The following is a 57,390-nucleotide window of genomic DNA, read 5'->3' on the forward strand; positions in this document are numbered from 1 at the left end:
TGTTGCGAGCCCCGGTGGCTATCCCACGGTCTGCCGCATAATCGGCGAGCAGTTCCCTCAAGTTCTTGCGTCCACGGTGCAACCGGGACATCACTGTGCCGATGGGCACACCCAAAATGTCGCTGGCTTCCTTGTAGCTGAAGCCCTCGACATCCACGAAGTACACCGCCATCCGGAAGTCCTCGCCGATGGCCTGCAATGCGGCCTTCACATCCGAGTCCGGCAGGTGGTCCAACGCTTCGACTTCTGCCGAGCGCAAGCCGGCGGGCGAATGCTCCATCGCCGAAGCCATCTGCCAGTCCTCGATGGTATCGGTGCTGGTGCGCAATGGCTCGCGCTGGCGCTTGCGGTACAGGTTAATGTACGTGTTGGTCAGGATACGATACAGCCAGGCCTTGAGATTGGTCCCGGGCTTGTACTGGTGGAAGGCCGAATACGCCTTGGTGTAGGCCTCCTGCACCAGATCCTCGGCGTCGGCAGGGTTGCGAGCCATGCGCAGGGCAGCCGAATAGAGCTGGTCCACATATTGCATGGCGTCGCGTTCAAAGCGTTCGCGACGCTGTGCCTCGGACTCAGTGGCCTCATCGGGCAAATTCTCGTCCACACTCTTGTTGTTCATCACGCCTGAGTCTACGCGGTTGCTAGCGCTATTGCGCGAATTCAACCGCGATCGACTAGCGGTACGAGTGCCCCGGGGCTCGTCGGCAACCACACAGGTGGTGCCGCTGGCTGTTGAAGTATCCTGTCTGATCGTCACACCGGGTATAACCATGGAATCCAAAACCTTATTCCCGCGCCAATCTCGGCTAGGATTTAACTAAAACCGCACGAGCCTAAGGATCAGCAATCAACTCCGCAAGCGCCTCTGGAAACCCGCAGTCCGATCCCCCGCACGCTGGGACGCACTGGTGGCCGGCACCTCATGTCAGCACCGGCGTAGATGCCATCGTTTCGGTGCCCGCTTCCAAGTCGCTGACCAACCGCTATCTGATCCTTGCGGCCCTGGCCTCCTCCCCCTCCACCATCCACAACACCCTGATCAGCCGCGATACAGAGCTGATGCTTGCCGCCCTGGCCAGCTTCGGCACAGGGATCAAGCGGATCGAGCAGGCCGACGGGTCCACCACCGTCCAGGTCCATCCCGCAGCTGAACTGGCCACCGGGCCGTTGAGCATCGACTGCGGATTGGCCGGCACGGTGATGCGCTTTGTGCCTCCCTTGGCAGCGGTTGCCCGCGCCACCGTCGCTTTTGACGGCGATCCGCACGCGCGCCTGCGCCCGATGGCCCCGGTGCTCGATGCGCTGCAGGCCCTGGGCGCCACCATGGATTTCGCCGGGGAGCCGGGCAAATTGCCCTTCACCATGGATGCCAGCGGCCTGGAGTCCGTCGATCAGGTCGTGATCGATGCCTCCAGCAGCTCGCAATTCATTTCCGCACTGCTGCTCGCCGGCCATGCTCTGCCTGGCGGCCTGGCATTGCGCGCCGCTGATGGCCCGATCGCCTCGCCGGATCACATCATGATGACCGTGCAGACACTACTCGAACTGGGCGTGGACATCACCGTGGACGAGGACGGGCGCGGCTGGCGCATAGCCCCGGGCGAACTTGCCGGCTTCACGGTCACCGTGGAACCCGACCTGTCGAACGCCGGGCCATTCCTGGCCGCGGCCCTGGCCAGCAATGGCAGCGTCGGCATCCGCTTCTGGCCCGCAACCACCACCCAGGTCGGCGGAAAATGGGTGCAGATCCTGTCCCAGATGGGCGCCGAGGTGCACCACGGCGACGATGGGGTGCTCAGGGTGCGCGGAACCGGAGTGATCCGCGGGATCGACTACGCCGATGCCTCCGAGCTCGCCCCCACCCTGGCGGCACTGTGCGCCTTGGCCAGCTCCCCAAGCAACCTGACCGGGATCGGGCACCTTCGCGGACATGAAACCGACCGCTTGGCGGCCCTGGAAAACGAACTGGCCAAAGTCGGAGCAAACGTCGTGGCTACAGGCGACAGCCTGGCAATCACCCCGGGCCCGCTGCAGGCAGCCGACCTGCACAGCTACGAGGACCACCGCATGGCCACCGCCGGGGCGCTGCTGGGCCTGGCCATCGAAGGGGTCCGCGTGGAAAATATTGCCACCACCGCCAAAACCATGCCGCAATTCCCGCAATTGTGGGCGGATATGGTTTCCACCGCGAAGGCAGCTGGCTAATGCGCTACCTGGATTACGACGAGTCCTCGGTCCGCGTCCGCCCGAACAAGCGCGGGTCGCGTCCGCGCACCAAGGACCGCCCGGCCTATGAAAAGGCGGAAATCGGCCGGATCATCACCGTGGACCGCGGGCGATACACCGCGATCCTGGACGAGGACACCAGCAACGAGCGCATCGTGATCGCCGCGCGCGCCCGCGAGCTGCGCCGGCAGGCGATCGTGCCAGGAGATCTGGTCGCACTGGTCGGCGATACCTCCGGCAAGCCCGATACGCTCGCCCGGCTGGTGCGAATCGAGGAACGCACCACGCTGCTGCGCCGCAGCGCCGATGACACCGACGCCACCGAGCGCGTGGTCGTGGCCAATGTGGACAAGCTGGTCATCGTGGTGGCCGCTGCCAACCCCGAGCCGCGCACCGGATTTGTCGATCGCGCCCTGGTCGCCGCGTACGACGCCGGCATCCAGCCGGTGCTGTGCGTGACCAAGGCCGATGTGAAGGACCCGGCGGATTTCCTCAAGCACTACGAGGGGCTGGACTTCCCGGTGGTCATTTCGCGCACCACCACCGCAGATGCCTCGGGCGTTGATGCCCGCGGCGCCGACGGATCCAGTGCGCGCCTGGATGCGAACGCGCTGGAGGAACTCGAAGAGCTGCTGGGCGGCTGTGTTTCGGTTGTGCTCGGGCACTCCGGGGTCGGCAAGTCCACGCTGGTCAACGCGCTCACCGGCGCCGACCGGGCCACTGGCCATGTCAACGCGGTCACCGGGCGCGGGCGCCACACCTCGTCCAACGCCTTGGCACTGCGGCTGGGCCAGATCCCTGGCTCATGGCTGATTGATACCCCGGGCATTCGATCCTTCGGGCTGGGCCTGGTGGATCCCGATAACATCCTGGCCGCCTTTGAAGACCTGGCCGAGATCGCCACCGGGTGCCCGCGCGGCTGCACCCATGCCGCCGGCGAAGCTGGCTGCGCCTTGGAAGCCTGGGCGCAAGCAGCGCCGAACAGCCAGCCCGCCGACCGCCTCGCCTCATACCGCCGGCTGGTCACCACCGAGGAAACCACGCACGAAAAGGAGCTCGGCGCACTCTGAGCGCCGGTACACCATGGCAGATTTCACCCTGCAGCAAGATCTCGACTTTGCCCTAGCCCTGGCCGATAAGGTCGACCAGCTGACCTTGGCCCGCTATGGCTCCAATGATCTGGTGGTCGAATCCAAGCCGGATATGACCCCTGTTTCAGATGCCGATCGTGGTGCCGAACAGCTGATCCTGGCCGAGCTTGCCAAGCACCGCCCGCAGGACTCGGTGCTCGGCGAAGAATTCGGGGTGCACGGCAGCGGTTCACGGCGCTGGGTTATCGACCCGATCGATGGCACCAAGAACTTCGTGCGGCGCGTCCCGGTCTGGGCCACCCTCATTGCCCTGCTGGTGGACGACGAGCCGGTGCTCGGCGTCATTTCCGCCCCCGCGCTCAGCCGCCGCTGGCACGCCGCAACCGGTTTGGGCGCCTACGTCAGCGAACCCGCGGCCGGCGCAGGAGAGCGGGCCACCCGCAAGATTTCGGTCTCCTCGGTGTCCGAACTCGCCGATTCCTCCTTGGCCTACGCCTCCCTGAACGGCTGGAAGGACGCCGGCAAGCTCGACGGCTTCCTGGACCTGCTCGATGCTGCCTGGCGAACCCGTGGCTACGGCGACTTCTATTCCTATGCGCTGCTGGCCGAAGGTGCGGTCGACGCGGCCTTCGAGCCGGAGCTCGAACTCTACGACATGGCCGCACTGGTCCCGGTAGTTCGCGAAGCCGGGGGGCGGTTCACCTCGGTGGCCGGAGAGGAAGGCTGCCTCGGCGGCAATGCGCTGGCCACCAACGGCAAGCTGCACGCCGCGATACTGCCCTATCTGAACCGCTGATGTTGACCACCAGCGAAGAGGACTACCTCAAGGCGCTCTACACGCTGACCGAATGGGAAGATACCGAGGTCAGCACCGGCGCATTGGCAGACCAGCTGGGCCTGTCCCCCGCGTCGGTGACCTCGATGATCCAGAAATTATCGAGCAAGGGGCTGGTCGATCATGTGCCCCGCAAGACGGTGGCCCTCAGCAGCAGCGGTCGCCGTGAAGCCTTGCGGATGGTTCGCCGGCACCGGCTATTGGAGACCTTCCTGCGCGACGAGCTGGGCTACGGCTGGGACGAAGTGCATGACGAGGCCGAGGCCCTGGAGCATACCGTCAGCGACCGCTTCATCAACGCCCTGGACGCCCGGCTGGGCCATCCCCGCCACGACCCCCACGGCGACGCAATCCCGGCCTCTGACGGAAGCCTGCCGGTCTCCGAAGCGATCCGTCTGGACCGCTTTGGCGGAGAACTGGCCATCATCGACCGGATCAGCGACGAAGACCCGGACTTCCTGCGCCGCGCCGCCGCGCAGGGTATGGTGCCCGGGGCGCCCATCAAGCTTCCTCATCAGCTGGACTATATCGAGGCCTCGCTGATTTGGGTCCGCAACATCGAATCGAAGTGATCAGGCCGATGTCCACCCAGGGATTCACCCTGCGCCCGATCCAGCTGCTGCTGGTATTCGCTGGCGGAAGCGCCGGGACGGCCAGCAGACTGGCGATCAGCCTATTGCTGCCTCAAGAAGGCCCGCTGCCGGTAGCCATCTTGCTCATCAACCTCACCGGGGCCTTGGCCCTCGGCTGGCTGTTGACGGCCTTGGCCGCCCGGGGACCGGAAACTACGCGCCGGAAAAAGCTGCGGTTGCTGCTTGGAACAGGATTCATGGGCGGTTTCACCACATACAGCGCGCTAGCCACCGACACCATGTTGCTGTTCACGCAAGGATCGACGGCCATCGGGCTGGTATACGGCCTGGGAACCGTGCTGCTCGGGGCGTTCGCCACCTGGGTCGGCATGCTGCTGGGCACCAGGCGCCGTACGCCGCAGGGGGATGGCAAATGATGGGCATGACACCGGTACTCTTTGCGCTCGTTACACTCTGCGGCGGCTTGGGCGCGGTGCTGCGCTATGGTCTCGATTCGTTCATCTGTGCCACATTCGGGGCGTTGCTTCCCTGGGGAACCATCACGATCAACGTTTCGGGCTCCTTCGCCTTGGGTTTTCTGACCGGCTTGCTGGCAAACACCCAATTGAACGAAGCCTGGCTTTTGGCCATGGGCACAGGGGTGCTCGGAGGCTACACCACCTTCTCGACCGCCAGCTTCGATACCCTGCGCCTGCTGCGAGCCGGCCGCCCCTTGTCCAGCTTGGCGAATGCCCTTGGAACGTTATTTGCGGCCGTCCTCGCCGCCTGGGGCGGTTACCTGCTCTCCTCGCTGCTCTAATACAAACTGGGCAGGATCGCAGTGTATACAAGAAAAGCCCAGCCGTGTGGCTGGGCTTTGAAGTTGTTTCTAACGGGCAGCTCGACGTCCCTTGGGAGCGCCGGTGGATTGTCGCTTTGGCGCTGGCTTGATCGGCTTGGGCGTTCGGTCATGCGGGACCACGTAACCGCCTGAAGCCAACACCAGGATTGCGCTAATCCCGGTGAGCGACAGCATCGCAATCGCCCAAATTTGGGATTGTTCGTAGAAACTGTGATCGACGCTGAGCCACAGCACATAGGCACCTACCAGGTAGATGAGGTGGATCAGCAGCACGCGAGTTCGCAATCGGAGTTTGACCACTGCTTTGGGCGAAAAGAAAATTGACCAAATGATCAACAGCGGGATGACAACCACTAAAATGGCCAGAATCATTGGCCAAGGAATGAAAGCGATAGCTGCTAAGGCGGCGGCAAATAGCAGGCCAACTTCAAGCAGGAAAGCCACCACCGCGTAGGTGCCCGAGAGGAACGGCGATACCCGCTGGGAGCTTGTTTTACCCATCGACTTTAATCTCACTCCAATTCCGCAATGACCACCGACCAGTAATCTCCGGCTTTCATTTCAAGTCTATGTGCAAATCCTCCATGCCGCGAATAGACTCGCGAGATTCCAGAAGTGTTTAGCCGCAATGACCGCTGGTGCAAGCATTGTCCGCCCTGCGAGGCCAACATGAATTCCACCAACGAAAAAAGCCCTGGAACCAGGCATTTAGCCTAGTTCCAGAGCTTCAAAACGTGGAGATGGGGAGAATTGAACTCCCGTCCGATGTGGTGTTGCCAGGTCTTCTCCGGGCGCAGTTTGCTGCGGATTTTCTCTGCCCCAACCATCACGCAAACATGTGGTTGATCCGGGCACAGTTACCAAAATATGTACCCAGCAGCGGTAACAACCGCTGGATACAGTGGCTATCTAAATGACGTTAGGAACAGAGGCGATAGCATCCCCTGGCTAACGGACTGTCTGGCTGCTTAGGCAGCGAGAGCGAAGTCAGTGCGCTTTGATTCGGCACTTATTGGTTTGCAAAGAGCGTTTACGAGATAACTTTGCGTCCTCGGCCCGCTTCATCTGTCGCGACTCACACCGTCGAAACCGATCATCCCCGTATTTTGTTGTCAGTCCCAGTTTCCCGGATACAACCACACCCGAAAGCGTGTTCATCAATCATAACTCATCCACGTGCTCTACCCCAACGCGAAATGCGCCACACCAAGTTTTATGCGTGCCCTCGGTTGCGCTCGCGCATGGCTCGCATAGCTTCGCGGTTGTCCTGTTGCTCGCGCAGGGTCTGGCGCTTGTCGTACTCACGCTTACCACGGGCGATACCGATCTCGATCTTTGCCCGACCTGACTTGAAGTACAAGCTCAGCGGAACAACAGTGAGTCCAGCCTCGCCGATCTTGCGCTCGATCTTGAGCAGTTCTTGCCGGTGCAGCAGGAGCTTGCGACGGCGACGTGCCGCGTGATTGGTCCATGATCCGTTGAGGTACTCAGGGATGTAGACGTTCTCGATATAAAGCTCACCACGGTAGAACTGGCCGAAGCCGTCAACGAGTGAGGCTTTGCCTTCTCGCAATGACTTGACTTCCGTACCAGTGAGAACCATGCCAGCTTCGAAGGTATCGAGGATTTCAAAATCGTGGCGCGCCTTGCGGTTGCTCGCGATCACCCGATCTTCTTGATTCTTCTTAGCCACGTTACTCCTTGCATGTCGCGGGCGAATTCTCGCACGCAGACTACAAGTCTAGCGCTAGAGAAGTCCCAATGGGTTCACGGCCGTGCCATTGACAATAGTTTCGAAGTGCAGGTGGCAGCCTGTGGAGTTGCCGGTGGTGCCAACGTAGCCAATAACTTGGCCCTGCTTGACGTGCTGCCCTACGCTCACGGCGACTTGTGACATGTGGTGGTACCCGGTCGCCAGCGCCTTGCCACGAACTACGCCGTGGGAAATGAGCACCTTATTTCCGGAGGTACCGCCCCAGCCAGCCATCCACACTTCACCATCGGCTGCGGCCGTAATGGGCGCACCACACTGGCCGCCGAAGCCCCAGTCGATGCCAGCGTGCACATATCCACCCCGTCCACCATAATCAATGGTTCCGGCGGGCGTTGGACGCCAGCCGAAGGAGGAAGTCAGATTGTTGCTGGTCGTTGGCTTTACCAATCCCCAGGCGCTGGAACCATTAGAGGTGCTCACCTCGGGTTCTGCCGGCGCTGGAGGAACGTAAGCCTTCTTTTTATATTCCTTCTTCTTGGCAGCGGCTTCTTCTGCAAGACGCTTTTGCTCGGCTTCGTAAGCCGCTTTGCGCTTTGCTTCAGCCTCAGCCGCCTTGCGCTTTCGTTCAGCTTCTTCGCGCAACAAGCGCTCCTGGCGCTCCTTGATGTCTGCCTGAACTTGGGCGTATTCCTTCTGCTGCGAAGCTAGCTTTTCCTGGATTTGAGGCTTCTTGGCTTCAAGCTCAGCACCAAGTTTTTCAGTGCTTGCAACCAAAGCATCGAGTTCGTTCTTTGCGTTCTGCGCTTGGGTTCGAGCCGCCTGCTCTTGAGCCAGCGCGTCCTCGGCCTGGGATTTGAGCGATGAGATTTCCTTCTCAACGGCGTCAAGTCGAACCTTATTGTTTTCGTTGTTGGCCTGCTCTTGCGCCAGGTCGTTGTAGGTAGCGCTCTGCGAAGCCATCGCTCGGTTTGCCAGGTCAAGACCGTCTGCGATCTCAGTGGCCGACTCCATGTTCAGGATCATGTCCAGCCCGCTAGAAACACCGCCGCGCTTATAAGCCTCTGACGCAATCGAAGCCATGGCTTCTTTTGCTTCAGAAATCTTCTTGGCGTTTGCCTCAATTTCGGCCGCGACTTGATCGCGCGTTCCCTGAGCAGCAATTAAACGGTTGTTCAGATCGGCAACTGCCGCTTGGGCATTGGCGACACGGCTCTGCGCGTCCGCCAATGCCTGTTCCGCTGCAGGAACCTGAGCCTGCTGGTCACGCAGCTTCTTATCGGTGGCCTGGATATCGGCGTCCAGGAACTCCATGTCTTGCTCTAGGTTATTGATGTTGCCTTCAACCTGAGCTTTTTTATCGTCCAGCTCATCAGCTGCGACAATTCCAGCCGGCAACGTCAAGGCCAGTGCCATGGCGCCACCAAGAGTGGCGCGCAAGAACTTACTACGCACTGCGTTGGACAGCATGTGACTCCTTAGAGTGAATTGTCGTGCATCAGATAGGCCGGAGATAACGATTCGGCTAAACCTTCAGGTAACGCTTCAACGTTACCACTGATGAAATTGTGGCCAAAACGATACCGATTATCAAGAGGACAGGCGCAACAAGCCAAACTTCTCCGGTAGAAATGAAGGCAACGCCGACATTTTCACTGGCAAGCTTGTCTTCGACGAGGAACTTGAGAAGAAGCCACAAGGTTCCCGAAGCTAACAATCCACCGATCAATGAGGCAATAACACCTTCAATGATGAACGGAAGCTGAATTGTCGCTTTGGATGCACCGACCAGCCGCATAATGGTTGTTTCCAACCGTCGATGCATAGCTGAGAGTTGAATCGTTGTTCCTGTAAGCAGGACCGCGCAAATGATCATCACGATTGCAACCACGGCTGCAGCAGCCGAAGCAACGCGCACGAGCTGGAAGACCTTCTCCAGCAGGTCACGCTGGTCGATTACGGAGTCCACCCCGTCGACCGTCGAAAACGCTTCGTTGATCACCGGATACTTCTCCGGGTCAACTAATGCAACACGGAAGGATTCAGGCAGCTGCTCAGGAGTGATCTGGTCGACTAGGGAAGAATTCTCATACTGATCCAAGAAGTTCTTATACGCCTGATCTTTCGATTCATAGGCATATTCCTTGATATACGGAGCCAACTGTTCGGACTTGAGAACCTTCTCAATGTTCTGCCGCTGGGCATCAGTGGCTTCATTTCCGCCACAGTTCGGCGAAGTGCTGGTGTCGTCGCAGAGATAGATCGCTACCTCCATGCGGTCGTACCAGTAGCCCTTCATCTGGTTAATCTGCAGTTGCAGAAGAATCGAGGCGCCAACGAATGTTAGCGAAACGAAAGTCACCAGGACGACAGAAACGACCATCACGACATTCTGCCGAAGGCCTTTCGCCGCTTCGCGGAGAATAAATCCTAGTCTCACTGGTCCTCGTCTTTCTGGTCCTCAGCAACCTGTGAATCTTCGTGGTGTTCAACAGCCGAATCGCCCACGAGTAGCTCGCGAGATCCGTCTTGGTTCACCACCGTGGTCATTGGCGTGTATTGACCTTCTACTTCGTCGCGGATCACCTGTCCGCGCTGCAGTTCAATCACGCGATGACGGTATTCGCTAACAAGCTCGTGTGCGTGCGTTGCCATCAAAACGGTTGTCCCGTTCTGATTAATGCGATTCAGCACGTTCATGACTTCGATGCTGTTCTTGCGGTCGAGGTTACCGGTGGGCTCATCGGCCAAAAGGATCGACGGCTTATTCACAATGGCGCGCGCTATACCGACACGCTGCTGCTCACCGCCGGAAAGCTCGGTGGGCTTGCGACGTGCCTTGTCTTCAAGTCCCACCAGCTTCAAGGCATCTGGAACGCGTTCACGAATCTGCGCACGCGAGGCACCGATTACTTCCATCGCGAAGGCCACATTGTCAAAGACTGTACGTTCGCGCAGGAGGCGGAAGTCCTGGAACACGAATCCGATATCACGACGCAGTTTTGGCACACGTCGACTTGGGATCCGGTTCAGGTTCTGCCCTGCAACGTAAACAGCCCCGTCGGTAGAACGCTTTTCGCGTAGCACCAAACTCAGGAAGGTCGACTTTCCGGAACCGGATTCGCCGACCAAGAAGGCGAATTCGCCGCGGCTAATCTCGATGTTTATGTCGTCCAAGGCGGCATTCTGCTGTCTTGGCTCATAAATCATCGAGACGTTTTCGAATTTAATCATGTCTTCAATCGCTAGTTTTCGTCGGGGCGCGACCCACGAATACCAATCTCGAGATCAAACGTCAATAGATGCGCCAGTGTTCCAAACACTATCGGTGCAAGCCGTCGAACCAGCATAATTCCTAGGTGTGTTGCCATATTCATCCGATAAGCACAGCAAGGATAAACCACTGAGATCATGCATTACTTGATGTATTTCGCCCTTGCTCAATGGGCCCGGTGACGATACTTACACTGTTTTTGACAAGTCCGTACTACTAGATGGGTATTCGCAGCATCTGCTATTTGCTTGGGCGGCGCTGTCCTGCGCGCCAGCGGATCCCTGCATCGATGAAATCATCAATCTCACCATCAAGCACAGCTTGAGTATTGCCTACTTCGTGTTCAGTGCGCAGATCCTTGACCATTTGATATGGATTGAGCACGTACGAACGCATCTGGTCGCCCCACGAGGCTTTCACATCACCGGCAAACTCTTTTTTCTGCGCGTCTTCCTGTTCCTTTTTCAGGAGCAGGAGCCTGGACTGCAAAACGCGAAGTGCAGCAGCACGGTTCTGGATCTGGGACTTTTCATTCTGCATGGAGACAACAACTCCAGTTGGAATGTGAGTCATGCGAACTGCCGAGTCGGTAGTGTTGACGCTCTGCCCACCAGGGCCCGAAGAACGGAACACATCCACGCGAATTTCCGATTCTGGAATTTCGATGCTGTCGGTCTGTTCAATAAGTGGAACTACTTCAACGGCAGCGAAGGAAGTTTGGCGACGTCCCTGGTTGTCGAATGGCGAAATTCGGACAAGGCGATGAGTTCCGGCCTCTACGGACAACGTTCCAAAAGCATAAGGTTCGTCGATTTCGAAGGTAGCCGACTTCAGTCCAGCTTCTTCAGCATAGGACGTGTCCATCACGGTAGCTTTGAATCCGCGCTTTTCCGCCCAACGCAAATACATTCGCATGAGCATCTCGGCAAAGTCCGCAGCATCGACGCCGCCAGCCCCGGAACGAATCGTTACCACGGCACCTCGGGAATCGAACTCACCGCTGAGCAAAGTAACAATTTCCAGATCATCGAGGGCCTTGCGGATGCCGATAAGTTCTTTTTCGGCCTCTTGCAAAGTTTCATCGTCATCTTCGAGTTCGGCCAACTCGACGAGTACTTCTAGATCGTCAATCCGCGTCTTGAGCTTCGTGAGGCGCTCTAGTTCCGACTGGCGGTATGAAAGCTTGCTAGTGACAATTTGCGCTGCGGCAGGATCGTCCCAGAGATCAGGGGCTCCCGCTTCCTCGGAGAGCGTTGCAATGTCAGCCTTGATCTGATCAACGTCGCTAACATCTTCAATTGCAGAGAAAGTTGAGCGCAGTGTGCGGATTTCAGCAGAGAAGTCAGTTTTTGCCATGGTCCTCTAAGACTACGTCATTTCACCTCCGATCCCTGAGTCCCCTGTCAGCGACTGAGGACCGTCTGCGCAGTGGAGTTCACTGAAATCGGGACTCCATTCGGTACAATCCAGCCGACGATTGGAGGTCGTACAGTTCCCGACAGTTCTAAAGTGGCACCCTGCCCATCGGGGCGGATCTCCACTGAAGCTATCCGCAAATCATCGACCCTTCCGGCAGCTCCAACATCGAGGAGGTACTTACCTACGGCCTGCTGAACCCGTTGTCGACTCAACTCGATTCGGGGGTTGGGCCCATCTGCCACGAATTCGAACTCATCTACGGCCGCGACCACTGCCCCGTCTGCGATAGACAATAATTGGCGTGCTTTCAGATTTACCGCACTCGCCGCCAGAACTACCGAGATAGTCAACAGAGTAATTGCGCAGAGTCCAATAGCAAGCACCAAGGACTGCCCATCCTCTGCAGATGCCCCCTTTTTGTAGTTGCCATGGCTATCCAAATTGATCAACTCTTTGGGAAGCTGCTGAATCAACTGAAAAGGCTGATACATCAAACATCTCCGAGACAAAGGGCAACGGAACGTCCAATTCGACGGTGACCGTCACCACGCTTCCAGGACTCAAGCATTCAGAATTGCAAGAAATACTCGTTTTCGCGTTGGAATAGCCAAAATTATTCATCGCACGGCGTACCGTTTCTTTGGCATCTGCTTGCGCTTGAATTGGGGTATCGGCTAGTGCAAACACCTTAGCTGCCTGGTCCGCGGCTCCAACCACTGCATAGCTACCTGCCTGGAGATGACTTGCGGCAAGAATTAAAGTAGACCATTGGAATCAAAAGTACTGTCGCCGCGAAAATAAACTCAACGATCGCGCTTCCGGATTCGTCCTGCGAAGTTTTGCGCAAAGCTGCCGAGATAGTTCTCTGTAAATTATCCATACTTCACAGCTTCACCTTGTACATGCAGGTTCCATCCGTTGGGTAGTAAACCGACTAACGGCACCTTCGTTTCAACTGACACTGTGATCACGCTGCCCTCGCCGATATTCGCGGAGCGAACGCTAATGTTTCGGGCGAATCCCGAATGAAGACTCTCAGTGATCAAGTGCCGTGTCCGGTCTTGCGCATCTGCCGTGGACCGATTCGCTAGCGCACCATAATGTGCGCCGTTTGCAGCCGCATCGATCAACGTATTACGAACGTGCAGGACAAGTGCGAGTTGAATTAGCGTCAACGCGATAAGAACTAACAGCGTCGTGATCATGACAAATTCCGCTACGGCTGATCCCTTGGATTCACCAAAGAACCGCCTAAATACTGGCGGTATTCCATTCGGCACGACGCGGCGCATGTTTGCCTTCTATCCCAACCCCGAAACCCGATCAATGGCTTGATTGAAGAGGTCCTGCAATCGCGGTCCTGCGATAGCTAAAAGTGCTGCGACCAAGACGGCCGACATGAGAGTGATCATCACCCAAGACAACAACTTGAAACACGTAAGTTGTAAACTCAATCTATGACTACCACCAAGGCACACATCTACGCGAGAATTTCCCGTGACCGCACGGACGGTCTGAACGTGGCCGAGCAGATTGTTGCATGTGAAAACTTCATCAAGAATCGTGGCTGGGAACTTGGAGAGACTTACTCCGACAACTCCATTAGTGCCATGTCCGGAGCCGTGAGACCGGGCTTCGAGAAGATGCTGAAAGATGCCGAAGATTCCAGCGATACCGTTACATTTGTTGTCTATTGGAAGCAATCACGCCTTGAACGTGATCCGGATGACCTAGACCGGTTCCTTCTAGCCGGTTGTGAAGGCTACGCCACGGACGGAACACAGGCGAACGTCAAGACGGCTTCATCTGAACTCATGACTAAAATGATGTCCCTGTATGGCCGATTCGAACAGCGAAATAAGGCCGACTTCCAGAAACAGGCCAATCTACGAATTGCCAAGGCTGGCACCTATCGCGGTTCAATCCGACCCTTCGGACAGCGCAAAGACGGTTCTTGGGTGGAGGAAGAAGCCGAGGCCGTCATTGAAGCCGCCGAGAAGATTATTGCCGGTGAGTGGTCATTCTTTAGAACGTCCGAGGTCTGGAACCTACGAGGCCTCAAGACTCCGCAGACCGGTAAGCAAGGCGGTAAACAGTGGACTTCGGGAACAGTCCGGAACTACTTCACGAGGCCACGGCTCTACGGGTACCAAGACTATAAAGGTACGCTCTACGAGTTGAAAGACTGGAAGCCGATCCTCACCAAAGAACAGTTTGATGCAATCCAAGTGAAGATTGATTCGAAGCGAACGGGCTTCCGGACATCCAACGTGACCCGCCACGATGTAAGACTACTGACCGCTTTAATACAGTGCGCAGATTGTGGCCGAGGTATGAACGCCGCCCAGCGCGGTGGCCCCGGTTCCACACGTAGCTATCGTTGCCCGTCCACCAAGCATGTCACCATCATTGCCGAGCCTTTAGAAGAGGCAATTTCGGAGTTCTCACTACACCTCCTCGCACAGCACGCAGAGGTTCGAAATCAGCAGGAGTCCACCACTCGGAGGTTGGCAACGGTACAAGGTGAGAAGTTGTCTCTCACCAAAGAACATGAGGAATGGCTTGATGAAGCAATTGAGGCTGGCCTAAAGCCTTCCATCATTGCTAACAAGGAATCCAAGTTTGAAGAAGAAATCTCCAAGCTCGATGAAGAGATCCTGACCCTACAGCAGGATAAGACGGTGAGCATCTTCGAAGGGTTCAAGCTTGAAGGCTGGAACGCGTCCCCGATAGAGCTACGTCGAGACCTTCTTCAAACTCTGTATTCGGGTATCACCATTAGCAGGGTTGGACAGGGGAAGCGCTTCTCCCCCGATGTCATTGATTACAAGTTCACTCCGCTGGGCGAAAGGCTCCGAGATGAATACTTGAAACACGAGATGGACGCGCTTCACCCATGGGAGAACTCGGACGCAATCTAAAGAACAGACCTCTTCGGGGGTCTGTTCTTGTTTAAGTGTGTGGATAACTCATACCAAACGATATGGGAGGGGGCTATATACATATACCACCTACCCAATTCTGACTAGGCTTTTTCATATATAATGGAACTTGTCGGACGGTGGGTTTGACTGGCTTAAATCTCTGTGGATATTCTTGAGCCACACGCCCGGCTTGGGCATCACCAACCGAGAGGATTTACTTGCATACCACGCCACGCACCAACCCGGAATTGATTCGAGACCTCGAACTTCTGGGTACCGAACTCGAAGCAATGCTCAACATCTACGACAACGCCGCTACGGAAACTCCGGAGATCCTGGAGTTCGTCACCAAGAGCACCGCTACTCGATTCCGCGAAATCCAACAAGCTATGGCACAGATTCAGGCCGAGCGCATGGAGAACGTCATCCGCAGGACTGAAATCCCCGATGACATCAGCTCACTAGTAGCCGGGGAATAAATCTGGAAGCCCCGTTGTTACACATGGGGTAATACCAAAAATCCAAGGTTCCGGATGTTACGCATTATTAAGAAATAGCGACTTCGAATTATTTGGATGACCTGAAGGTTTCAAAATTCCTTGAAATTACTTGGAACCAAGGCTTGTAAGTTGATCATGGAATAGGTATACTACGCACCCTCCTCTAATCCATGGTATACTTTAACCATAAGCAATTCACCGATGCGCTCGACCGAGTTCCTTCTTTGCATACGAATCTCAAACTCGGTCTCTTATTTCCCGGTGGGTATGCGCTTTTCTCCTCAGTCTTAGTGGTTTTTGACTGGTTGCTTCTCCTTATCTTGTGAGGCCGTTAGGTTTCCGTCTACTTTCCTAGCGGCCTCACCATGGAATAACAACTAACACTCATAACCCTTAGAGGATTTCACTGGCCCAAGGTGGCCTCTTTTATTTCATCTGTCGTAAACCCAATAACGTTAACGACTTTAAAACCCAAGCATTAAGGAAACTCGCAATGGAAGACAATAACCGTGGAAAGCACGAGAGAACGGAACTCACCAAGACCCGCTTGAAGAAGTCCCACCAGAAGAACAAGCTAGAACGCCTTCGTAGGCAATTAGCCGAAGTTGAGAGCTACATCAACGAACTGACCGCCGCCGAAGAGCGCCTAGCGAAAGAAGCGGCATAGATGATTATCGCCACCATCCTTGCACTATCCATCTACGGATTTGCAACGTACACAAACAGGAAGCAACTAAAGGAGCTACGCAATGTCTGATTACACACTTATTCCATGGGGCAAGATTCCCGGATTCAATAACCTCGATTACTCCGACGAATCGGACATCTTCTACATCCGCATTGATCGAGGAAAAACTCTTGACGGTTGGTGGGCTATCGACGAGCTTGTTACAGAAGCCACCGACGCTCACGGTTTCCGCAGGGTAGGACTTTCGAACGGTTGCTGGAGCTACGCCAAGCTCGATTCTCTTGCAGACGTGAAGGCAACACTCCGCAAGGCTGGAGTCATGCACCGAATCGAACTGAGCATCCCGAACGGATCTATCTAATTTTTGCCCAACTGTAGCGACCAACCCCGGAAGGGGATTTCACAGTGAACGACGTAAAGACGCAACTAACCATCGGAGCATTCAACCGGGATGCTCCACCCGATTCCATAGGAGAACTACTTGAAAACCGAAACCCAAATCCTCAACACCATCTTCAACAATGAAGAATTGACCGACCGAACCCTAGCTTGGGTCTGTGCTGAGAGTCCATTTGACGGACACACCCACCGAGACGAACTTTGCACCTACGACACCGAAACCATCTACCAGCGCTTCCCGTCGAGTGAGCTAGCCTTCGCAGACGCTCTGGCGCGATACATCGGCGCAACCAACCTTGTCTACGTTCCAGCTCTCGAAGAATGGCAAATCAAGGATGACGGCGTTTATCGAAGTCTTTCCGGTGACTACTTCGTTCACAATTGCATCCGTCGATACACCAAGCGCTTTACCCAACTATTAGACGGCGACGAAGCAAAGGGCACCCTTGGGCTGTACGAAGCGTTCAAGATTGAGGTCAGGAATTCAATTGCCCCTCGAACCCAAGCTGGAATTAAAAACGGCACACTCAACAGCCCCGAGAAGATTGCCGACTTCGAAACAGAAATAACCAACGAACTCTGGTCTGAGTACAAGCAACAGGCATCCGACTTCTTCAAGCTAAAGACCAGCCTCCACACCGAACGAGGCATCAAGGCAATCTCAAACCTTCTAAAGTCGGCGCTCTCCGAGATGCCTAATGAAGTGAAGCCGTCATCCTTCAAGAAGATTGACCACCTGCTCACACGTAAGCATCAGCCGCTCTTGGTGGATGGTCTCATCCCGTCAACCGGCCTTGGACAGATTTACGGCCCCAGCTACACCGGTAAGACCTTCGTTGCTCTGGACTTGGCTCTATCCGTATGCGCCGGGCTGGATTCATGGCTTGGTCAAAAGATCCACCTTGAACCGAAAGATGGGGTTGAGCATCCATCCGACCTGACACAGGATGTTCTTTATATCGCCGCTGAGGGTGGACAGCCGTTCTGGGATGCTGTTCAGGGCTGGAAGCTTGCACACCCAACCGCAAACCTCAATGGACTATCCGTTTTCGATGCCGCAGAGGGCAACACCGTTACCCTGTCCGAGAAGACACTTCCACCCGGTGTTTACGGTTTGGAAGACCTCCAACGAGACCTCAACGATGCCGGTATCAAGCCGAGATTGATTGTTTGTGACACTCAGTCACAGATGACCCCGAACATTGATGAAAACTCCACTGCTCTGGCACACGCTCTAAAGCCTTTGAAGGAGTGGGCCGACCAAGAGGGAATTTACATCCTCCTTGTTCACCACACAGGCAAGACTGCAGGTGTTGGCCCTCGTGGGTCATCTGCCCAGTTCGCCATGATGGATTCGGCCATTGAGCTAAAGCCAAACACGGAAGGCATCCAGCTCTTCTTCGAGAAGATCAAGGGTTCGCCAAAGCCTGAGCACGGATACTCCGCATTCCTGGAGAACGTGATGACCACAGACGGCAACCAACGCGCTTACCTCCGTCATCATGGACAGGCAATCTCCAAAGAGGCTCAGAACCAGATTGATGAATCGCTCATGGATGACGTGAAGAAGAACAAGATCATCCGCTTCATCGAAGAGGGCAACCACTCCGCCAGCAAGATTTCGGATGCCGCTGGAAAAGGAAGCGGACTGAACCGCAACAAGGTCAACAGCCTCCTGAGGGAATTAGCATCCGAAGACAGGGTCATCAACAGCGGAACTCCCCAGTCTCCGGTGTGGGTCTTGAACCCTGAAAATGTGAAGTAAAAACCTGCATTTCACCCTTTTTGAAGACCCTCAAAAAGTGACCCCGACGAAAAAATCCTTGCAAACAAAGGGATTCAAGGCCCTTTTTTGAAACGTACTTTTTGAAAAATATGTGAAAAGTGCAGGTTTGCAGGGTCTTCGAGGGGTAAATCCAGCCCTAAAACACCCGCGAATGCAGGGTCTCAACCCCTGAAAAACCCCGAGATTCCGGGCTTTTTCGACACCTGCACCCTCAATTTTAGCCTTCGCGGGGGGCACGTCTCTGACCCCTGCGGCACCTGCACCACCCCCTTTAGGGGGTGCAGTGTGCAGGCAGGCCGTTGGCGAAATCATGCACCGGGGCCGTAGTGACCGAAATGCAGGTGTGCAGAGTGCAGACAACCAGAAGAATTACAAGAGAAAGATTGAGCAAGAAATGAAACTATTTGTACAATACGGAAGACTTGACGAGTCGGGCGCACCAATAGAAACCGATGTGGTGAAATTCAGCTTCGGCACATCGGAAATTTCCGGAGACGAGTTGGCTTGGGTACAGAAGATAACCAAAGGAAAGCCCTCATATCGAACGCTTGTGCTTAGTCGAGAAACCGTAATCGGTTGGGAACTAGCGGCGGGGAATCTGACCGAGATTTGCCGAACAGCTCAGGAACATTGGGATGTGGAAGTTAAGGCTGTAAACAGTAGTTCCGAGAAATGCGATAAACGTTGCCGAGAGGCGGAAGGTATCGATTGCCAGTGCGCCTGTAATTATAAAAACCATGGCGCAGGTGTTGGGCTTGCCGCAGACGAAATCATCATCGGAGATTTCATCATTGGAACTACGCACCGGGTAGTTACTCGAAACTTCAGGAAGATTCCAAGTACGGAAATCTGCATCCAAAACGAAGATTAGAACCATGCGAAGGAGACCACCTCGAAATAGGTGGTCTCCTGTGTGCTCGAGAACGGGCAACTATGAAATGAACACCGACCAAGGATCCCGTTCTTCGATACCCTCAACCCCGTCTCGGTCGAAGATAATAGTAGAGAATGAAGTCCCATCTTCAGCTCCCCAGCCAATGGCATCTTCAACTTTGGAGCGTTTCAAGTCGTTTCCGAAAGTACTTATGAGGATCTTGGGCTTGGGGTCATGTCGTAGGAATGCTTTTAGAAGTTCGGCGTTCACAGAATCATCCCGGAAGCTGTAGCCGACGATGAGCCAATGCTTGGACTCCGAAAGACCCTGTGCCATTGCCTCATAGGCTAATTTGAATGGCTGTTCCAATACACGCCTAGGCTTCTCGCGGGAATTAGCAAGGACAACGACCGGCATCATGTGCTTTGATCCGTCGTCCATGTCAGAAAGGATATTGTGTCGTCTGAGTGACTCAATAGGGAATTTCACTATGGCACCTGTATACGTGTTCTGCCAGTAGGCAAACGAACCGTGTGGATGGATTAACCGGATTCGCCTGTCAGCCGGGAAACTGAGGTCTCCTCTTAGTTCATACCCCTTAGTCCGCTCAACAACTACGTGCTCTCCGATTTCATCATCCGTGAAGGTAATCTGAGCTGGCTTCCGGGGATCTGCCATGTCACAGAATGAAAAGTCCAGCATTCTCAAGGTCGCTAAGACCAAGTAGTCATAATTGAGATTAGAGAAAGTGATTGTCCCTGAGAATTCTTGATAGAAAGATCGGAAAAACGAGTGTAGGTGCTTCGTGGATTCCCAGTTTGTAGGTGAAGAATCGAGGATAATCTTTAGAACTATCCCAGTACCCATCCTGAGAAGTTGTCGCGTGAACTGGCGCACGTCTTCCAACGATTGTTGAAGTCTGGTGCCGCCATTGGAAGCAAGACCAGCCAAGTCTGAAAGATCTTCGAGCAAGGCCGCCTGACTCTCAAAAGCCCCTACGAGTTGTTCGAAGTCATTAACATCAAGCGCCCCATCATCTTCAATTCGGGTTGCAACTTTTGCTAGTGCTCGAAGAACGTCATTGCCGTTCGGCGCAATCTTGGTCAGCTCCTCCAAGAGGCGCTCGGTAATCTTTCCAAGAACCAATTCCGACGAGAATGCAACACTTAGACCATTCCCCGCTACAACCGCAAGATTCCTACGTTGAGACAATTCCATTTCCCCTTTCAGTCGGCCTGTATCAATCTTATTGTGTTTAGTTGACAGTTATATCCTTGCACCCATTTTCTCGACTTGGGCGCGTTTAACTCCGAACTTCGAAATCACCCACTCATTGGATGCTGACTAGTCCATTCAGGTAAATCAGGCCACAATTTTTGTGAAACAACTCCCCCTAATGCACAGGGTTATTCACAACTAGGGAAAGTGGCAAGGAGGGCCGCTCAGCATTAACTCTGACGGCCTCGAGACATTCGGTGAGACAAATACTTGCAGAGGAGATTTGGGGCCGTTAGAAACGGCTTCTAGCGCGTCAAGGTTGCAATGTCCGGAAGAAGGAGTACAATGCAACCCCCTCAAAAACCACGCTATAATAGATAGTATTAAATCAAACTTATCAAGAGGGGAAGAATGAAAGATGTAGAACTAGCTCGAAAGCTAGAGCAGATGGTTCAAGACGGTATTGAACCGCCCGAAGGCTTCGAGACCATTGAAGACTATGCCCTTTTTACTTGGGCTAGACATAACAACTAAACGCATATCTTAGAAAGGGAAGTGAAGTTGAAAAGCAACAAGTACCCTGATGAAGAACTTCTAGAGCACAATGCGGTAATTGAGATTCAGAAAGGCAACGTTTTAGTCCACCGTGAGCACTACGAGAAGTTAGTTGAATACCTTCAAGGCCTACAGTCTTCGAATGCTCAGACCGAAAGTGTTCTGGCCAGTCTTCCCCAATACAAGTACACGGGAACGAAGCCTTAGAAAGCGCCACCACAACCCACACACGAGCCGCTGAGCGGTTCAATAGGCGAAAGCCACCAAATACTAATAGACAAAATATTAGGCCGCTAGACGGCCATTTAACACTTAAAGGAGCAAATAAGAAATGAAGAACCTATCCGCAGTAATCCCAGTCAACAAGAACATCGTCAAGGATCTACTAACTAAATCAGACCTCGCGGGATACGACATCAATGCAAGCCCTGGAGAAGCCCCGACCGTTGACGGAGTACGCCTCTTCCAGCCTGAAATTACATGGGTCAATTTCGAAATCCCAGCCGACAAGATTACAGATGTTGCAAACATCGAGGGTGAAACTTCGATCATCATGGATGACCTACGACAAGCGGCGAAGAAGTACCTAGAAGCAAACGAAGAACGCCCAGCCGGTTACATCACCCCAAGTAATAACAACTAAAACCATATCTGGGAAGCCGTGGGTTAAGCGCTCACGGCCTCCTAGGTCATCAAAGACGCAAGGACTTTAATAACAAATATTAGGCGCGTAGAACGCCGCACAGCTTCTTGAAAGGAAGAACTACTAATGGAACTAATGCTATTAACCACACTCGCGGTAACGGTCATCCTCACCGATTGCTTCAAAACAATCTTTAACGCACTAAATAAAAGTAAGAACGAAAGCAAGACGTGCCGATGCAACGCCGAGGGTACGCCTTATTCGATACCCGTGGGACGCAAAGCCACCGGATACAACAAGCCGGAATAAGACGTCCTGGAGTCTAAAGACGAAGAGACGCTTCTAAAAGTCGGGAGCTTGAGTTACGCTGAGCTGATTAATCAAGAATTGAGAGAAAGAAAGAAGACATGAGTAAGTTCAAAAAGTGGTTGAAGCAAGAGCTACCGGCGCAGAGATACAACGTTTCACTTGACGGGAAGCACTTCATCCTAGGTTTCAAACTCAAGTACAAAGACGGCGATAAGTATCGGAAATTCGATACTAAAGGGATGTCGGCTCACCTTGAAACCGGGGCAACCATCAATACCTATGTGAGTAAAGGAGCCGTTGCCGGTGGAGCGGTTGCCGGGGCTGTCTTATTTGGGCCGATCGGTCTTCTCGCTGGAGGTCTACTTGGATCCGCAAAACGCAAAGGCGGTGGTTCCATCTTCGTTGTAGTCGAGCAGGACGGGCAGTTAGCGGGAACCATCGAGGTTCCGGCTAGCAAAGAAGGTGAGGCCCGGAAGTTCATTGAAGTACTCAATGCGTCGGCCAACGATCCAGAAAATGACTCCGAGAGACCATAACTGGACGATCTTCGTCTATATTGATTCAAACCCACTCTTGACCAGTGGGAATCACTCGCAAAGAGAGGCGGCATCATGTCCACCCCGGATAAGCCGAACATGTACAGCCAAGAACTCGCAGACCGTCGAGCTGGCATCAAACCAACAAGAACAGCTCCCGAAACCAAGCAAGCTAAAGGCGGTTGCCTATGGATCAGCCTCTTGGTTGCAGGAATCCTCTTCGGTGTCCTAGGAATCGCCAGCGGCTCTTTCTCCGACAACCGGGCAGACGGGCCGAACTTCACTGCAGGTACGAGCGCTTCGGTTGGGCCATGGATATTCGTTGTTCTAGGTGTACTCCTCATAATCAGCGCGGTCATCATCCGCAGTTCGCAGAGCAAGACCGTTGTCATCTCGACTCCGGCCCCGGCACCCGTTACAACAAGCACAACCAAGAAGCTTGAAGAACTGGACGGTATGCGGAAGAGCGGACTAATCACCGACGCAGAGTTCGAAGCGAAGCGTAAGGATCTTCTGGATCGCATGTAGAACTACTACACGCTCAACGAGTGAGGCCGACAACTTACCGGTTGTCGGCCTCTTAGTATTCAAGCAGTCGTTTGTTTTACTCGTAGGTTTTAACCTCGCCGCCGAGGTCCGTTGCCAGAATGCTTCGATCAAACGACGAGATACGCCAATCACCGTCGGACAGAACGTAGAGAGGATTTATTGACCCCATGGTTTCGGATGAATCCTCGTGTCGCTTTTGCCCCTCTTTGTTCTTGATGAATGTCAACATTGCACCATTCTCGCAACCATACATTTCGTAAGAATCTTCTTGCTCAAATGTTGGACTAGAGCAAGCGAAACCAGCGTTTTGATAAGCGTTCTTCAGCTCATCAATACTCTTTATATCCGATCCTCCAGAACATGCGCTAACCAATGCGGTAAGTGCGAGTATTCCAATTCCCATCGCTAAACGTCGTTTCACAACTCTCCATTTCTTTAGTCGATGATCTGAGCATATTGGAGGAATCACAGAACCGAGCATTGTTAAGCATCAATTGCTGGTTTATGAGCTGGCACTTTCTAAGAGTGAAGGCCAACAACTAAATACTCACCACATGAGACCGATGACCTAAGAGTTGTCGGTCTCATTCGCATTTAAAGAAGGAGAACGCAATTCAATATTCTGGCGGGAAATCCCGCATATCCAAAGAACTAAGTGAGGTCATGCTCACCCTCACCGATCAACGAGAGCACTACTACGAACCCTTCGCTGGAGGTGGTGCTGTAGCTGAGAAGATGGGCAACCACTTCAAGGAAGCTCATTACTCCGACCTACACCAAGACCTCATTATCATGTGGGATGCCGTGGTGAACCAAGGATGGGAACCACCGAAACAGGTGTCCGAGGAAGAGTACTACCAACTAAAGGACAGCGCCCCTAGCCCAGCCCGTACATTCGCTTCTTTCGCCTGTAGTTTCGGCGGGAAGGAATGGGGTGGTTATGCGAGAAGCAAGAAGACCGATTATGCCGCCACCGGTAGACGCTCAGTCCTACGGGGCCGAGCCATGGCCGGGGCTGTTAGTACCACCTACACCCACGCATCATACGAAGACCTATCCCCTATGCCCGGAGATGTCATCTATTGCGATCCTCCCTATCGAGACACCACCGGCTATAAGACCGGGGCATTCGATAGCCCTAGGTTCTGGGCAATAGCCCAAGCATGGGCCGAAGCCGGAGCTTCCGTGTACGTATCCGAGTACGACGCTCCCGAAGGCTGGATTGCCATTTGGGAAAAGCCGGTGACCATCTCGCTCGTTGGTGGCACCAAGCAAGGCGATAAGAAGAACGTCGAAAAGCTGTTCATATATAACAACTAAATCTATAAGGAGGTGACGTGAGCAAGGAAACCATCTTCTCGCCAACAGGACAACCCACGACCGAACGCAGTCCTACGAACACCAGCGCTTGGAAGAAGAAACGCGCAACCGTCATCAAGGAAGAGACTCACTGTCATATCTGCCTTGAGGAAGTCGATAAGACGCTAAAGAAGCCTGACCCAATGGCCGCACAGGTGGATCACATCACACCTTCGGCGCTTGGAGGCTCCGATTCAAGAGAGAACCTAAGGCTCGTGCACGCACTTTGCAATCAAAAGCGCTCAACGAAGCCAATTGACGAAGTCCGAGCCATTCCAGCTCCAAGTCAAAAATGGTTCTAGAAGTGAGCAATTTGCACAATAAACCACGAATTGATTGTGCAAAATGATCAATACCACGGGGGTTACCCCTCCCCGAAGTCGTGATCTCTGCCACGGCGATTAAGAATTTCTCCCCACACGGTTTTTTGAAACCGCTCCCCTAACTATCCCACCGCCTAAGGAGGCGACATGAACAAGAAATCCACCGTCTCCGAGGCGGTTTCAACCAACGATTACAGGGTTTCCCTAGTAGCTCTTCGAGACCGACTGGCTACAGACATCGACAACCCGGAAACCCCCGCCGCTGTCCGTGCTCAATGCGCTAAGCAACTGCAGTCCGTACTAGCCGACATCCAAGCAATACCCGACCCGGATAAGTTCTCCGCTTCCCCACTAGACCAAATCTTGAACGGGGAAGACAAATGAACGTCGTAGGAAACCGAGAACCAACACTCAAGGTCGAATCCAAACTAGCGGTTGATTTCTCCGAAGGCGAGAAGGCCATTGCACTAATGACGGCCTACAGCTCACCGCCAGACCCATGGCAAGGCGACGTTCTCAAACAATGGCTGGCCAAGCAATCCAACGGGAAGTTGGCTCACAAAATCTCCGGTGCTTCCATCTCCCGACGTTCCGGAAAATCGTGGCTCCTCGTAGCTCGAATGGTCTACGGACTTCTAGCCCGAGGTGAACAGATTATTTACACCTCCCACGTCTACACCACCACAAGGGAAATCGCTGACCACGTCTTCACCTTCTTTGAAGATGACCGATACCCGGAGCTTAAAGCTCAGGTAGTCAAGCTCTACCGAAACAGCGGAAGCATGAGCATCAGGCTAAAGAATGGTGGCCAGCTCAAATTTCTTGCTCGAACACCATCTTCCGGACGTGGTTTGAAGGCTGACCTTCTCATCATCGATGAGGCACAGCACTACGGCCAAGAGACAGCATCTTCCCTAACCCCTGTAGTTTCGTCGGCTCCTAAAGGTGACTCCCAACAAATCCTTGTCGGAACCCCGGAAGTTGACTCTGGCTCTGCCGACATCTTCAAAGGCATTCGCAACAGGGCACTCGACGGAGAGCTGGCCAAGGCCTGTTATCACGAATGGTCAATGGAGAAAGACGATGACCTAGACGATATCGAAACTTGGAAGAAGTCCAACCCTTCGCTTGGTCTCCGTCTTGACGTTGAGGATGTTCAAGCCGAACGTATCGCACTTTCAGACCGAGCCTTCGCTATCGAACGCCTTGGGTCTTGGGATGCCAACGTTGGCACGTCGCTTTTCGATCAAACCTCATGGGAAAAATTGGCCGACCCGCTGACCAAAATTGAACATTCCCACGTTCTCGCAATTGACGTAAACCCACAGCGAACCGGAGCTTCCATTTCGGTTGCCGGTATTCGCTCTGATGGAAATTACCACATCGAAGTTATCGAGAATCGCACCTCTGGAACGGGTTGGGTTGTTCCAACCATTGCCGATATCTATAAGGAGACCGGCATCAAAACCGTTGTGGTCGATGGTGGAGGCCCAGCCGGTTCATTGATTGATGACCTTAGCCGAATCCGTGGAATCAAGATTAAGAACATCGGCGCTAGAGACGTAGCCAATGCCGCAGGAAAGTTCTATGACTGTGTCATCAACGGAGACCTAAAGCACCAAGCCGACCCACGTCTAAACACTCCGGTGCTCAATGCATCCAAACGAAAAATCGGTGATGCCTTCGGTTTCAGCAGAAACAACAATGCCGTTGACCTCACCCCACTAGTCTCTTGCTCCTTCGCGCTCTGGGGCGTCGGCTCCCCCAACGTTCGTAAGAAGAAGTCAACGTCCACCGGCTCGACAACCAAACGCCGCATCCGCGTTTTCTGAGTTATAACAACTAATTTTATAAGGAACCTAATGTCACTTAGAAACCTCCAAGGGATCATCCCCGAAAACCATTACAAGGAAATCGTCTTCCTTCATGAGCGAATCATCAGCCTTCGAACCGTGAACGCAGAGAAGGAATCCTTTTACGAATCTTCTAATCGAGTCAAGGATCTAGGGATAGCTGTTCCCCCGACTCTAAAGAATGTTGATCTATCTCTAGATTGGTGCACTCGTTCCGTAGATTCCGTTGCATCTCGAATGATGTTAGAAGGATTCGTTGCCGAGACCGATCTTGACGAGCAGGGTCTGGCCGAAATCTTGAAGGAAAACAACTTCATCACCGAAGCTTCCGCAATGTTCACCTCAGCCTTACTACACGGTGTGGGATTCGTGCTCACCTATGAAGGCAACGAAGAACTAGGTGAGCCGAAGACCATCCTCCGACCTGTAGCCGGTACACATGCCACCGGACGCTGGAACCCCAACAGCCGTAGACTTTCAAGCGGTCTTGTCATCCTCGATGAAGACAAAAACGGCAATCCGATTCGCCTGTTCTTCTCCACACCTAAGGAGAACATCAACCTTCGCTACGAGGAGCAAGTGTGGATTGTTGAGGCCGCCGAAAACCCTCTCAACAAGGTTCCGCTGTTCCCGGTTCGAATCAATCCGTCATTGACCCAGCCGTTCGGTAAATCACGAATTACCAAGGCTCAAATGAACCTCACTGACCAAGCCCTTCGAACAATGCTTCGAATGGAAGTCACCTCCGAGTTCTTCTCAGCTCCTCAGCGCTACATTCTCGGTGCTTCACCGGAAATGTTCGAAGATGAAGAAGGCAACCCAACCGATACTTGGAAGCTGACCTTGGGCCGACTCCTAGCGGCTCCAGAAAATGAGGAAACCGGAGAGAACCCCGAAGTTGGACAGTTTGCCGCCGCTTCACCGGAACCACACCTAGCGGTTCTTCGACAGCTCACCCAAAACTTTGCAGGTGCCTCTAGCCTTCCACCATCGGAATTGGGTCTTAATTCGGATGCAAATCCAACCTCAGCCGAATCAGTGCGTGCGCAGATCGAAAGCCTATTGGTCATCGTTCGAGATACGCAAAAGTCCACCGAATCCGGTCTGCAGGACGCAGTTATTGCCGCTCTACAGCTTCATAACGATCTTGATGTTGTACCGGATGAATACCGTAGTTTGACCGTCCGTTGGGGTGACCCTTCTACTCCAACTCTTGCATCTCAGGCCGATGCAGTAAGCAAGTTGGTAGGCTCCGGAATCCTTGACCCACAGAGCGAACTCATTCTAGAACGACTTGGTTTCAGTGACTCCGACATCCTACGAGTGAAGAACGAGCGTGCACGAGCACAAGCTCCAGGCCGTCTAGCCGAAGTACTCCAAGGGCGTTCAACCCCAGCCACCGAGAAAGACACCACCGCACAGGATGAAGCCGCAGTTCTCAAAACTAAGGCCGATGCCCTAGGTCTCCTACGTCGTGCAGGTGTCGAGGCAGAATCAGCCGCCGAACTCGTAGGTCTAACCGGAGTGACTTTCATTCCGGGTAACCCAATCACGATTCGCACCGAGGAGGGTTAATGGCCGCGTTAGCTACCGTCTCTCCAACTGAACTCCACGACTTCCAACGAATGTTGGTATCCGAAGCAATCAGAGATCTTGGTGAATTGTGGAGCCTCGTTCCCGATCCGACCAACGGAGCCGATGTCAAAGCGGTTCTTGCCGAGTACTACCCAACACTTGTTGAAACCTACGGCGCTCCAATCGCGGTCATGGCCGCTGAAAAGTTCGAGGAGTCCCGGCGAATAGCTAATGCCAACGGAACTTTTATGGCTCTTCTCGCACCTCCACCGGATAAACAGCGAGTGCAATCTCATGTGTGGTCGATGCTCGAACCGATCTTCCGGGGAGCCGATTCCGACCCGGAAGAAGCGTTACGCAACCTTGAAGGCCTCACCTCACGTCTGGTCTTGGAGCAATCCCGCCGAACAGTAAATGACAACGTCTTCGCCAAAGGATCCGGGGCCGATGGATTCGTGAGAGTTCCATCCAGAATCGACACATGCGAGTTTTGCCTGATGCTGGCAACGAAGACGTACCGCAGTAATGAGACAGCGGGTAAAGGTCGCAACTTCCACAACCGTTGCAACTGTTCGATCATGCCGCACTTCGAGGCAATCGTTATCGAAGGCTACGACCAAGAAGGCTACCTCCGGCAGTACAACAAAAAGCGCTATGGAACAGAAGCTTCCGAATAACAATCAACTACAACCTAGTAAGGAAACCTAATAATGGCCCTAGACAGAGTTCCATATTTTGTCAGTCAGGAAGGAGTAGGACACTCAAGTGAAGTTGTCCGCTCCGCTCTCTATGCATCCCTAGGCGGTAAGGAAGGTGTATCCGGCCCGAAAGATCTTCGTGTTTCAGCCAAGAGCACGCCTACCGGTTCCGTCAACGTAGCTCCCGGTTCCGCAATCATCAATAGCAGATATACCGGAACATCGGGACAAGCTTACGCGGCTCGAAATGCTACACAGACTTCCGTAACGATTAACCCAACATCATCAGCAGGTGGACGTAATGACCTCGTGGTTTTGAGAATCCAAGACACAGCCTATGAAGGAAGCGCACCGGCAGATGTGAATAATTACGATTACACGCGCCTCGAGGTTGTGCAGGGGGTTCCATCTTCAACAAACTCCGTTAAGGATTTGAACCTCACCTACCCAGCAGTTGCCTTAGCGCTCATCAAGATTCCAGCCTCCACATCAGCAATCACGAACGCAATGATCAACGACCTCAGGAACCTAGCGAATCCTAGAATTCAGGATGTCTGGTACCCAATGCCTACCGTGACATCGGAGGAGGAGACCCTAACCGCCACATCGGAGATTGGAGAATACTTCATCAACGCCGCAACACAGACAATTCAAATTCCGGATTGGGCTATCAGGATGCAAGTCCGTTGCGAGTGGCTAGGTGTGCGCTACGCCGCTGGAAATGCGCACGGTTCTTCGTGGCTTGAATGGGGGCCATACAAGGCACCCTCCGAGCGTGAATACGCAACACAGAAGTTCCAGTGGGACACTCCCGCCGCTACCAATGTCTCCCGTGCCAACTGGATTGTTGTTGACGATGTTTACATCCCAGCCGCAATGCGTGGAACTCCTCAACTCTTCGTACCGAAAGCACGTCGGGCCGGTGGAGTTTCTAACTCCGTCTCACTTGACGGCATGTCCGGCATGAGTGTTCAAATCCGATTCCTTGAAACCCGTGATGATGACCTCCTACAGGGATAAACAGGGCTGGCACTTTCTACTTATAGGAGCGGAAATATGCTGGCACTTTATATAAGTGAAGGCAATTAGTTTCACAAGTTTTCATGCACTAGACCGGGTTCAAGAATTTTGAACCCGGTCTTCAATAATCTTCCCCGGCCAACATGCTGGGGCTTCATGGAGTTCTTCAATACTCCTGCCGTGAACGCGGCGGTGTTTCTTCCTTTCTACGCCGCGTTCACCTCAAACTTTCTAAGCCGCCTCTTGGTTGAGATTACTCCCAGAGGCTTGAGCGGCCCCGGCACTTTCCCTCTTTCTACCGGGGCCGCTCCTCTCCCACTTCCAACAGACCCTTCGGGGTCTTGTTGTGTTTAAAACCCCTTCCGCATGGAAGAACCACCTTGGGCCAATTGTGGCCCTCTTGCAAAAGAACGGAGCCACAAAATGGCTGAACTAAACGAAGCTACCGAAGAGGTAGTTGAACAGACTAATGAGGTCGATACCGAAGGGGTTGCAGAACCTACCGAGATCGACTGGAAGGCACAGGCACGAAAGCACGAACGTCGAACCAAGGAAGCTATGGCAAAGGCCAAGGCCAACGAGGAAGCGGCTCAGAAGCTTGCCGACATCGAAGCCGCCAATATGTCTGATTTGGAACGTGCTCAAGAACGAATTGCGCAACTTGAAGCGGAACTAGGTTCCACCAAGGAAACCGCACTTCGAACCAGCATCATCTCGGAATTTGGCCTAGACCCAGAAGACGCTGAGGTTCTACTCACCGCCAAGGATGAAGAAGGACTTCGAGCACAGGCTGAACGCCTAGCTAGTAAAGGCAATGAAAAGCCGAAACCCTCACTCTCTGTAAACAACAGCGATATCGAAGGAACTCCTTCAACCAATTCCCGCACCGCTCTGGCTAAAGCCATTTTTGGCTAAGACATAGCAACTAAATTTATAACTAAGGATTTATAAGAATGGCACAGTCATTTACTTCAACCCCCGCTCTCCTACCTAAGGAGATGACCAACAGCATTCTCCTGAAGGCTTATGAGGCTTCTGTTGTAGGCCGCCTTGCCGGTGGTACTCCGCAGAAGTTCGGTGAAACCGCTATCCCGATTTACGAGGGTCAGACCGAACTCGGTCTAGTCGGTGAAACCCAGGCCTACGGCACCTCCACCGTCTCCACCGGAATGCAGTACCTAACTAACCGTAAGTTCGGCACCATCGTTGTTGTTTCTAAGGAACTCATCGAGAACGATCCGGAACAGATTCTAGACAAGATTGAGGATGACTTGGTCTCTGCCGGTGCTCGTGCATATGACAGCATCTTCCTTGCAGGTAAGGACGGACGCGGAGCCGCAATCACCGGCCAGTCGCACATCAACCAGACCACTAAGCGAATTGAGCTAGCGGCATCCCCTGATTACAAGGCCGCAATTGAGGCCGGTATCGAGGCCGTTTCCGCTGATTACGATGTCACCGGTCTGGCGTTTGATAACGCAATCAAGATCAAGCTTGCATCGTTGGTCAACGAGACTCAGGTAGGTTTCGCAGACCTGTCTACTTCCCGCTTGACCATTGCCGGTTTCAACGCCGAAGGTGCACGCACCGTTGGCAAGGCCGGAAACCGCCTCATCGTTGGCGACTGGACTAAGCTCCGTGCAGGCTTCTCCGAAGACATCAAGATTGAAAGGTCTGATCAGGCAGTTGTCGGCGGCGTTTCCATGTGGGAAACCGATCAGGTAGCACTGAAGGTTTCCATGTCCGTTGCCGGTACCGTGCTTGACCCGAACGCATTTGCCGTCATCGAGGACGGAACCGCCTAAGGAACCTCATGAAGACACTTATAACGCCCAAAGGCGCACAAGTAAGGGTGTCTGATGATGTGGCCGCTATCCTTGCTCCGCTTGGATACAGGGAGCCGGTGGAGGAAACAAAACCGGCTCCTAAGAAGGCTCCCGCCAAGCGCACAAGGAAACCCGCACCGAAGGAGGTCTAATGGCGTTTCTAGATTTAACCCCGGAAGACCTAATTCCGCTGGATTCGACTTTGACCACAGCCAAGGCTGAAATCCTCATTGCCGATACGGTAGCCCGTGCTTATGGGTTGGTTCCGGAACTAGCCGAAGACCTTACAGCCCTCCAGGCCTCTGCCTCGAAAGCAATCCTTCGCAAAGCGATTCTTCGTTGGCATCAAACAGGTAGTGGAGCACTCGTTCAGCGTTCCGAATCTACCGGAGCTTATAGCGTCTCCGAGACCGTGGACACCAAGTCTTCTGACCGAGCAATCTTCACCCAAGCCGAACTAAAAGAACTACGCGGCCTCTTCGTCACCGCCAAAGCGTTCAAGGGTAAAGCCTTCTCCGTAGAGATGTGGTGATGATCTTGTTACTCGACCGATTTAGATTCACCGCAACATTGATTTCTGGCGGTGGACGAGACATCTACGGTGAACCACAGCCAACCACAGAAACTCCTCTTGAAGGTTGCCTACTCGTTCCAGCTCCACGCACCGAGGAAGAACTTTTCTCGGATGTCACCGAAACCAGAGCAACCCTCTATTTCAACCATGACGCGAAGGTCTCCAAGAAAGACCGAATCCGCACCCCGGAAGGTTCACCAATCTCCGGTACATGGGCAGTGGACGCGGATGTTGTCTATTACCCGCTAGTCACTGAAGTTCAACTCAGGAAGGAATCGTAATGGCAAAGAAGAACGTCGATTTATACATTGACCCCAAAGCCCTGAACACCTTCCTCAACGGAACTACGGTTCAACAGGCTTCTATGCGAAAAGCTCAGATGGGTCTTGCCACGGCAAAGGCCACAGCTCCTCGAAAGACATCTAGATTCGCCGCAGGTTTTCAAGTCCAACCGGCAACCGTCCAAGGTGGTCGAAGAAACGAGAACAGGGCCGGAGCGGTCATCGTCAACAAGGTTGAATATTCCGCATTCGTTCACCGCAGACAACAGGAGAACTTCTTCAAGTTGCTCCGTAAGCGAATGGACGGCCAGATCTAGTGAGAACTGTAAAAGCATTAATTGAGGTATTGGCACCAATAGCCAAATGCACCACGCATTTAGAGTCCGACTTCTATAAAGAGGATGACGCTCTTAGCTCAGTACCGATCTTCCATATCAAACCGCTACCCGGCGTTCCGAGTAAGCACGTATGGGAGCGAATCGACGGCATACAGATTGACCTCTACGCAATCGGCCCCAGCCAAGCGAACGAGCTTATGCGTCAAGCCGAAGAGCTTCTTCAAGGATGGGCCATGACTTCCGAGGGTCTTATAGACAAGATTCAGGCCGAGGTTCCGTTCTACGAGGAATCAATTCCACACGACACCCTAAATAAACAAACTTCTACGTACCTCGTGACGTATCGAATTTAAGGACTACAAAACAAATGAGTTTTTCCGAACTAAAGGAACAGAACGATGATGCAAACCTGTTCAAGGCGCTATCTGCCGTTGCGTTCCTCGCACCAATGACCGCCGCACCAATCACCACCCTGATTGATTCGACCACCAAGGAAATTAAGGCACTTCCAGCCGAATATGTTGCCGTAGGTCTGCTGGATGAATCCGGTATTACCTTCGGTGGTGACTCGGAGGAATCTGAGACCCGCTCTCTGGGTTACGTTGCCGCAACACGTACCGATCTGACTTCCGCTAGCCGTGAGGTCACCTTGACCGCGCAGGAAGTTCTAAAGAAGGAGCTGATGGAGATTGCATACGGTATCGACCTTTCGACCGTAACCCGTGACGCAACCACCGGCGAACTCGCGTTTGATCGCCCGGAGCTTCCGCAGTATGAACACTACCGTCTTGTTGTTATTGCACAGGACGGTGTCAATAAGTATCAGGCTCGTTTCTTCCCTAAGGTGAAGATCGTTTCCGTACCGGAGGAAGTATGGAACTCGGAGGATGCACAGACCTTCGAACTGAGCTTCCGCGCCGAGGTCGATTCAGCCCTAGGCACCAACGAGCGTGTTTTCAGCGTCATCAAGACCGCTTAGTTATAACAACTAAATCTATATTTGGTGGGCCGTGTTGTCAGGTCACGGCTCACCAACACCCCTACCTGACACCAACCCGAAGGAACCCATGAAGACATTCAAGCTCCAGAAGGGTGACCACATCGTTACCACCGTCTCTCCGACTGAGGCAGTGACGTTCCGCGCTCGCGGCTTTGTAGATGTGCCCCCCGAACCAAAACAGGCTCCCAAGCCGAAGAACACCGCTAAGGCAGAAACCGCCGAAGCTACCGAAACCAAAAACTAAAGTAAGGAAATCCTGACATGGCTAAGAAAGCCCCAAAGAAGTTCAATCTGCTCGACCACCTCGAGAAGGAAGTCAAGGCAGAAGTATTCGTTGCCGTTATTGATGAAGAGGGTACGGAACTGACGTTCCCCAACTTCTTGGATCTGAATTGGCGTGAAGCTCGTGAGTTCATGGACAAACTGTCCTCAGCGGAGTCCTCAGCCAACATTGAACCATTGTTTGCCAAGTGGCTATCCGAGGAAGATTTCAAAAAGCTCGAAGACTCACCAATCTCGCTGAAGGCCGCAATGACTCTCGCTGAGGAAGCGATTAAGCACTACAGCGCCGTAGTCGGCACACCGGGGGAATAACGCGACTCCTAGAAATCTTGGAACGCTTCGGCCCGGAGATTGAAGCCGACTTACAAGAAACCTATGGAGTCGATCTAGGCGAACTCTTCGACTCAAAACGCTGGCCGAAGCTATTACGGCTCATTGACCGCTTGCCTCCTCATTCTCGATACATCTCCGCTATTCGAAATGACGAAGAGGAAGCCAAGAAGATTATCGATCACCCGGATTTCAACAAGCCGGGAGAAGATACCGGGCCTTCCCTCGAAGGCTACACACAACTCAATTACCAAGTAGCCGATCTTATTGATGCCGTCAGGGTACTCCAAGCCACTTTAGTTGGGGTCAATGGCGGTAAGGCGAAGAACCCTAAACCTGTCAAACGTCCAATGACAGCTATTGACAAGGTCAAGGCTCAACGAGCCAAAGAGGGCGCAATCAAAACCATGGACTTGTTCAGTCCTAAAACCGAATAACCCAAGGCCCAAGCCTCTCCATGCGGAAGGGCTTGGGTCTTTTTCATTTAAATCAAATTTTAGGAGTCAAACACTATGAGCAATCTCAATATGGGATTCGCGCAACTCCAAATTGTTCCGGTGATGACGGGCCTAAACAGTTCGATCAAGAAGGAGCTTGGAAACACTTTCCCGCAATTGGGTAAAGCCTCCGGCGCAATTTTTGGTAAGGGGGTAGCCGATGGATTCAGCTCCGAAAAGAAATCCCTTGAAGCCGAAGTAAAGTCCCTCGAATCGAACCTCCAAAAAGCCCAAGAGAACCTTAAAAAGGCGAAAGGCGCATCTGCCACAGCCACAGACAAGGAAACTGACGCTCTCAAGAAACTTGAAATCGCCCAGCTCAGGCTCAACGAGTCCCGAGAATCCGGTAAGGCGAAGGCTTCCGCGCTAGCAAGAGCAGAGGAGGAAGTCCGTCAGAAGAATAATGCCGTTAAGAAAGCACAGGAAGAATCCGCACGTACCGCTAGCAAACTAGAGAACGCAACCGAGGATTTGGCCACGGCCAACAAGCAACTGGACACCGCGAACCAGAAGATTTCCGACTCAACCAAGAAGCTTGATTCCGACTTTGGCAAGACCAAGGGTGTCTTCAGCCGCATGTCCGACACCATGCGCAAGGGTTTCAAGAATGTTCCTAAGGATGCCGAGAAAGCCGGTAAGGATGCAGGTAAAAAGGCTTCCGGGGGGTTCACCAAGAACTTCGCCGTTGCCGGTGCTGTTGGTGGTGTCTTTGGTTCCCTCACCTCATCCCTGACCAACTCAATTGGTGGTTTGGTCTCCGAGGCATTCTCCGCGTCGGATGACACAAACAAGTTCATGAGTTCTATGGATTTCGCTGGAATCTCCGCAGGAGAAACCAAGAAAGCTACAGCATCCGCTCAAGCCTACGCGGATGAAACAGTCTATGATCTGTCAACGATTCAAAGCACCATGGCCCAGCTTGCCTCCAACGGAATCAAAAATTACGAAGACCTAGCCAAGGCATCCGGAAACCTGAACGCCGTTTCAGGTGGCAACGCCGAAACCTTCAAATCCGTCTCGATGGTCATGTCCCAGACAGCCGGAGCCGGGAAACTCACTTCGGAAAATTTTAACCAAATCGCAGACGCAATTCCGGGGGCTTCCGGGCAGATTCAAAAGGCACTTCTTGAAGCCGGAGCCTACACAGGCAACTTCCGTGAAGCCATGGCTGATGGTGAAATTTCAGCCGAGGAATTCAACGCCGCAGTTCTCAAGCTAGGTAGTCAACCGATTGCAGTTGAAGCCGCTAAATCTACCGAAACTTTCGAAGGTTCCCTAGGCAACCTTCAAGCCACCATTGTTGGAGGGCTTACAAGCGCATTGAACGGCTTAAAACCGACCTTCACCGGAGTCATCAACAGTGTGGCCTCAGGTTTTCAAACTCTTATCAACGGCATCGGAACCTTTGTCCAATGGGCACAAGACAATTCATCTTGGTTGTTGCCGCTAGTATCCGCAATCGCAGGTATGGCCGGGGCAATCTTAGCCGTAACTACCGCAGTAAAGATCTACACCATTGCACAAGCCGCGCTAAATGTCGTAATGGCGCTGAACCCGTTCACACTCATCGTATTGGCTATCGGGGCATTAGTTGGCGCTTTCATCTACCTGTGGAATAACGTCGAGGGCTTCAGGAATTTCTGGATTACCTTATGGCAAGCAATCACAACAGCTTTCACCGAAACGAAGAACTGGATTGTTAACACGGCATCATCAATCGGTAACGGGGTTTCGCAGAAGTTCAATGAACTGAAGACAAAAGTTACAACCATATTCAACGCCGTCAAGCTGTTTCTAACAACTCTTTGGTCAGACATTAAAACCAAAATCACTTCAGTTGTCGTGGGTCTCGTTGTCGGAATTATCACCAAGTTTATCGAAGTCAAAACTAACATCACTAACATTTGGAACGGTATCAAGACTTGGCTTGGCGATACCATCACGAACATCAAAAACAGTGTTATCAGCAAGTTCAATCAGCTGAAAGACGGTGTAAAACAGAAGTTCACCGACCTGAAGAATGGTTTATTCGGAATTTGGGATTGGATCAAGACTCGTGTATTTGATCCGATGAAAAACCTCATCACGGAAACCATTCCTAATGCGTTCAAGACCGGCGTCGATTTCATCAAGGATGCTTGGAACAAGGTTGCCAACATTGCCCGTAAGCCAATCAACTTCGTTATTGAAACTGTTTACGGTGGGCTTCGAAACACCTTCAACAAGGTTGCCGACACCCTAGGCCTCCCGGACGATTGGCGACTACCTAAGGTAAATCCGGTCAAGGAATTTGCTGTTGGTGGCTACACCGGCCCCGGCACCAAGTACCAAGAAGCCGGTGTTGTTCACGCCGGAGAATACGTTCTCCGCAAAGAAGCAACCTCCAGGCTCCGTAGAACCATCGGTCTAGGTGGGCTCGACCATCTCAACCAGTTTGGGTCATTCCCCGGCTTCGCCAAGGGTGGATATGTCCGACCTGTCAAGGGTGGAAGCTACACTTCCCGATTCGGTGAATCACGAGGCCGATACCCACACGCTGGACAAGACGTAGCTGTTCCTATCGGAACTCCGGTCTTCTCACCTTTGGACGGTACGGTTCGAATCGCCAAGGAAAACGCAGTCACAGGCCGTTCCGGTCTGGGCATCCTCATTGACCACGCTAACGGACTCTCAACCTATGTCGGTCACCTTTCCCGCTTCATTGCTCAGGCAGGACAGCAGGTCAAGGCTGGCCAGCAAGTTGCACTATCCGGTAACACAGGACGTTCTACCGGCCCACACGCTCACATTGAGTTGTGGCGAGATGGAACACCGATTGATCCATTCAACTACATCAATTCCGGAATCATGCCTACAGGCGGTTCTGGTGGTGGAGGTTGGAACCCGCTCCAAGGTCTCTTCGACCTGAAAGACCAGATGGTGAACGGCTTCAAGGAGAAGTTCGGCGCTGACAATATGCTTGGGCAGATTGCTAGTACAGCCTTGAACAAGATCGTCACCGGGCCGATTGACTGGATCAAAGAAAAGGCCGCCGCAATTGGTGACTTTGCGCAGGATGTCTGGGGCAACGCCAAGGACTTCTTCAACGGTAAGGACTCCGGAGTTCAGGCCGATGTCCGCAACGTGGCCAACGGTTACGGGTGGGGTTCAGGCCGTCAGTGGGATTCGCTCTCCAAGCTGATCAATAAGGAATCCTCATGGAATCCGAACGCGCAGAACCCAAGCTCAACCGCTTACGGTTTATTCCAGTTCCTCAACGGAACTTGGGGTAGCTACGGCGCGAAGACCTCCGACCCAACCGGACAGGCAAAGGCCGGTCTTAAGTACATCTCCCAGCGCTACGGCGATCCGGAGAAGGCGTGGGCTTTCCATAAGCGCAACAACTGGTACGCGAACGGCGGGTTGGTAAAGCCAACCCTTTACGACAACGGAGGAATCCTCAGCCCCGGACAAATGCAGATGGTCTCCAACGAGTCCCGTAAGCCTGAGTACATCATGACTAACGAGCAGTGGAAGAACGTTGAAGCTATTTCAAGGCAACAGCATTCAGTTGGCGATACCTATAACATCAGCGTTCCTGAACCGGACTTCTCAGCCGCAGACCTAGCGAACGAAATTCAACATCAAAACCGAGCCATTCGAAAGGGCCGCTAATGTTTATCAAAATAGGCTCAATTGAAGCCGGTGGTAACACCAACCCAATTCTCATTGAGAATCTATCAGCACCTTCTACGGAGCTTCGAACAGAATATGTCGATGCTCCGAACAGGGATGGTCAGTTAGTAGGTCGAGACTTCCTAGGAAGTTCAACTTGGGGTTTTGACTTTGTTTCGAACAAGTCCAATCTGCAGGAGTCGTTCTCCGAGATTGGCAAGTTGGAACACGTGTGGAAGGACTCGAAGAATCGCCTGAGTTCCAACGTAGCTTTCCCACTCCGCTACAGCCTCGACGGAACGAACTGGTACCGAGTTTATGGCCGTTGCGGAAAGTTCACAGGGTCAACGCCTGACGTTCTCGCTACGTTAGGCGTTGCCCGAGCCACAGCGGATTTCGTTCAAACTCGTGTTGAACACTTCTCGGACATCGAGAACCTGAACACGATTACCTATATTCCACCTGTCCAAGGTGGTCTAAAGGCTCCGCTGGTTTCACCACTCACCACAACCGGTCGAGGCGTTGAACGCGGCGGTTTCGTGGACAACGAAGGAAACGTAGCAACACCTCTTTCGATTCGCTTCGTAGGGCCAATATCCAACCCTGTTCTTCGCAGTGAAACAGGTTGGGAAGTCTCCTACAGAGGTTCGATTGCCGCTGGTGACTATGTGGACATCAACCCCCTGATGGGAACGGTCAAGCGTAAGAACGGCTCCTCCGTGGCCGGAAACCTAGGGACAAAGGTTCGCCTGTCCAAGGTGAATCTCCCGGTTGGTCGATCCAATTTGTATTTGTCAGGCAACGATTCAACAGGACTTTCCAAAGTTGAACTTCGTTGGAGGAATGCTTGGACTTCCGCACAGTATTAACTGGCACTTTCTTCTTATAGAAGACCATTTTGAAACCCCCGGTCATTAGGCCGGGGGTTTCTTGATTTAAAAACAGAAAGGAGACCGAATGTCCGAGTATCGCTACATTCTACAAAGCGTTCCGGATGGTGAATTTATCGATCTCGACGCACCTTTGACGGGTGTTCAAATCATCCAAACAGTCAATGGGGCTGGAGACATATCCGGCACGCTTCCCGTTCAATACTCAGCTCTCAAGAAGCCAAACGGCCAACTAGCAATTACCGAATACGGAACCATGCTCCATGTTGAGTTGGACGGTGAAATCCTCCAGTCAGGAATCGTAGACAACATAACCATCAACAATAATTCGCTTCAAATCGGCGCTAATGGTTGGAGCGGGTATACAGACGGACAACCTTATCTAGGCAAGAAAAAGACCTACATCTCAGCAGATCCGGCCATGGTCATCCGTGATTGTTGGGACTACCTACTGTCCTTCCCTGACTCACTCCCTGATGTCTCAATAGACATCATCAAAACGGGAACCACCGTAGGCAAGCCGGAAGGCCGAAACCTCACCAACGCGAAGACCAAGCTCAACGCAGAGAAGCGAAAGCTTGAACAGCAAGAGAAGGCTGTTCAGGTTGCCAACACTCAGGTTATAGCTTCCAAGAAGGCCGTCTATGTTGCCGCCAAGAGGCTAAGCGTCGGAGAAATCGTAGAGCAATCTTCCCAACCATCCGGTAAGAAAGCCCAAAAGAACAACATCTGGAGGGATACGGACAACGGGAAGATTTACTTCTACCGCACCTCATGGATGGAAATCACCTATGACAACGCCGAGATCAACACGGCCATAACGAACTATCGAATCCAGAAGTCCTCTTATGATGCCGCAGTCAAGAAGGTCACCGACCAAAAGGCCGTCATCAAGGGTATTGAAGACAGGATTCGTGACCTCTCAGAAGAAGAGGCCGAGCCGCTAATTCTGTCATGGGACACCACCGACGATATCCAGAAGGTCATTGGAGAGATGGTTGAAGCCGGTTCAATTCAGTACCGAGAACAATCCAGATGGGTTGGAGACGAAATCCATCACAGGCTGGAAATCGGCTCACCCCGCCTAGGTGCACGCCGAGAGAACGTCCGCTTCGAGATTGGATACAACGTCACTGCAGTTCCGTCCGTCTCGTTTACGGAGTATGCCTCCGGCCTCATCTTGTTTGGGTCTGGCGAAGGTGACAAACGCATTCGCACAGAACGTCATAAGAACACCGGGAAGCTCCGCAGAGTTACGACTCAAACCGAACCCCAAGCCACGTCCAAGGCCAAGGCTGATAGTGCCGCTGAAACCTATCTAAAGAGCGCCCAAGTTGCACGCTCTGTTGACCGTATCCAAATAACCGACAGCTCCCTAGCTGAGTTCGGAACCTTCAAGCCCGGTGACGAGGTGAGAGTTATTGGAAGTAGCGGTTGGTCAGAAGACCTCGACATTTGGGTGCTAATCAAATCCATCAACTTTTCACCTGACGGCGGGAACGCCGAGTTAGAGGTTCAACTTGCCTAAAAACAATAATCCACAAAAACGAAACAATGCTCGCTGGATAGCTAATGAGCTTGCAGAGTTGCGAAGGCTTCAAAAGGCTTCCCACATTGCACCAAGACTCCCCTACTCATCCGTACCTGAGGGAAACCTTGTGGTCACCGACTCCGAAGGCAACGTTGTTGACGTAGTCGGTTCAAAGCCAAAGGATGGGCAGATCATCCTTCCCGGCACCCCACCAAGTAAGCCTTCGGCACCCGTAGTTGTCGCAACGCTGGGTACCGTTCAAGCTTCATGGGATGGTCTCTTCGTTGAAGAATATGTAGCTCCGGATATGGCTCACCTCGAAGTCCACGGTTCAACCGAGGGCGAAGAGTTCGAGCCGACCTCAGCCACTCTTCTAGGTACCATCACCAATCTTTCCGGTGGAACTCTAACCGCAGGGTTGGAGTACGGAACTTGGTTCTTCAAGTTTGTAGCCGTCACCACCTCAGGTTCGAAATCGGTTCCATCGGATGCTTCGAGCTGTGAAGTCATCCCTCTAGTTGAAGCTCCGGACATGGTCGAAGTTCTAGCGGATATCGATGCTCGCTATGACGGAGTCATCACCGAGGCTGGACAGCTTGGAGCACGTCTAGACCAAGCCGCCCTAGATTTAGCGGCACACGAGCAGAGACTAGCGGATGCAGAAGCCAACCTAATCAACCTCAACGATGTTGAGCTGGTGCAACTCCAGGCCTCCGTGGATCAGGCAAAGCTTGACCTTGCACAGGCTCAAACGGATGTTGCTAACGCTTTAGCAGGACTCCAACTCACCGAAGCCGACTTAGCGAATCTGAAAAACGTCGCTCTTCCCGCGCTACAGGACACCGTCACAGATGCAGAGAATCGACTGACCACAGCCGAAGGCGAGATTGTCACTTCCAAGAACCGTCTTGCAGAAGCCGAGTCTGATCTTACGGAAGCCTTCGGTCAAATCTCCGCAGTTGATAGCAAGGCCACCACAGCGATAACCAACGCTTCAACAGCTCAGTCAACAGCCGATACAGCTAAGACCGATGCCGCAACCGCCGCTGGTATTGCCGGAGGCAAGGCCGACGTACTCATTCAGTCCACGGCCCCGGCTACAGCCATGCGCAAAGCAACCACATTGTGGATTGATACCACTTCGGGAGCCAACACACCTAAGCGTTGGAACGGTTCCGCTTGGGTGGAAGTCACCGACAAAGCCGCAAAGGATGCCGCTACAGCCGCCGCCAATGCACAGTCCAAGGCACAGGAAGCTTTGACCGCCGCTGGTTCAGCACAGACCACAGCGGACAGCGCTTTGACAATGGCCGGTAGCAAGACAAAGGCCTTCTACTCCACTTCCACTCCCTCAGGTACCGGAACGAACGTCAATGACATCTGGAGACGAATCGACGCGTCCAAGAATGTCATCGGTGAATGGTATTGGACTGGCACCGTATGGCAAGCAACGCAGATTACTAACGAGATGATTTCCAACCTCGATGTTGGAAAGCTGACCGCAGGTTCGGCAATCATCCAGACCGCAGTCATCAACAAGATTGCGGCCCAGACCGCAACAGTCATTGAGTTGAATGCCGACCGCATTACAGCCGGTACTCTTGCCGCTGAACGCCTCAACGTCACAGACCTAGCGGCCCGAATTGCAACCGTGATCCAGCTCAATGCAGACCGCATTACTTCGGGAACTATCGCCACTGGCAGATTGAATGCTACAGAAGTAGCCGCCGCAGTCGCTAACGTAATTCAGCTCAATGCTTCGAGAATCACCGCTGGAACTATCAACACGGCTCGATTGAATACCGCTGAGATTGCCGCCGCAGTTGCGACGATTATCCAGCTCAATGCAGACCGCATTACAGCCGGAGTCATCAACACCGACCGTCTCAACGTCAACGAGATTGCGGCACGCTCAGCGTCCTTCCAAACCGTGGACGTGAAGAACCTGTTCGTCACCACCGGAACGATGCAAGAAGCTGTGATCAATAAGCTTTGGACTGACGTTGTGCTGTCAAAGAAGATCACCGCTGAAATGATTGCGGTTGGTGACTTCCAAAACTACGCGACTATCAACCCATCGATGAACCTGAATGTAAGTATTCCAACCAAATGGTCAACTGTCACGGACGGCAACTACACCCGAACAGCTCCGACCTCCGAGAACTACTTGATGTTCAAAAACATGGATGGCCCAGTCCCCTTCCAAGCGGGAGACAAACTAAGAATCTCATTTGATGCTCTCGCAGATTCCGCAGATGCTACCTACTCAGGGAGGGTCTGGTTCTACAACAGTTCAGGCTCATATCTCACCGGATTTGACGCTAGCTTCTCGGATACAACCATTACCTCAACCGAGAAACGCTTCACCGGCAACTTGGAAATCCCAAGTATCCCGGCAACAGCAAGTCAATATCTCATCGGTATTTCCGGAACCAATATCAAGACGGTAAAAGTTAGAAATGTTCGAGCTATAAGGATGACAGCTGGAGAACTCATTGTTGACGGAACTATCACGGCCACGAAGATTGCCGCCAATGCAATCGAGGCAGATAAATTAGCCGCTAACTCAGTCACCTCCGACAAGATTCTTGCAGGGTCGATCAAGGCTCAGCACATTGAAGCGAAGTCAATCTCTACTGACAAGCTAGCCATTGGCTCATTCGATAACATTCTTCCGGATCCGGACAACTTACTGGATTCATGGATCGACCCATCAGCAAGTTCTCCGGCTGTTGCACGTTGGCAGTTCACTTCCTCCGAGGCCAGACCGGAACGCTCGAAGAACTACCAGCAAATCAATGTCGGCTCCGAAGGCAATACCCAAGGGACTGTCTATTTCGGCTATAACAGGGAGATGATTCCCGTTGAGCCGGGGCAATCATTCACCGGCTATGCATGGATGAGAAACAACAAGACCATCAACACTGAATACAACTATGCATCCCTTAGGTTCTATTTCTACGACAAAGCCGGAGCATTAATCTCAGGTTCCGGAGGCAATCAAAATGGCGGAAGCAATTCCGCTCTTTCAGGTGTTTGGACTCGTGTTGGTGGAATTCCGGTAACAGCCCCCACTGAAGCCGTAGGAATGAGAATCCGACCGACCGTCTATTTCTCGAACCACGTAGCCAACGGAGAAATCTTCTTCTGTGGTGCCATGTCGGTATTCAGAGCCGCTTCCGGTGAGCTAATCGTTGATGGAGCCATTGACGGTAAGACCATCACAGGCGCTCTCATCCAGACGGATAAGGATGCTAACAAAGGCATCAAACTCAAGAACGAAGGTCTCGAAGTCTACTCACCGGAAGGTGAAAAGACCTTATCCATCACAGCCGGACAAGGTGTTGACTTCGTGGGTATCTGGGGCCACAAGGATGCAGTCATTGACGAAGCAACCGGAGCAATCTCCTATCCCGCAGGTGTCGAGCCTGAACAGGTAGCATCCCTATCGGCAAATGGCGAGATTGCAGGAAACACCCTAAGCGTTGCCGAGATGGGTACCTTTGACGGGAATATCACCATGGACGGCGAACCGCTAGCGGATTCCCACCTTGGGCGAGATGCCCCCGGAGAGTTCGGCCCTGTGATGTCTGGCCGGTCTCTTCTAGGTACAACCTTCAAGAACTTTGTAGACAGACACCCACAAGTGGATGATGCAACTTCTTGGCTTACGCCGCTCTCCCACGGATTCGTTTCCAATGCCTACTTCAATACCGGAGGTAATGGCGCGGGTGGCTTGAGTGCCGATGGTCGCTGGGTTTGGTCTGGTTTGTCCGGAGGTCTCGTTGACCGAATGCTCATCCAAGACACAGTTGAGATTGTAAACAACCGTGGCTATCTCATCACATACAACATGCCTTCTGTTCGTGAAACCACTTCTGGAACAGGAACTGTTGGAGCTTGTGTACTTCGATACGCTGTCGATGGTGCCCTAGGTGTAAATACAGACAATGTTATCCAGAACTCTCGTTGCTACATTGCTGGTGGAGCTTACGACAACCCCGGAAGAACCATCTTCGTTGTGGGAGGTCAAGACATCCCCGCTGGATCCGTAACTATCGGCTTGCAAGCCTACGTCTACGAAGGTAGAAGGATGGAAACAACCGATACAGCGGATGCTAGGTACTTCAATATTTCGGTATTGGATATCGGATTGGCAACCAAGGGTAATACAGGCAAGGGCGTAGACCTTTACCGTAAGCTTCCAACAGCCACAGCACCGGAAGAAACCACTCCTAAACCTCCTGTGACTCCTCCTAAGCCGAAGCAGTACACCAACACTTGGAACGCTTCTTGGTGGGGTACGTGGTGGGTTGGCAACGGCAACGGAACCAATTCCTACTTCGATTCAAAGGGCAAGGTTACTCAGGGTAGGCCTCCGGGTGTTGGAGTGAACCAGCGCGGTCTGATTGGTTTCCCAAACATGACATCAACTCTTTCCGGGTCAACCATCAAGAAGGTTGAAGTCTATGTCTATGCCGCCCACTGGTATTCCTCCTCAGGTGGCACGCTTCGAATTGCCACACACGGAAGCACCTCGAAGCCGTCAACGGTGTCATCCAATCCGACCGTCATCAAGACGCAATCCCTAGCTAAACCAGAAGGCCGCTGGATCACTCTTCCGTCATCTGTTCACGCAGGGGTTTTGAGCGGGTCAGTCCGAGGCATCCATATTTACAACGCATCTACAGGATATTCAGGATACGGATATCTCACTGGCTCGAAATCAAAAATCCGAGTCACCTACGTCAAATAACCCGAAAGGAACCCAATGGAAGACACTTCCGCAGAGACCACTTCCGACCTCTTCAAGATTGTCCGAGCAGTAGACGGAGACACTTCATTTCGTCTAAGAGTCGAGATTGCTCTTGAGCTCGAAGGCAAAGACAAGAATCGAACGAATGTGGTCTATATCGCCAAAGCTGTTGTAGGCAACATAGATTGCACGGTTGAAGGCACGGTCAATACTGAGCGGGTCACCGATGCTCAAATCATGGAAGCAATTGCAACACTCCCAGCGACGTAAACAATAACCAATAACTAAATAATTCTTGTACGTAAGGAACCGGCTCTTCGGAGTCGGTTCCTTCTTTTAACCGAAGGACGCTTACACATGGCTATCAGCCGCAACGGATGGGATGTCTACACATCTTCATCCAATGACAAACTAACTAATTTTCCATGGGTCACTGGCCGAGTCCGAAACGGTGACCATTACACAGTTCTCAACTACCTAGCCGATCGCTACAACAAGGAAGTTGAGAAGATCAACCGCTCCAGCTCATGGGGCTATGCCTATCGCGCAGTTCGAGGAGCTTCCGTAGTTTCCGAACATGCCACCGGAACCGCCGTGGACTTCAACGCACCAGAACACCCTCTGGGCGTATCGGCTTCTCGAACTTTCAATGCCACTGAAATCAAGGCCATTCGGAAGATTGTGAAAGACCTCAATGGCTCAGTCCGCTGGGGTGGTGAGTGGTCAAGGCCGGATGGAATGCACTTCGAGCTAATCGGCGGTAACGCCTTGATGAAGAAGACTGCAGACCGCATTAAGGCCGGTAAGAAGCCCAAGCCAATCTTCACCATCCCGAAGCCGAAGCCGAAGGATGCTCCGAAGGAACCATCCAATAAAGCCACAGATCAAGACCTGAAAATCCAACAGCGTTTGAAGGCTATGGGCCTCTACAAGCGCTCAACGGATGGTGTCAACGGCAAATACCAACAGGCCGCAGTTAAGTCCTTCCAGAAGGCGCACAGCCTTGTTCAAGACGGATTCTGGGGGCCAAAGACCGAGGCCAAATATCAAGACAACGTCAAGCTTCAAAGGGCGTTGAACCTGATGAAGTCCGCTACTCCGAAGCTCACTGTGGACGGATACCTAGGCAAGCCGACCGAACGCAGAATTGCGGACGTTTTGAAGCGAAACGCCTGGAGCCGTCGAGAGTTGAAATCCAAGCTCAAGGCAGTAGGAGCCATGAAATGACGAATCCTCCTGCCCCATACGTTGTGGAACCCCCGCTATCAGCGGTACTTCACCGAGTGAGCCTCTTCGCTCGCTACTCAGTACTAGCAATCATGGGCCTAATACTTTTCATGTACTTCACCGGAGCCCTTCCATGGGCTGGGCTTGGAATCTTCGTGCTTGGCACAGCCTCAGCCGTGTCCGTGATGGTTTCCCAGTACCGCCTTGAATGGGTTTCGCTACTCCCCCTCACCGGGCTATGCGTCGTCACGGCAATTCTCCTAATCGGGATTTCAACCGGTGTTGTCATCATGCTTCTGATTGTGGCTTCCCTGTCCATGATCGAGCGCTATTTCCATCTATCCCACGTTGCCCGAAAGCTCCGTAAATTACCCAAGAGCTGAGGCCCACTTTGGAAGCAATCATCATCGCAATCATCGTGGGCCTCTTCGGTTCAGGTGGTTATGTCACTTGGTACAAAGCTCGAAATGACTACAAAGACAAAGCCCGAAATTCTGAACTAGACGCTGACTCCCGCTTCTTCACGAGGTACGACAAGGAAATCCTTGGACTCAACACCGAGATTGACGAGCTGGAGGACTACAACAATCGTCTCGTGAACGAACTAATCAGGAACGGAATCCCCGTTCCACCTAAACAACTACCTAAGGACACCCAATGAACAAAATCAAAGACTTCCTCACCGATCCAAAGAACCGCAACTACGTCTACGGCGTAGCAAGAGCAGTTATCGCGCTTCTCGTAGTGTCAGGCTTCCTCATTCCCGGCCTTGACGAAACCATCATGGTTTTGATTGGCGCACTCTTAGGACTAGGAACCAACGAGCTGGCAAAGCGCAATGTTCAAGGACAGACAGAGGAGACAGAGATTGAAGGCCTTGGAGAGTAATAACAACTAATCCTGTTACGCTTAACTCATGGCTAACATCAAGACCCTCGACCAGTATGAGCTAGAACTTCGAACGGCACTCAAAAACACAATGAGCCGTGAGAGCATGGTTCCAGCTGGTCGAGTCTTGGTAGGCATCCGGAGAAACCACTTCATCCAAGCCGAGACCGGGAACCCTGATTATCAGGGCCGCTCCTACGCTTACCGAAATTGGCACAGTGAGTTCATGAAAGATCTCTACCCCGATGAGGTGGAGCGAAAGTCCGTGAGCGCTAGACTTCGCTACGCCGTGGGGGTTGCCCTCCGTGAAATGTTAACCCCGGATGAAATTGAACTAGCCGAGTTGAGACCGATTAGCCCCAAGGAACGGATTGCCAATAACAACCGGGAACGGGCCGGAGCCTACAAACTCCTCACAGAGAAGATCAAATCCGAAGATGATGTTCTAGAGCTGGTCTCCCTGATATCCCGAGTCGCTAGCAACATCGATGACAAGGATCTTCAACATAAGTTGATAAAGCACATGAGCAACTTAGACAAGCTCATTAAGTAGCAACCCGCCAAAACCCCTATGGAATCAGTGATTTCGTAGGGGTTTTTCGTTTGTCTAAAACCAGAGCCTGACAAGGGGTCTAAAATCGATGTTAAGATAAAAGTATTCCAATAAGCAACAAATATTTACCAGAAAGAAACTTCATGATTACTCCACTCTCCCCTTCCGATGAACGCGAACTTATTGCCAAGACCAAAGCCGGTGACAACGAAGCCGCCGAAAAGCTCCTAAACCAATACCGCCCAGCCTTCGAGGGAGCCGCCTACAGGTATTCGCCGTACCTCGACCAGAGCGAAATCGATTCGGCAACCCACGCCGGATTTATGGAAGCAGTCCACAAGTTCGATTACACGAAGCACGACAGCTTAGCCAACGTCATCAAGTACGCCTTGAACGATGAACTCATGTTCGAGAAGGCCTCCGCAGAAGTAACCCGCATCCCCGACCGCACCATTCAGCGCTACTACCAAATTCTTCGTAAGTACGATGGGGATGCCAACAAAGCGCTTCGTGACTGGAATAAGCAACACCATATGTTGAAAGAGACTTTTCTCAACGTTCACCACACCCTAAAGAACTCCGGCTTCATTGAAGACAACCTGATCGAATGTCTTTCAATCCCCACGCCGGAGACAGAATCACCTGAGGTTCCCGAGGCCGTAAAGTCACAGGTTACTAGTGTCTTCGAAGCACATGGAGACGAGCAGGATTTAACACCGGAAGAGGTTCAAGTTCTAACCGTCCACTTCGGCCTTGCCGGTTACTCACCATCAACAGCCAAGGGGTTCAACGAGACCGCCGATGAACTAGGGATGTCCACCACAGACACAAAGACCCATTACAAGAACGCGATCTCCAAGGCTCGAAAGCGCCTTACTTATAACAACTAAATCTTTAACAAGAACCCGCAGTCGGAAGGCTACGGGTTCTTCTCATATGCTTTGGATATGCTTCAAATCATTTACATTGCCGCAGAGTGCGCCGTTCCCGCAGCTGAACAGGCGAACAATTCACCCAACCTCTTTTGGACAATCATTGCCAGCGCGTTCGGCGGTGCACTTATGACAAGCGGTGTGACCATTTGGGCAAAGTTCGCAGATTCAAAGTCTGAACATCGGAAATGGAAACGAGAAACCCGACTGAAAATTTATTCGGAAGCGGCCCGGTTGCATCGGAAGGCGTACCAAAAATTGGATGCCGTTGTCGCTACGGAAGACTTCGACAAACAAGAATACGGCGATAAGCTAATCAGCTGTATCGATCAACTACAGGAGTTGGAAATCTTCTGGGGAGAATTGGAGTTAGTAGGCTCTTTGGGTTTCGAAAAGGAGATGGAGTCCTACATTGAATTCATCAACGAGACCTCAGAACGACTATCCGCCAGAGGGCACAATATAGACAGGTCAGAGTATCTCGAAAAACAGAAGACCCTATGGGAGCAAGTCATTAAGGCCGCTAGAAAAGACCTTAAATTCGATCTTTGACCCCGAGACCTTTGTAATATCACCAGCACCGGCTAACACAACGGGTTCTTCTCATATGATTTGACTCATGGACTGGACTATTCTCACTTCAATTCTCGGAGGCGCTGTAGGAGCGTCCGTGATCAACTACTTTGCTAACCTTCGGCTCAAAAAGGCAGAGCACAAACACGCAAGCGAAATGTGGGCTAAAGAGAACGAGAAGCAACATGAGGTCTGGCTTCGAAATCAGGATAAGGAACACCAAATATGGCTCAGGGACTTAAAGCTAAAGACGTACTCAGAGACTCTCACCTATTACAAGGAGTTAGAAACCTCGATTGGCGTACCCAAAACGAATGAGGCTGAATACAACGCGAAACATATAGCCGCTCTAAGTTCCACGGATACGCAGATTGAACTATTCGGCTCACTTGAAGTGCAAGTAGCTTACGACGAAGTACGAGCCGCCTTTATGAGCACAGTCCGCACCAAAGGTGAGACTCGCCCTGTCTTAAACCAGAAAATTAGAGATCTAGCCGGGATCATGCGAAATGAGATTGAAGCTACTCCTTCCGAAAACTAAAGCGAAAGACCCTCCTAGATTCGCCCCGGGAGGGTCTTTCCGTATGCTTTGGGTATGAATTGGCAAATAATCGTTTCAGCTTTGACCGGTGCTGTAGCGGCATCCCTCGTGACCATTATTTTCAATTGGCGAATGAAGTTGCGCGAAGAAAGATACGAGCAGAAACGCTGGGTTCGCGAGAAGAGGTACGGGCTCTACCTTGACCTTCTCGACTTCTCCAAAAGTCTTCATGACGAAGATGACGAACGAAACCATAATGACCGTGGCCGAGAGATGCAAGATTTCAAGCTGAAGACACGCCTTATCGGATCCATTCCGGTATATGTGGCTTTAGAGAATCTAGACGATGAGCACTATAACAGTGGGTTCCGGTCTGACCAGACACCGTTTGAAATCGCCCGAGAAAAGCTGTATCGAGAGCTGAGAACTGATCTTGGAACCTACGATACTCCAGCGAAAAAGAAGTTTTTCAAACGAAACACTTAGCGGCGTTGCGATTAGCCCTTTACACAATTGGTGAAGGGGCTAACTTATGCTGGAATCATGGAAATTCTAGTTAAGGCCGCAGAAGAACGTAGTCAGTCACCTGACATTACTTTCCTTTTTATTGGTATTGCAATTACGTTCGGAATTGGCGCTATAGGTTGGCTCATTAATAATGCGAACGAAAACTCTAAGTGGATAAGAGAAGAACGCCACCAAGCTTACATCGAAATAATGAGGATCTATTCAGGCATCATGCATGCGTCAAAGTTCCTCATGCACAACTCCTTACGTATCGATAGCTACCACGACAAAGTCAGTATTGCAGAGAATAAGATGGCAATACTTCAGAAGAAATCATCCAATAACCAAGAGGAGACTAGCCGTCTTCGGGCTGAAGTCAAGCAGTTAGCTGAGTCTATTGCGGAACTAAGCGACAACCTCAATCTGACATTGGATCGCATTAAACTACTTGCCGAAGAACTGAGGGATACCAAAGGAAGAGTTTCGATCATAAGTTCTGACAGAATGACTAATCTGCTGAATGAGATGTTGAACGAAGAAAAGTATCAAGGCCTGTACGACCCTGACAACGATAAGCGCAAGCAGGCCTTCTCAACGTTATCAACTCATCAGAACCACATATGGGAGCAAATGGTTAAAACGGCGAGAAATGATTTGATGGTTCGAAATCGCTTGGCGCGATTCTGGACATGGGCAAATACGCCAATCAATGAGTGAATCTAACTTGATCACCCCCTGATCATTCGATACGACACGCTACCACTCCTTCAATAATTCCTAGAAGAGTTTGCCCAAGTCAAACCGACTTTCGTATACTTACGTGTTTATAAATTCCAGCTCAACCAGGCACGTCGCCTCTAGAGTCTCCAATTTTGGGCGAGATTTTTTCCCACAGCCTCTTTGCCACAACCACTAATCGCAAAAAGAGACCAACGAAAAATTCCTGTATGTTCAACATGGCGTGCCTTCCAGTGTTCGTAATTTCAAGGTTCGGAGTTACATCACTACTAAATTCGTTCAATGGCTCATCTCCAATAGCGCTAGTCCCGGGAATACCGCGAATACGATCGTCAAGGGCAAAATGCCAAAGACAACGGGTACGAGCATGAAAATTTCTCGTTTTCCCGCAACTTCCATTAATTCGCGTTTCGATGCGTCTCGAACGTCTTGAGCTTGGTCTCTGAGTACTTGGGCTAGAGGAGTCCCACGTTCGGTGGCAACCACGATTGCATCAACAAATCTTGAGATCGTTCCGACTTGCATTCGATCAGACATATTTTGCATCGCGTGAACCATAGGAGTTCCGGAATGAATGTCGTTCAACGTCTTCACGAATTCTTCACCTATGACTCCGTGGCAGATTCGGGAGATACGTTCGATTGCACCAGTAGTTGATTCCCCTGCACCGACCGTCAAGGCCAGGACTTCAGCAACCGTTGGGAATTGGGTCAATATTTTTCGAGCTCTGCGATGAATTTGTTCGCCAAGCCACCAGCCTCGCAACGCGTAACCCAACATCCCACAGCAAATAACGGCCAAGACAGCAAAGACCAGCGACAGGTCATATTGCATTGAAATAAACGCAGTACAAACGGCCCCTGCCACAACTCCGGCCAATGCACAGATGATCTCTTGTGAGCGATAGTCAATTATGCTCAACTCAAGGCCAGCGGCATGGAGCCTTTTCTTGAGAATGTCATTGGAAGGGCTATGGCTACTGGCAAACTTTCTCATTTGCGAGATCAATGGCGATGCAAGTTGGGCCAGCGCTGAATGCCCCGACTCTGAATGCCAAGAGTCCTCAAGCATCCGCGAACTTCTGACGCCGACGCGGACGTGTGGGGCAATTCGTTCGGCGAAAGCCATTTTTCTCCATCCGGGCAGATTGACCAGGATGATCCATATCCCTAGCCCGAACCCGAGTCCGCACAGAGCACCCCATGAAACGTATGAGTTCATGACAGAACTCTCTCTTCCGCCGGTAACGTGCCCAACCGCAGCATGATTCGGTAACAGACGATTGAGATTAATACTCCTAGACCCAGGACAAGCACTCCACTGGCCGTCATGTACGCGTCTTTTGCCGCGTCCTGGGTTCCCAGAATCAGGAGCAGAATCCATGGCGCCGCCACAGCCAACCGGGCTGCGGAGACTATCCAGGACTGCCGAGCGGCCAGTTCGCCACGCGTGCGTACGTCATCGCGAAGGAAAGCAGACAAGGTTGCTAAGGTGTGTCCCAAATCAGTGCCACCGACTTCACGAGTGATTCGAAGGGTGGTCAAGATCTTGTCGGCAACTGGGTCGGCCATTCGCTCACTAAGCTGTTCCAGAGCTACGTTAAAGTTGGCGGTGGCTCGATAGTCCAAAGCAAAGTCCCCGAACAGCGGCCTGAGTATTTTTGGTCCCACTGTTGCGAGTTGGCTCAGGGCTTCAGGCAACGACAGCCCGGCACGTATGGCGCTTCGCAGATGGTCCACGACTTCAGGCCATTGTTCCTGCAATGCAGCCCGCCGCTTAGACGCTTGACGACGCAGAAATGCCCATGGGGCGAAAATTCCAAAGCTGAAAAATAGAAGGGCAAACAGCCACGCGCCAGTTAGCCCCAAGGTCAATAATCCTGATACAACACCACACACCAAACAAATCATGAGGAACTTGGGCGGTGTCACATTTGTCATTCCAGCTTGCAGCAGGGCCCCTTTGATCGCTGACCTCCGTTTCGGAGCACGCACCCACGGTGCGAAGAGCAGCCAATCGACCAAGACAGCCAGCCCGAGACCACCAAGCAATGCAAAAAACGCGATCATCGCTATACCGCCATCAGTTCCGCGACGTTGATCCCGGCAAGATCGAATTTTTCGTGCTCCCAATCCGCGCTTGGCGAGGCGCGAAGACTTCCATCTCGTCTTTCAAACAAAGTAGACGATTCGATTTGTCCTGCTTCCACCCGGTTACGAATGCTGAGGACTTCATTTACGTATCGATTCCCACCAGGGCTGCGTACGCAATGCACGACTAGATCTATACAAGCAGCAACAGTTTTGACCGTGAAGTCGCTGGTGATGTTCGGACCCGCTAATAAAGGCAAAGTGCAAATCTTCGTAATCGCGTCCCTCGCAGAATTCGCGTGAAGGGTACAAAGCCCAGAAATCCCTGAATTCAGGGCGATGAGCATGTCCAGCGACTCGGCCTCACGGACCTCCCCCACAATAATCCTGTCCGGCCTCATACGAAGCGCCTCTTTGACTAGGCGACGCATCGTAATTTCGCCCATTCCTTCAAGGTTTGCGAGCCGCGTTTGCATGGCCACCACATCGCGCAAAGAAAGATTAAGTTCAAAAATTTCTTCAATGGTAATGATGCGCTCACGCGGACCAATTGAAGAGGCCAAACAATTGAGCATCGTCGTTTTGCCGGCCTGTGTTGGTCCCGTGACAATAACGTTCAGTCCCGCGTTGATGGCCGTTGACAGGTACAAAGCGGCCTGCCTACTCAAGGAATCCAATTCCACCAGATCATCCAGTTTCCCTGCGCGCGCAATGAATTTGCGAATATTCACTGCCCAGTGCTCATGCGTAATATCTGGAATCACCACATGTAAGCGGGACCCATCCGGAAGCTGGCAATCGACAAACGGCTGCGACAGATCCAATCGCCGTCCGGAAGACTTGAGCATTCTCTCGACCAACGCGGCAATCTCTGAAGATTCCATGCGGATATGGGTTAGTTGGCTTTGCCCTCCTCTGGCGCAGAACACTTGATGTGGAGCATTTATCCAAATTTCCTCAACAGTAGGGTCATCGAGAAGTGGTTGTAACGCGCCAAAACCTGCGACATTATCAAAAATTGTTTGACGGGCAGCGTCGAGTGAGCCCAGGGATGGTACTGCACCAAGCAGAGCACGCTCGTCATAGTCCTTGATTACTTCCTCGATCAAGGACTTGATCAAAGTCGGTTGCTTAGCCGGATCCAGTCCGCGGCGTCTCACCAATTCACGAACTTCGTCCTCAACGATGGACAGAGCTTCCACGACGCACCCCTGTGGCTCTTCGTAACAAAGAATCCCGAAGTCGGGGACCATCGGCGAGCGCATCGTCGGTGCAGCATTCATATTCGTATGACAAGGGATGCTATAGGCACTTCGCTTAGCTTTCAAGAGGTTTTCCTTTTGTGGACAACCGAAAATTCTTTCTCCACAGGCCGTTTTTTAGTTATGCGAGCAGGTGGACCATCACGCTTTTATTGGTCATACAAGGCTTGTCACATACGATCAGGATTCTTCATGCCCCGCTACGAATTTCTCTTGATATCGCAACTTTTCCAGCATCCACGACAATTTGAATTGGTCTCGACCGGGAGACTGACTGGAGACAAATTGTCGTCAATTCTCCTGTCATCTTTTCCCAATCAGTATTGGTATTTCGGACAAGACAGCCTGGAAAGCTTGGGCTCTTTAGCATCAGGCCAAAAATTGATTCTGAGCGATATTCCTCAGGTGCAACCTGAATACATCGATAAATCAGCTACCTTAAAGCTCTATGTCCTCCACGGCCCAGATTCTGGAGCTTGGATTTCTCTCACTCAAGGGGAGCATTCAATTGGCCGGGGGGCTCCACTGTGGCTCGAAGACCCACTTATTTCACGATGCCACGCGACTTTAAATGTTTCTACGCGGCGCCTACGGCTGGTGGCAGCAGCCAACCACCAGATAACTCGTGAGGATGGGATTCTCTGCAGCTCAATGGACCTAGTTCTAGGTTCTCGGTTTCGTTTAGGAAATACGTTTTTCGTGGTTGGCGACCCGGTCGCCACGGAATCCAAAAAAACGATTCGAGATGAGGACTTGGAAGTCCATGTCCCTCCAAAGCCTGAAATGAGCCGGCTGGTGATGCTCTCGCTGGCTGCCCTTGTCCCGATCCTGACTGGCGTTCTATTGGCAATTTTGATGGGAACGATGTTCTTTCTGATCATTAGTGGGATCTCTGCCCTCATGGGCTTGGCCCCGGCAAGCCAATTGGTATCTGAGCTCAGACGTTGGAAACGAGCCATGCGCGCCCAACGGAATGCAGTAATCCAGAATCGATCCACGTATGCCGCTCCGTTGGGGCAAGCAATTATTGCAGGGCTAGACGCGACCGCTTTGAACATTAACTCGCCGTCCGTACCTCCGTTGGTTTGGGGCGACGGGCTCTGGTCTCCACAATTGCATGAGTCTCCACAGTCCGATGCTTCGCAAAGATCACGGTTCAAGCTCAAGAGACGGAAGCTAGATGCGCCCTGGCATGGTCCAGTCTTTTCTCCGTCAGTTCCTGGAGTTTGGCATTTGGTCGGCGCTCAAGGTCCGGAAACTGGAGGAGTCTTGGCCAGTGTTCTTGCACGTTTCTTACCGCTGATCGCCACGGGAAAACTATCGCTCTATATCGATCCGAGCATCCGTTGTTTACCTGCTTCCTTATTACTGATGAAGAATGTCACCGCTTCCAGCCCACCGATGCCCTCGGAGCAGAGTCCCTGGCAACGCGAAGTTCCTTTGCTTAAGTCCATTTATCTAACAGCCGCGCCGACTCGGCTCCTCCCCGAGACCTTAATAATCGGCCTTGGCCCTAGGCTCCCGGAGGCCGCAGAACACTGGATCGAAATTAACTCCCATTCAACTCACCTTCCTGACCAGCGCTTCGTACTCAAGAATTTGCACCGATTAAGCTTGATGCGATTCGACCGAACCGTCCAGCAGTTATTGCGTTTGCTGCCATCAGGGCCTATTGCCGTGCAACAAGCATTATCGGAACCTGCAAACATCGTGCGAGCTGCTATAGGAGTCACCGATGAAGGAACCGAGGTAGCACTTGACCTGGATTCGGACGGGCCACATATGCTGATCTGCGGAACGACCGGGTCCGGAAAATCGGAAGCCCTGCGCCGCATAGTTGCGGATCTTGCACATAGCTTCTCGCCACAGCATTTAGCTTTCGTCCTTATCGATTTCAAAGGAGGCGCAGGATTATCAGTTTTTAAGCCGCTCCCTCACGTTCAACTTTTCGCTAGTGATTTAGACGAGTCCTCCGCACAGCGCACCCTTGAACAACTTGAATTCGAAATACGTCGTAGGGAAAAACTCCTTGCTGATAGCGGATGTAGCGATCTCGGCGAATATCAAATGCTCACGCCAGTTCCGCAACCATTGCCACGGCTTGTAGTCGTCGTTGATGAATTTCGGGTATTTGTCGAATCCCTGCCTACAGCTGGTCAGCGAATTGACCGGTTAGCCGCCGTAGGTCGGGCATTAGGGATTCATTTGATTCTTAGTACGCAACGCCCCGCTGGTGCTCTTACTGGCCAAACACGCGCGAATATCAATGCCGTCATCGCGCTTCGAGTCAATGACCCCAGCGAATCAGTCGAACTCATTGG

Annotated in this window: 63 protein-coding genes and 1 other RNA gene (2 of these 64 cut by a window edge); 48 read left to right on the forward strand and 16 right to left on the reverse strand. The window is 52.5% G+C overall.

Features of this window, described 5'->3' with window-relative positions; genetic code table 11:
* Window positions 1–619, reverse strand: the 5' portion of a protein-coding gene (locus tag ACT7DV_RS17580) for a sigma-70 family RNA polymerase sigma factor (protein ID WP_444664545.1). It extends 35 nt beyond the left edge of the window; 619 of the gene's 654 nt are visible here — the first part of the coding sequence; it begins with the start codon at window positions 617–619; the stop codon falls past the left edge of the window.
* 227 nt (window positions 620–846) lie between these two features.
* Between ACT7DV_RS17580 and aroA the strand changes: the two genes are divergently transcribed.
* Genes aroA through crcB form a run of 6 tightly spaced genes read left to right on the forward strand, consistent with a single transcriptional unit; the run spans window position 847 to window position 5,544 of the window.
* Entirely contained in the window at window positions 847–2,205 is a 1,359-nt protein-coding gene (gene aroA, locus ACT7DV_RS17585; RefSeq protein WP_444664883.1) for a 3-phosphoshikimate 1-carboxyvinyltransferase, read from the forward strand.
* The gene (gene rsgA, locus ACT7DV_RS17590) at window positions 2,205–3,296 is read left to right on the forward strand and encodes a ribosome small subunit-dependent GTPase A (RefSeq protein WP_060701258.1); all 1,092 of its coding nucleotides are present in this window, start codon (window positions 2,205–2,207) and stop codon (window positions 3,294–3,296) included. The genes aroA and rsgA overlap by 1 nt, the downstream gene beginning before the upstream one ends.
* A gap of 13 nt (window positions 3,297–3,309) precedes the next feature.
* Entirely contained in the window at window positions 3,310–4,113 is an 804-nt protein-coding gene (locus ACT7DV_RS17595) for an inositol monophosphatase family protein (protein WP_444664547.1), read from the forward strand.
* On the forward strand, window positions 4,113–4,724 hold the full coding sequence (locus ACT7DV_RS17600; protein ID WP_444664549.1) for a metal-dependent transcriptional regulator: 612 nt from the start codon (window positions 4,113–4,115) through the stop codon (window positions 4,722–4,724). Before ACT7DV_RS17595 ends, ACT7DV_RS17600 begins: the two co-directional genes overlap by 1 nt.
* Window positions 4,725–4,732: 8 nt before the next feature.
* A complete protein-coding gene (locus ACT7DV_RS17605; RefSeq protein WP_444664551.1) occupies window positions 4,733–5,161 on the forward strand; it encodes a fluoride efflux transporter FluC in 429 nt (142 codons plus the stop codon).
* Window positions 5,158–5,544, forward strand: a complete 387-nt coding sequence (gene crcB / locus ACT7DV_RS17610; RefSeq protein ID WP_444664552.1) for a fluoride efflux transporter CrcB — start codon at window positions 5,158–5,160, stop codon at window positions 5,542–5,544. Before ACT7DV_RS17605 ends, crcB begins: the two co-directional genes overlap by 4 nt.
* Window positions 5,545–5,613: 69 nt before the next feature.
* Here crcB and ACT7DV_RS17615 read toward each other — a convergent pair whose 3' ends face one another.
* From ACT7DV_RS17615 to ACT7DV_RS17660, 10 genes are all read right to left on the reverse strand, one after another.
* A complete protein-coding gene (locus ACT7DV_RS17615; protein WP_060701254.1) occupies window positions 5,614–6,087 on the reverse strand; it encodes a DUF2568 domain-containing protein in 474 nt (157 codons plus the stop codon).
* 231 nt (window positions 6,088–6,318) lie between these two features.
* Window positions 6,319–6,687: a transfer-messenger RNA gene (ssrA, locus tag ACT7DV_RS17620) on the reverse strand.
* Window positions 6,688–6,799: 112 nt separating this feature from the next.
* Window positions 6,800–7,279 (reverse strand): SsrA-binding protein SmpB, encoded by a 480-nt coding sequence (gene smpB, locus ACT7DV_RS17625; protein ID WP_075972434.1) that lies wholly within the window; start codon window positions 7,277–7,279, stop codon window positions 6,800–6,802.
* Window positions 7,280–7,333: 54 nt separating this feature from the next.
* The gene (locus tag ACT7DV_RS17630; RefSeq protein WP_444664555.1) at window positions 7,334–8,767 is read right to left on the reverse strand and encodes a peptidoglycan DD-metalloendopeptidase family protein; all 1,434 of its coding nucleotides are present in this window, start codon (window positions 8,765–8,767) and stop codon (window positions 7,334–7,336) included.
* Between the two features lie 55 nt (window positions 8,768–8,822).
* The gene (ftsX, locus tag ACT7DV_RS17635) at window positions 8,823–9,737 is read right to left on the reverse strand and encodes a permease-like cell division protein FtsX (RefSeq protein ID WP_146274840.1); all 915 of its coding nucleotides are present in this window, start codon (window positions 9,735–9,737) and stop codon (window positions 8,823–8,825) included.
* Window positions 9,734–10,531: a cell division ATP-binding protein FtsE gene (ftsE, locus tag ACT7DV_RS17640; RefSeq protein ID WP_444664557.1), complete on the reverse strand. Its 798-nt coding sequence runs from the start codon at window positions 10,529–10,531 to the stop codon at window positions 9,734–9,736. Before ftsE ends, ftsX begins: the two co-directional genes overlap by 4 nt.
* A gap of 280 nt (window positions 10,532–10,811) precedes the next feature.
* Window positions 10,812–11,927 (reverse strand): peptide chain release factor 2, encoded by a 1,116-nt coding sequence (prfB, locus tag ACT7DV_RS17645; protein WP_444664559.1) that lies wholly within the window; start codon window positions 11,925–11,927, stop codon window positions 10,812–10,814.
* A gap of 47 nt (window positions 11,928–11,974) precedes the next feature.
* Complete coding sequence (locus tag ACT7DV_RS17650; RefSeq protein ID WP_444664561.1) at window positions 11,975–12,463, reverse strand: hypothetical protein; 489 nt, start codon at window positions 12,461–12,463, stop codon at window positions 11,975–11,977.
* Window positions 12,423–12,677 (reverse strand): hypothetical protein, encoded by a 255-nt coding sequence (locus tag ACT7DV_RS17655; RefSeq protein ID WP_444664562.1) that lies wholly within the window; start codon window positions 12,675–12,677, stop codon window positions 12,423–12,425. Before ACT7DV_RS17655 ends, ACT7DV_RS17650 begins: the two co-directional genes overlap by 41 nt.
* A gap of 185 nt (window positions 12,678–12,862) precedes the next feature.
* Window positions 12,863–13,282, reverse strand: a complete 420-nt coding sequence (locus ACT7DV_RS17660; protein WP_444664564.1) for a TadE/TadG family type IV pilus assembly protein — start codon at window positions 13,280–13,282, stop codon at window positions 12,863–12,865.
* A 165-nt stretch (window positions 13,283–13,447) separates the two neighbouring features.
* Between ACT7DV_RS17660 and ACT7DV_RS17665 the strand changes: the two genes are divergently transcribed.
* The 6 genes from ACT7DV_RS17665 to ACT7DV_RS17690 all read left to right on the forward strand — a co-directional run bounded on the left by ACT7DV_RS17665 (window position 13,448) and on the right by ACT7DV_RS17690 (window position 19,158).
* Window positions 13,448–14,911, forward strand: a complete 1,464-nt coding sequence (locus ACT7DV_RS17665) for a recombinase family protein (RefSeq protein WP_444664566.1) — start codon at window positions 13,448–13,450, stop codon at window positions 14,909–14,911.
* Between the two features lie 221 nt (window positions 14,912–15,132).
* The gene (locus ACT7DV_RS17670; RefSeq protein WP_444664568.1) at window positions 15,133–15,393 is read left to right on the forward strand and encodes a hypothetical protein; all 261 of its coding nucleotides are present in this window, start codon (window positions 15,133–15,135) and stop codon (window positions 15,391–15,393) included.
* 514 nt (window positions 15,394–15,907) lie between these two features.
* A complete protein-coding gene (locus ACT7DV_RS17675; protein WP_444664570.1) occupies window positions 15,908–16,081 on the forward strand; it encodes a hypothetical protein in 174 nt (57 codons plus the stop codon).
* Between the two features lie 82 nt (window positions 16,082–16,163).
* A complete protein-coding gene (locus ACT7DV_RS17680; protein WP_444664572.1) occupies window positions 16,164–16,463 on the forward strand; it encodes a hypothetical protein in 300 nt (99 codons plus the stop codon).
* A 120-nt stretch (window positions 16,464–16,583) separates the two neighbouring features.
* Window positions 16,584–18,266, forward strand: a complete 1,683-nt coding sequence (locus tag ACT7DV_RS17685) for an AAA family ATPase (RefSeq protein WP_444664574.1) — start codon at window positions 16,584–16,586, stop codon at window positions 18,264–18,266.
* A gap of 364 nt (window positions 18,267–18,630) precedes the next feature.
* Window positions 18,631–19,158 (forward strand): hypothetical protein, encoded by a 528-nt coding sequence (locus ACT7DV_RS17690; RefSeq protein ID WP_444664575.1) that lies wholly within the window; start codon window positions 18,631–18,633, stop codon window positions 19,156–19,158.
* 60 nt (window positions 19,159–19,218) lie between these two features.
* On the opposite strand, the gene ACT7DV_RS17695 is transcribed toward ACT7DV_RS17690, so the two are convergent.
* Entirely contained in the window at window positions 19,219–20,379 is a 1,161-nt protein-coding gene (locus ACT7DV_RS17695; protein ID WP_444664577.1) for a hypothetical protein, read from the reverse strand.
* Window positions 20,380–21,265: 886 nt separating this feature from the next.
* Here ACT7DV_RS17695 and ACT7DV_RS17700 point away from each other — a divergent pair.
* From ACT7DV_RS17700 to ACT7DV_RS17710, 3 genes are all read left to right on the forward strand, one after another.
* On the forward strand, window positions 21,266–21,577 hold the full coding sequence (locus ACT7DV_RS17700) for a hypothetical protein (protein WP_444664579.1): 312 nt from the start codon (window positions 21,266–21,268) through the stop codon (window positions 21,575–21,577).
* 407 nt (window positions 21,578–21,984) lie between these two features.
* Window positions 21,985–22,422, forward strand: a complete 438-nt coding sequence (locus ACT7DV_RS17705) for a hypothetical protein (protein ID WP_444664581.1) — start codon at window positions 21,985–21,987, stop codon at window positions 22,420–22,422.
* A gap of 75 nt (window positions 22,423–22,497) precedes the next feature.
* Complete coding sequence (locus ACT7DV_RS17710) at window positions 22,498–22,950, forward strand: SHOCT domain-containing protein (RefSeq protein WP_444664582.1); 453 nt, start codon at window positions 22,498–22,500, stop codon at window positions 22,948–22,950.
* 76 nt (window positions 22,951–23,026) lie between these two features.
* Here the strand turns inward: ACT7DV_RS17710 and ACT7DV_RS17715 are convergent, their stop codons facing one another.
* Complete coding sequence (locus ACT7DV_RS17715) at window positions 23,027–23,392, reverse strand: hypothetical protein (protein WP_444664584.1); 366 nt, start codon at window positions 23,390–23,392, stop codon at window positions 23,027–23,029.
* 191 nt (window positions 23,393–23,583) lie between these two features.
* On the opposite strand from ACT7DV_RS17715, the gene ACT7DV_RS17720 reads away from it, so the two are divergent.
* The 32 genes from ACT7DV_RS17720 to ACT7DV_RS17875 all read left to right on the forward strand — a co-directional run bounded on the left by ACT7DV_RS17720 (window position 23,584) and on the right by ACT7DV_RS17875 (window position 51,696).
* Window positions 23,584–24,291: a DNA adenine methylase gene (locus ACT7DV_RS17720; protein WP_444664884.1), complete on the forward strand. Its 708-nt coding sequence runs from the start codon at window positions 23,584–23,586 to the stop codon at window positions 24,289–24,291.
* A gap of 17 nt (window positions 24,292–24,308) precedes the next feature.
* On the forward strand, window positions 24,309–24,632 hold the full coding sequence (locus tag ACT7DV_RS17725; RefSeq protein ID WP_444664586.1) for an HNH endonuclease: 324 nt from the start codon (window positions 24,309–24,311) through the stop codon (window positions 24,630–24,632).
* A 168-nt stretch (window positions 24,633–24,800) separates the two neighbouring features.
* The gene (locus ACT7DV_RS17730) at window positions 24,801–25,037 is read left to right on the forward strand and encodes a hypothetical protein (protein WP_444664588.1); all 237 of its coding nucleotides are present in this window, start codon (window positions 24,801–24,803) and stop codon (window positions 25,035–25,037) included.
* Window positions 25,034–26,485 carry a terminase large subunit domain-containing protein gene (locus ACT7DV_RS17735; RefSeq protein ID WP_444664590.1) on the forward strand — a complete coding sequence of 484 codons (1,452 nt, stop codon included), beginning with the start codon at window positions 25,034–25,036 and terminating at the stop codon, window positions 26,483–26,485. The genes ACT7DV_RS17730 and ACT7DV_RS17735 overlap by 4 nt, the downstream gene beginning before the upstream one ends.
* A gap of 30 nt (window positions 26,486–26,515) precedes the next feature.
* Entirely contained in the window at window positions 26,516–28,081 is a 1,566-nt protein-coding gene (locus tag ACT7DV_RS17740) for a phage portal protein (RefSeq protein WP_444664592.1), read from the forward strand.
* Window positions 28,081–28,758 carry a VG15 protein gene (locus ACT7DV_RS17745; RefSeq protein WP_444664594.1) on the forward strand — a complete coding sequence of 226 codons (678 nt, stop codon included), beginning with the start codon at window positions 28,081–28,083 and terminating at the stop codon, window positions 28,756–28,758. Before ACT7DV_RS17740 ends, ACT7DV_RS17745 begins: the two co-directional genes overlap by 1 nt.
* 33 nt (window positions 28,759–28,791) lie before the next feature.
* Window positions 28,792–29,799, forward strand: a complete 1,008-nt coding sequence (locus ACT7DV_RS17750; protein WP_444664595.1) for a hypothetical protein — start codon at window positions 28,792–28,794, stop codon at window positions 29,797–29,799.
* Between the two features lie 366 nt (window positions 29,800–30,165).
* Window positions 30,166–30,714, forward strand: coding sequence for a hypothetical protein (locus ACT7DV_RS17755; protein ID WP_444664597.1), 549 nt, complete (start codon window positions 30,166–30,168; stop codon window positions 30,712–30,714).
* Window positions 30,715–30,752: 38 nt separating this feature from the next.
* Window positions 30,753–31,604: a phage major capsid protein gene (locus ACT7DV_RS17760; protein ID WP_444664599.1), complete on the forward strand. Its 852-nt coding sequence runs from the start codon at window positions 30,753–30,755 to the stop codon at window positions 31,602–31,604.
* 8 nt (window positions 31,605–31,612) lie between these two features.
* Complete coding sequence (locus ACT7DV_RS17765; protein ID WP_444664601.1) at window positions 31,613–31,777, forward strand: DUF7302 family protein; 165 nt, start codon at window positions 31,613–31,615, stop codon at window positions 31,775–31,777.
* A complete protein-coding gene (locus tag ACT7DV_RS17770) occupies window positions 31,777–32,157 on the forward strand; it encodes a hypothetical protein (RefSeq protein ID WP_444664603.1) in 381 nt (126 codons plus the stop codon). The genes ACT7DV_RS17765 and ACT7DV_RS17770 overlap by 1 nt, the downstream gene beginning before the upstream one ends.
* Window positions 32,157–32,480, forward strand: coding sequence for a hypothetical protein (locus ACT7DV_RS17775; protein WP_444664605.1), 324 nt, complete (start codon window positions 32,157–32,159; stop codon window positions 32,478–32,480). Before ACT7DV_RS17770 ends, ACT7DV_RS17775 begins: the two co-directional genes overlap by 1 nt.
* Window positions 32,480–32,797: a hypothetical protein gene (locus ACT7DV_RS17780; RefSeq protein ID WP_444664607.1), complete on the forward strand. Its 318-nt coding sequence runs from the start codon at window positions 32,480–32,482 to the stop codon at window positions 32,795–32,797. Before ACT7DV_RS17775 ends, ACT7DV_RS17780 begins: the two co-directional genes overlap by 1 nt.
* On the forward strand, window positions 32,797–33,171 hold the full coding sequence (locus tag ACT7DV_RS17785; protein ID WP_444664608.1) for a hypothetical protein: 375 nt from the start codon (window positions 32,797–32,799) through the stop codon (window positions 33,169–33,171). The genes ACT7DV_RS17780 and ACT7DV_RS17785 overlap by 1 nt, the downstream gene beginning before the upstream one ends.
* Before the next feature lie 14 nt (window positions 33,172–33,185).
* Window positions 33,186–33,797, forward strand: a complete 612-nt coding sequence (locus tag ACT7DV_RS17790; protein WP_444664610.1) for a hypothetical protein — start codon at window positions 33,186–33,188, stop codon at window positions 33,795–33,797.
* 88 nt (window positions 33,798–33,885) lie between these two features.
* Window positions 33,886–34,062, forward strand: coding sequence for a hypothetical protein (locus ACT7DV_RS17795; protein ID WP_444664611.1), 177 nt, complete (start codon window positions 33,886–33,888; stop codon window positions 34,060–34,062).
* A gap of 17 nt (window positions 34,063–34,079) precedes the next feature.
* On the forward strand, window positions 34,080–34,412 hold the full coding sequence (locus tag ACT7DV_RS17800) for a hypothetical protein (protein WP_444664612.1): 333 nt from the start codon (window positions 34,080–34,082) through the stop codon (window positions 34,410–34,412).
* A 17-nt stretch (window positions 34,413–34,429) separates the two neighbouring features.
* Complete coding sequence (locus ACT7DV_RS17805) at window positions 34,430–34,867, forward strand: hypothetical protein (RefSeq protein ID WP_444664614.1); 438 nt, start codon at window positions 34,430–34,432, stop codon at window positions 34,865–34,867.
* 75 nt (window positions 34,868–34,942) lie between these two features.
* Window positions 34,943–38,581, forward strand: a complete 3,639-nt coding sequence (locus ACT7DV_RS17810; RefSeq protein ID WP_444664616.1) for a tape measure protein — start codon at window positions 34,943–34,945, stop codon at window positions 38,579–38,581.
* Window positions 38,581–39,450, forward strand: coding sequence for a hypothetical protein (locus ACT7DV_RS17815; RefSeq protein WP_444664618.1), 870 nt, complete (start codon window positions 38,581–38,583; stop codon window positions 39,448–39,450). The genes ACT7DV_RS17810 and ACT7DV_RS17815 overlap by 1 nt, the downstream gene beginning before the upstream one ends.
* Window positions 39,451–39,538: 88 nt before the next feature.
* Entirely contained in the window at window positions 39,539–40,999 is a 1,461-nt protein-coding gene (locus ACT7DV_RS17820; protein WP_444664620.1) for a hypothetical protein, read from the forward strand.
* The gene (locus tag ACT7DV_RS17825; protein WP_444664621.1) at window positions 40,992–45,758 is read left to right on the forward strand and encodes a hypothetical protein; all 4,767 of its coding nucleotides are present in this window, start codon (window positions 40,992–40,994) and stop codon (window positions 45,756–45,758) included. The genes ACT7DV_RS17820 and ACT7DV_RS17825 overlap by 8 nt, the downstream gene beginning before the upstream one ends.
* A 15-nt stretch (window positions 45,759–45,773) precedes the next feature.
* Window positions 45,774–46,028, forward strand: a complete 255-nt coding sequence (locus ACT7DV_RS17830) for a hypothetical protein (protein ID WP_444664623.1) — start codon at window positions 45,774–45,776, stop codon at window positions 46,026–46,028.
* Window positions 46,029–46,115: 87 nt separating this feature from the next.
* On the forward strand, window positions 46,116–46,985 hold the full coding sequence (locus tag ACT7DV_RS17835) for a peptidoglycan-binding protein (protein WP_444664625.1): 870 nt from the start codon (window positions 46,116–46,118) through the stop codon (window positions 46,983–46,985).
* A 92-nt stretch (window positions 46,986–47,077) separates the two neighbouring features.
* Entirely contained in the window at window positions 47,078–47,368 is a 291-nt protein-coding gene (locus ACT7DV_RS17840) for a hypothetical protein (protein ID WP_444664627.1), read from the forward strand.
* Between the two features lie 274 nt (window positions 47,369–47,642).
* Window positions 47,643–47,873, forward strand: coding sequence for a hypothetical protein (locus ACT7DV_RS17845; RefSeq protein WP_444664629.1), 231 nt, complete (start codon window positions 47,643–47,645; stop codon window positions 47,871–47,873).
* Between the two features lie 28 nt (window positions 47,874–47,901).
* Window positions 47,902–48,426, forward strand: a complete 525-nt coding sequence (locus tag ACT7DV_RS17850) for a hypothetical protein (RefSeq protein WP_444664630.1) — start codon at window positions 47,902–47,904, stop codon at window positions 48,424–48,426.
* Between the two features lie 143 nt (window positions 48,427–48,569).
* Window positions 48,570–49,316 carry an RNA polymerase sigma factor gene (locus ACT7DV_RS17855; RefSeq protein ID WP_444664632.1) on the forward strand — a complete coding sequence of 249 codons (747 nt, stop codon included), beginning with the start codon at window positions 48,570–48,572 and terminating at the stop codon, window positions 49,314–49,316.
* Between the two features lie 57 nt (window positions 49,317–49,373).
* Window positions 49,374–49,910 carry a hypothetical protein gene (locus tag ACT7DV_RS17860; protein ID WP_444664633.1) on the forward strand — a complete coding sequence of 179 codons (537 nt, stop codon included), beginning with the start codon at window positions 49,374–49,376 and terminating at the stop codon, window positions 49,908–49,910.
* A 118-nt stretch (window positions 49,911–50,028) separates the two neighbouring features.
* Window positions 50,029–50,472, forward strand: a complete 444-nt coding sequence (locus ACT7DV_RS17865; RefSeq protein ID WP_444664635.1) for a hypothetical protein — start codon at window positions 50,029–50,031, stop codon at window positions 50,470–50,472.
* A gap of 54 nt (window positions 50,473–50,526) precedes the next feature.
* Window positions 50,527–50,958: a hypothetical protein gene (locus tag ACT7DV_RS17870; protein WP_444664636.1), complete on the forward strand. Its 432-nt coding sequence runs from the start codon at window positions 50,527–50,529 to the stop codon at window positions 50,956–50,958.
* 57 nt (window positions 50,959–51,015) lie between these two features.
* On the forward strand, window positions 51,016–51,696 hold the full coding sequence (locus ACT7DV_RS17875) for a hypothetical protein (protein ID WP_444664638.1): 681 nt from the start codon (window positions 51,016–51,018) through the stop codon (window positions 51,694–51,696).
* Between the two features lie 300 nt (window positions 51,697–51,996).
* On the opposite strand, the gene ACT7DV_RS17880 is transcribed toward ACT7DV_RS17875, so the two are convergent.
* The 3 genes from ACT7DV_RS17880 to ACT7DV_RS17890 are packed head-to-tail and all read right to left on the reverse strand — an operon-like array spanning window position 51,997 to window position 55,009.
* Window positions 51,997–52,938: a type II secretion system F family protein gene (locus ACT7DV_RS17880; protein ID WP_444664639.1), complete on the reverse strand. Its 942-nt coding sequence runs from the start codon at window positions 52,936–52,938 to the stop codon at window positions 51,997–51,999.
* Window positions 52,935–53,786, reverse strand: coding sequence for a type II secretion system F family protein (locus tag ACT7DV_RS17885; protein WP_444664641.1), 852 nt, complete (start codon window positions 53,784–53,786; stop codon window positions 52,935–52,937). Before ACT7DV_RS17885 ends, ACT7DV_RS17880 begins: the two co-directional genes overlap by 4 nt.
* Before the next feature lie 2 nt (window positions 53,787–53,788).
* Window positions 53,789–55,009 carry a CpaF family protein gene (locus ACT7DV_RS17890; protein WP_444664885.1) on the reverse strand — a complete coding sequence of 407 codons (1,221 nt, stop codon included), beginning with the start codon at window positions 55,007–55,009 and terminating at the stop codon, window positions 53,789–53,791.
* Window positions 55,010–55,261: 252 nt separating this feature from the next.
* On the opposite strand from ACT7DV_RS17890, the gene ACT7DV_RS17895 reads away from it, so the two are divergent.
* On the forward strand, window positions 55,262–57,390 hold the 5' portion of the coding sequence (locus ACT7DV_RS17895; RefSeq protein WP_444664643.1) for an FtsK/SpoIIIE domain-containing protein. The gene runs 1,552 nt beyond the window's last position; 2,129 of the gene's 3,681 nt are visible here — the first part of the coding sequence; the start codon lies at window positions 55,262–55,264; its stop codon lies off the right edge, out of view.

Origin of the sequence: Glutamicibacter sp. TV12E (assembly GCF_052441935.1) — a bacterium.
Classification (GTDB): Bacteria; Actinomycetota; Actinomycetes; order Actinomycetales; family Micrococcaceae; genus Glutamicibacter.

Coding starts and splice junctions, on each gene's coding strand:
- rsgA (WP_060701258.1), top strand. CDS start 2,205: ATGCGCTACCTGGATTACGACGAGTCCTCGGTCCGCGTCCGCCCGAAC.
- ACT7DV_RS17595 (WP_444664547.1), top strand. CDS start 3,310: ATGGCAGATTTCACCCTGCAGCAAGATCTCGACTTTGCCCTAGCCCTG.
- ACT7DV_RS17600 (WP_444664549.1), top strand. CDS start 4,113: ATGTTGACCACCAGCGAAGAGGACTACCTCAAGGCGCTCTACACGCTG.
- ACT7DV_RS17605 (WP_444664551.1), top strand. CDS start 4,733: ATGTCCACCCAGGGATTCACCCTGCGCCCGATCCAGCTGCTGCTGGTA.
- crcB (WP_444664552.1), top strand. CDS start 5,158: ATGATGGGCATGACACCGGTACTCTTTGCGCTCGTTACACTCTGCGGC.
- ACT7DV_RS17615 (WP_060701254.1), bottom strand. CDS start 6,087: ATGGGTAAAACAAGCTCCCAGCGGGTATCGCCGTTCCTCTCGGGCACC.
- ACT7DV_RS17630 (WP_444664555.1), bottom strand. CDS start 8,767: ATGCTGTCCAACGCAGTGCGTAGTAAGTTCTTGCGCGCCACTCTTGGT.
- ftsE (WP_444664557.1), bottom strand. CDS start 10,531: ATGATTAAATTCGAAAACGTCTCGATGATTTATGAGCCAAGACAGCAG.
- prfB (WP_444664559.1), bottom strand. CDS start 11,927: ATGGCAAAAACTGACTTCTCTGCTGAAATCCGCACACTGCGCTCAACT.
- ACT7DV_RS17660 (WP_444664564.1), bottom strand. CDS start 13,282: ATGCGCCGCGTCGTGCCGAATGGAATACCGCCAGTATTTAGGCGGTTC.
- ACT7DV_RS17665 (WP_444664566.1), top strand. CDS start 13,448: ATGACTACCACCAAGGCACACATCTACGCGAGAATTTCCCGTGACCGC.
- ACT7DV_RS17675 (WP_444664570.1), top strand. CDS start 15,908: ATGGAAGACAATAACCGTGGAAAGCACGAGAGAACGGAACTCACCAAG.
- ACT7DV_RS17680 (WP_444664572.1), top strand. CDS start 16,164: ATGTCTGATTACACACTTATTCCATGGGGCAAGATTCCCGGATTCAAT.
- ACT7DV_RS17695 (WP_444664577.1), bottom strand. CDS start 20,379: ATGGAATTGTCTCAACGTAGGAATCTTGCGGTTGTAGCGGGGAATGGT.
- ACT7DV_RS17700 (WP_444664579.1), top strand. CDS start 21,266: ATGAAGAACCTATCCGCAGTAATCCCAGTCAACAAGAACATCGTCAAG.
- ACT7DV_RS17705 (WP_444664581.1), top strand. CDS start 21,985: ATGAGTAAGTTCAAAAAGTGGTTGAAGCAAGAGCTACCGGCGCAGAGA.
- ACT7DV_RS17710 (WP_444664582.1), top strand. CDS start 22,498: ATGTCCACCCCGGATAAGCCGAACATGTACAGCCAAGAACTCGCAGAC.
- ACT7DV_RS17730 (WP_444664588.1), top strand. CDS start 24,801: ATGAACAAGAAATCCACCGTCTCCGAGGCGGTTTCAACCAACGATTAC.
- ACT7DV_RS17735 (WP_444664590.1), top strand. CDS start 25,034: ATGAACGTCGTAGGAAACCGAGAACCAACACTCAAGGTCGAATCCAAA.
- ACT7DV_RS17740 (WP_444664592.1), top strand. CDS start 26,516: ATGTCACTTAGAAACCTCCAAGGGATCATCCCCGAAAACCATTACAAG.
- ACT7DV_RS17745 (WP_444664594.1), top strand. CDS start 28,081: ATGGCCGCGTTAGCTACCGTCTCTCCAACTGAACTCCACGACTTCCAA.
- ACT7DV_RS17750 (WP_444664595.1), top strand. CDS start 28,792: ATGGCCCTAGACAGAGTTCCATATTTTGTCAGTCAGGAAGGAGTAGGA.
- ACT7DV_RS17755 (WP_444664597.1), top strand. CDS start 30,166: ATGGAAGAACCACCTTGGGCCAATTGTGGCCCTCTTGCAAAAGAACGG.
- ACT7DV_RS17760 (WP_444664599.1), top strand. CDS start 30,753: ATGGCACAGTCATTTACTTCAACCCCCGCTCTCCTACCTAAGGAGATG.
- ACT7DV_RS17765 (WP_444664601.1), top strand. CDS start 31,613: ATGAAGACACTTATAACGCCCAAAGGCGCACAAGTAAGGGTGTCTGAT.
- ACT7DV_RS17770 (WP_444664603.1), top strand. CDS start 31,777: ATGGCGTTTCTAGATTTAACCCCGGAAGACCTAATTCCGCTGGATTCG.
- ACT7DV_RS17775 (WP_444664605.1), top strand. CDS start 32,157: ATGATCTTGTTACTCGACCGATTTAGATTCACCGCAACATTGATTTCT.
- ACT7DV_RS17780 (WP_444664607.1), top strand. CDS start 32,480: ATGGCAAAGAAGAACGTCGATTTATACATTGACCCCAAAGCCCTGAAC.
- ACT7DV_RS17790 (WP_444664610.1), top strand. CDS start 33,186: ATGAGTTTTTCCGAACTAAAGGAACAGAACGATGATGCAAACCTGTTC.
- ACT7DV_RS17795 (WP_444664611.1), top strand. CDS start 33,886: ATGAAGACATTCAAGCTCCAGAAGGGTGACCACATCGTTACCACCGTC.
- ACT7DV_RS17800 (WP_444664612.1), top strand. CDS start 34,080: ATGGCTAAGAAAGCCCCAAAGAAGTTCAATCTGCTCGACCACCTCGAG.
- ACT7DV_RS17810 (WP_444664616.1), top strand. CDS start 34,943: ATGAGCAATCTCAATATGGGATTCGCGCAACTCCAAATTGTTCCGGTG.
- ACT7DV_RS17815 (WP_444664618.1), top strand. CDS start 38,581: ATGTTTATCAAAATAGGCTCAATTGAAGCCGGTGGTAACACCAACCCA.
- ACT7DV_RS17820 (WP_444664620.1), top strand. CDS start 39,539: ATGTCCGAGTATCGCTACATTCTACAAAGCGTTCCGGATGGTGAATTT.
- ACT7DV_RS17830 (WP_444664623.1), top strand. CDS start 45,774: ATGGAAGACACTTCCGCAGAGACCACTTCCGACCTCTTCAAGATTGTC.
- ACT7DV_RS17835 (WP_444664625.1), top strand. CDS start 46,116: ATGGCTATCAGCCGCAACGGATGGGATGTCTACACATCTTCATCCAAT.
- ACT7DV_RS17840 (WP_444664627.1), top strand. CDS start 47,078: ATGGGCCTAATACTTTTCATGTACTTCACCGGAGCCCTTCCATGGGCT.
- ACT7DV_RS17845 (WP_444664629.1), top strand. CDS start 47,643: ATGAACAAAATCAAAGACTTCCTCACCGATCCAAAGAACCGCAACTAC.
- ACT7DV_RS17850 (WP_444664630.1), top strand. CDS start 47,902: ATGGCTAACATCAAGACCCTCGACCAGTATGAGCTAGAACTTCGAACG.
- ACT7DV_RS17855 (WP_444664632.1), top strand. CDS start 48,570: ATGATTACTCCACTCTCCCCTTCCGATGAACGCGAACTTATTGCCAAG.
- ACT7DV_RS17860 (WP_444664633.1), top strand. CDS start 49,374: ATGCTTCAAATCATTTACATTGCCGCAGAGTGCGCCGTTCCCGCAGCT.
- ACT7DV_RS17870 (WP_444664636.1), top strand. CDS start 50,527: ATGAATTGGCAAATAATCGTTTCAGCTTTGACCGGTGCTGTAGCGGCA.
- ACT7DV_RS17875 (WP_444664638.1), top strand. CDS start 51,016: ATGGAAATTCTAGTTAAGGCCGCAGAAGAACGTAGTCAGTCACCTGAC.
- ACT7DV_RS17880 (WP_444664639.1), bottom strand. CDS start 52,938: ATGAACTCATACGTTTCATGGGGTGCTCTGTGCGGACTCGGGTTCGGG.
- ACT7DV_RS17885 (WP_444664641.1), bottom strand. CDS start 53,786: ATGATCGCGTTTTTTGCATTGCTTGGTGGTCTCGGGCTGGCTGTCTTG.